Origin of the sequence: Streptomyces telluris (assembly GCF_024519335.1) — a bacterium.
GTDB classification, from domain to species: Bacteria; Actinomycetota; Actinomycetes; order Streptomycetales; family Streptomycetaceae; genus Streptomyces; species Streptomyces telluris.
The window spans coordinates 1-56,873 of record NZ_JANIID010000041.1; the positions used below are offsets into that span (position 1 = coordinate 1).

The window sequence follows — 56,873 nt, forward strand, 5'->3', positions numbered from 1 at the left end:
CCACCCTCGCCGTGCGGGCCGGCCTGGCCGGCGGCGCGCCGGTGACGCTGGCGGGGGCGCGGGGACCCTGAGCGCGGGCGGGGACCTGCGGGGGGTGTCCCCGGGTGGGTCGGGGGGGGGGGGCGGGCGGGGGGGGGGGGGGGGGGGGCGGGGGGGGGGGGGGGGCGGGGGAGAGGACATCGGGAAGAGAGGACCGGATGCCGGTGCGGACGCGGGAGGAAGGGACGGTGCGACGGTGACTGCAGTGGGGGCGTGGGTGTGGGCGTGGGCGGCGGTCGGCGGAGGTCCTGGTGGCGGTCCGGGCAGTGGTCCTGGCGGCGGTCCGGACGGTGGTCCTGGCGGGGGCCCCAGGGCGTCGCCGCGCAGGATGCGCAGCTCCAGGCGCTGCAGCGCGGGGCCGGGGTCCACTCCGAGTTCCTCCCGCAGATACCGTTTGACCTCGCGGTACTCGGCCAGGGCGTCGGCCTTCCGCCCGCTTCGGTAGAGCGCCTCGATGAGCTGTTCCCGGAACCGCTCGTGACCGGGGTGGGCCCGGGAAGCGGCCCACAGCTCCACGAGGGCCTGGCCGCAGCGGCCCAGCAGCAACTCGATGCCACAGGCCCGTTCGACGACCGACAACCGCTCCTCGACGAGCCCCGGCAGCTCGCCCCGGCGCAGGAAGTCCGAGGGAACGTTGGACAACGGCGCGCCCTGCCACAGCGCGAGCGCCTCCTTGAGCAGGCACAACTCGGCCTCGGGATCCTGCGCGGCACGTGCCGCGGCCCGCAGTTCCCGGAAGCGCACCAGGTCCAGGGCGCCGTCCTCGACCACGACCCGGTAGCCGCCGGGCACGGACTCGATCACCGCCTCGACGATCCCGTACTTGACGAAGGTTTTGCGCAGCCGCAGCACGCACGTGTGCAGGGCCGCCCTGGCGGACGACGGTTCGTCGTCACCCCAGATGGCCTGCCGCAGGAAGTCCGTGGGGACCACCGCGTCCGGGCGCAGGAGCAGAGAGGCGAGCAGAATCGTGGGCTTGGACGGCGGGAGGACTACCACCTCGGGCCCGTCGGCGATCCGTAACGGGCCGAGAACCTGAAAGCGCATATTCTGACACCCCCAATGATGGCTTATAGGTATCCAGAATCCGGACACACGGATCCGTGGACACACGGGCATACGGACATACGGCGCCGGACGCCACGGGACGCACTCACCGCGACGCCTGCTTCGCTCCCAGAGTCTGCATCACGTAATCCGCCACTCGCAGTGTCGTGAGTTCCAGTGGCGGTACGGGCGAGGGCAGGACGCGGCCGCGGCGAGAACCGGGCGGGGGGCTAAAACGCGGAATGAACTCGCCTCGGAGAAAAGCCGGATGACAAGGGCTGGTCAACGTCACCCAGATCAGGTAGAAACGGGCAGAGCAATGATCGTTTTCAAGACAGGCCCGTGAATCCATGGAAAATCAGGACCAGCGTCCCGAGCGCCCGGCGACGGTGACGTGCGCCCCGCACGCCCAGTCCGTCAGCCGGCTGCTGCGCGCCTGGAGGGAACGCGTCGACCGGCGGCGCATACCCGAACTGCGCCGCTGGGGACACCGGTCCGGAACGCGGATGTCACAGGCCGACGTGGCCAGACTCACCGGCGTGAGCGAAGGCTGGTACCGGGCCCTGGAGACCGGCGCCCCCCGCGAGTTCTCGGACGCCTTCCTCCTCCGGGTCGCCGAGGCGCTGCAACTGAGCGAGACCGAGACCCTCACCCTCTTCCTCGGCGTCTCGGGCCGCCGCCCGCCCGTCTCCGGCACGCACGACGGACTGCCGACCGCCGACCCGGCCACCGTCGCCCTCCTGGAGCACCAGGCCCCGCACCCGGCCTACCTCTCCGACGCCGCCTGGAACATCCTCGCCGCCAACTCGCCCATGACCGAGTGGTTCCCCTTCGCCCTCGGCCCCCGGCCCAACCTCATGCGCTGGGCCCTGACCTCGGCCGAGGCCCGCGAGCAGATCCTGGACTGGGAGGACACCTGCGCCCGCATCTACCTCCCCATGCTCCGCGTCGCCAGCCACGGCGCCCCGAAGAACGCGGAGATCCGGGCCCTGATCGACGAGATCCTCGACACCAACGGCACCTGCCGCCGCATCTGGGCCGAGCAGCACGCCGTCGTCGAACACCCCGGAGGTCACCGCCTCCGCCTGCGTCTGCCCTGCCACGGAGGCGTGGAGACCCGGGTCACCAGCCACGTCCTCGTCCCGGCCGAGCAGCCGGACGTGCGGTTCGTCATCGTGACGACGGTCGACTGACGGTCGACTGAGGGTCGGCGTAGGCCGGTGAACCGGCCTCCCCTGAGATCCGTCGGGGTAATCCCCCATTTCCTCGATCGGGTGTTGCCGGTCTCCTCGGCCCGTCAGCAGACTGGAGCCATGGCAGGCGATCTCTCCAGAACAGTTGACTCTTCACTCCGTCGGCATGTGTCCGAGCAGCGGGTATCCCACCGGGACCGGGATCAGGCCGTGGAGATCCTCCGGGTCGCGGCCGGCGACGGCCGGTTGACGATCGCCGAGCTGGGCGAGCGCGTCGAAGCGGCGATGGCGGCGCGCACCGCCTCCGACCTCGCGGTGCTGACCGCTGACCTCCCCCTTGAAGGGATGCCGCCGCAGGCCCGCGAGGTGATCCGGATCGACCAGCGCTTCGGCGAGGGCAAGCGCACCGGTCGCTGGCTGATTCCCCGCCGGATGGAGGTCCGGCTGAAGTTCAGTGACCTGAAGCTCGACTTCACCGAGGCCGTCATCACCCACGACGTCCTGCACATCGAGGTCGATCTGTGCATCGGCGGAAATCTGACCCTGGTGACCGCGCCGGGGATCGTGGTCGATGCCGACGACGTCACCTACAGCCGCGGTGAGATCAAGATTCACCCGCTTCCTGGGCCGGAGGAGGATCCGGTGCGGCTGCGCGTGCTGCTGTCCGGCAGGTCGACCGGCGGCGACATAGTCGCTCGCCGGCCGCGACGCACGCCTGGACAGTGGTTCCGGCGCCGCGCCGGCGCGGCACCAGTGCCTTCCGCATAGTCGCCGGCCCACCGGCCCACCGGCCCAGCGGCCCACCGGCCCACCGGCCCACCGGTCCACTGGCCCTTCCCGCCCTGCGACCGCGCGGTCTGTGACCTGTGACCGTGACCCGTGTCTGTGACCTATTGACGAAAGCGCTTTCTGCTCGGGCCTGTTGTCGTGGAGGATGAGCGGCGGTTCGTCGGCGGTGGCGACCAGGAGGAACTCTCCGATCGCCGCGAGACGCCGGCTTTGAAGCTTGAAGGGAGAGCAAGCTCATGAAGGTCGCTCAGGGAAGTCTCTGGCGAGTCCGATGGTCGGTCGCCGTGGCCGGGTTCCTCGCCTTGGTGGCAGTGGTTGTCCCCTCATCGGCAGCGCACGCTGCCGCCGGCGGTGCTCTGTCCGGCCCCGTAGAGCCCGGCGTCCCCTACTACCTGGTGGCCACGAAGCTCGACCGGGGCATCACGGTCGGAAGAGCCAGCGAGTACGGGGACTTGGTGCACTACACGGACCGTGCGGGAGACCAGGGCACACCCGTCGTCTTCGAGAAGGACACCAACTCCACGTGGGGCGAGGGTTATCAGATACGCATGCAGCGCCGGGGCAGTGCCACCATGCTCTGTCACACCTACAACCGCTGGATCGCCCTGATGGACAGCTGCCGGCAGAATCCCTGGATGCTGGAAGCCAGTGGGGACACGTTCCGCCTGAAGACCCGGTGGGACGGTTCCTACCTGTACCTCGCGGCGTCCCCCACCTTCCCGAGCGACAAGACGCTCTACTGGCAGGACCGGTACGCGAGCAGTGACCTCAAGGTGATGGAGTTCAAGCTGGTCAAGGCACCGCGGTAGGACGGCCGACGGCCGCCCGCAATTTCTACTTCCTGCTCCACCCCCACTCCCTGAAGTGCCCGGTGCCGCCGGCTCCGGTCGGCGGCACCGAGGGCCGGCCTGGTGGTACGCGGCTCGCCGAGTGCTCCGTTGCTTGATCGAAAGATGTTCGGCAGCATGGCGCCCATGGGACGCCGTGATCACGTCGGACCCATGGCGCTAGGCGCCATGCAGGATCTGGCCACCCGAACCTTTCCGATAGGTGGCCGGCACCGAATCGCATCTGGTCAAGGCGCTGGAACAGCGCGGATACACGCATGCTGTCGACAGCCCGTTCATGGCGTGCCTCGATCGCTCCCTCACCGATCTGCCCGGCACCGGGCCGGCTCCAGTGTCGGCCGGCCTTGAGGTGTTCGAGGACGGATCGCTGGGTGTAGACGCCATCGGTTCCCCATCGCGTCCGGCGAACCGGAACGAAGGTCGAGCGTCGGTCCGGAGGTCCGGTCGGGCCTTGCTCCGTGGTCGGCGGGTGAGCTCTTGTCAGTGCCGTATGACAAGGTCTGTCGCACGAACACGGAACGGAACGAGGAGTTCGGGATGACGGGGGCCTGGGACAAGGCACGTGTAGTGCAGCTGGCGCGGCAGCTGAGGGGAGTGGAGACCGGCGGCTGGAGCGGGCCGGCGCTGCGAGCCGTGGTGGAAGGCCTCGGCTGGCAGTGGCATGAGGGCACAGCCGGGCCGCGGCTGGTCACGGGTACGCAGCAGGACGCGTCCCCGGAGTGGGCGCCCCGGCTGCGTCCGGTGGACCGCTTCGAGAAGGACTATGTGCACGGTGGTGAGGAGTACGTCGGGCTGTACGTGCCCGTCGCAGTGCCGGGGGGTGGTGCTGCGGGGAAGGCCGCGGCCTTCCGGGCGGTCGGCGAGGCCCTGACAGAAGAGTTCGGCCCCGCCTCCATCATGGGCGTTTACGGAGACCCCGGACCGTTCTACGACTCCGCCCCGCTGTGGGGCAGCCCGTTCCGCCGCTGGCGCGGCCGGGAGAACACGCTGGAGCTGCACGCCGGCGAGCACGGCCCCGAACTGCTGCTCCAGCCGACCGATCCGGCGGAGAACTGGTTCTGGCGACAGGGACACGGCGAGCACTACGCCCTCGGCGGGTTCTTCGGCTCCCGCCGTGACTCCTCCACGGCGGGCCTGGGCTTCCCGGGCCGCTGGCGCACCGACGACTGGGACGTCTTCTCCAACGCCCTCGGCGACTTCCTCGACACCCTCCCGGCCGAAACCCACGCCCTCGGCATCCAGCTGGACTTCGGCTTCCACGCCCTGGTGCCCGGCACGTACGGCCCGATCCTGTTCAACCTCCTCTGCGGCGAACGACTGGAGATCATCTACGACCCCGAGCGACTCGGAGAGGGCATCACCGACCCGACCTCCTTCGGCTGGATCGCACACACCAACCGCCCGGCCGCCCTGGACCACTGGCACGAGGCCCCCTACCACTCCGGGGACTTCGGCATCGGCGAGGTGGACGGACGCCGACTGGCCCGCATGATGGTCGACACCCTGCGTGACCTGGGCGTCTCGTCCCCGAAGGACCTCAGCCTGACGGATCACGCGCAGCGGGTGGGGGACTACCACGTCGACTACTACGGCCTGACTTTGCAGGAGAACCCGTAGCCGGGACGCGCCATGGTGGCGCATGGCCGCGGTTCACGGCGGGGTGACCGCCGTGCACCGCAGCTGGGTGCGGCCGATCGCCGATCAGCGCCGCCGCCACATCTGCACGGCGATCCAGACCTGGAGGATCGCTCCGGCGGTGAAGGCCAGTAGGCCCAGTTGCAGCTGCTTCGTCAGGAAGAGGGAGGCTGCCGCCGCGAAGGTCAGCAGTGCCACTGCGGCACACCACGCACGGACCCACCTGCGGCGGACGGGCCGGGGGTCGTCCCACGTGAGAGCACACATGAGCCCGCACGTGCCTGTGCTCACGAGCGCGACGAGTACCACTACGTAGCTGATGGCTGGCGGCAAGATGTACATGTAGGGCATCTGGAAGAGCCACACGTCTTCGGAGCGCTCGTAGATCGGCAACAACAGGGCGAGGGCCATAAGGACGACCGCACCCAGGAACGGCCGGGCATAGCGCTGAGTCGACTCCAGAGCTGCTTCCGGTGAGGTGCTGACCACCGATGAGCGGTGCAGCCGCACTGTGCCGGTGACCTGGAGTACGGTACCGGCGACGAGGGCGAGACACCCCAGCGGAAGGCGGGACATCGCTTCGGCCGCGAACAGGAAGCTGACAAGGCACAGCACTGCCAACGTCGTCAGCAAGGCCACTGCGCCGCACCACTGACGCAGCCGCCGCCGATGAACGCGAGTGGACTTGCGGACGATGAGGGTGCCTGTCACCACACAGGTAATGACGCTGACGACGATCAGTGCGAAGGTCACGAAGCCGCTCAGTGGCTGGAGCGGCTGGTAGTCACCTGCCAGGCTGATGAGCCAGTAGGAGTAGCCGTTTGCCCTGACGCCCAGCGGTACCGCAAATGCGAGGCACATCAGTACCGCCGCCGAGAAGAACAGCCAAGCTCGCACGACCGGAGCCGCAGTTCGTAGCCCAGGTTCCGGCTGCTTCACCGGCTTGGGTTCTGGTTCTGGTTCTGGTCCGGGTTCCGGCGCCGGCTTCTTCGCTGGTTTCGTTGCCGCAGCCGGTGGCACCGCCGCCATGAGGGTGGTGTCACGCCTCCGTGACCTCATGCCTTGGACCTGGACCCGCACGTCCAGCCGACCGGTCGCCGTCTCCAGGGTCAGGGTTCCCGTGTGCTCCCCTTTCGCCTGCACCTTCGTGGTCAGTTCGATTCCATTGGCCGTGCACCGTGTCGTCAGCCACGGCTCTGAGCTCGCACGCAAGGTGGCGAGTGCGAGTGGCGGGCCTTCCACTTCGAGGTGCGTCGGCTCTCCTGGCTCACCTATCGATACCTGTCCCAGGTCGATGGCCGAGGTCGCCGTCCTCGGCCGCGCTTGCTGAAGCGCCCGGACGGCGCTGTCCGCCACCCGGCGACTGTCATCACGCTCCAACCGGGAGAGCGCCTCATGCGCCGAGAGCGCGAGGCCCAGATCCGAGCCTTGCAGGAGGGTGCTCAGGTCGTTCACGGCCCACAACTTCTGTTCTCGGCTGTCGGACCCGACCGCCGCGGCCAGCCCGTCGGGCAAGGGGGAGGCCCGGGTTGCGCGCAGCTTCGAACGGGCGATGGGGAGGTCTCCGTGGCCGCCGAAGAGCCACAGCTGCGGGGTCTGGCGGCAGGCCAGTGCGTCCAGCCGTTAGCTCACGTAGTCCGCCAGCTCGGACAGGCCGATGCTGCCGTCCCCGTCGCGGTCCGCCTCCCCGCTGCGCAGCCCGTGTACCAGCGCGCCGGTGAACATCGACGGCCCTCCCGCCGCGCCGGGCTTGCCGGCCACGGGATGGTCGCCCTCGAAGGCGTACTCCACCGCACTGGAGGCGGTGAAGACGGCTCGCCCCCGCCTGTCCTTCGTGCGCTGCAGGTCGGTGAAGCTCTCCTCGACATGCACGTCCGTGCCCGCCCGGGCGAACATGCCGCGCTCGAACGCGCCGGCGTAGCAGCAGTCCAGGAAGACGACTGCGCACTGGGCGCGGCTGTCGAGCATCTGCTCGCTCACGAACTCGGCGGGTACGGCAGTCGACGCGAGCCGCGCCCGGTTGGTGTCGGTGGCGGCGAGGAAGAGCTTGCCCGCGCTGTTCTTGACTCCGTGGCAGGAGAAGTGGAGCAGGAGCGTGTCTCTGGGGGATCTCTCCGCGAAGAAGTCCTCCACTGCCGTACGCAGGCGCTGGGCGGTCGGATCGGAGAGGACTTCGACGTCGAAGTCGCCGATGCTCTCGTCGCCGAGTACGTCGGCGAGTTCCTCGGCATCCTGCGCGGGTGCTCTCAGGGCGCCCAGCCCCGCGCCGCCGTAGGTGCCGGTGACGACGACGAGGGCGTGCCTGTTCCGGTCGCTGCGGTCGTTCATCGGTCCGCCTTCCCGGCGGCGCGGGACGCGATCCGCCTGGCAGCCCACGCCTCCGCCAGGCGCCGCTTCTCCTCGGAGCACCAAGCGGAACGGCCCTCTCACTCCAGTCTCGCACCCGCCATGAGGTTGCGCACCGAACTCCAGGCCCATGACGACGGTGGCGACTTCAAAGACCAAACATTCGGTTGGCCGGAGTTGCAGGCTGCCAGCGGCGTTGACCGGCCGCAATCGTTCAGCGGAAAAGGGGCCGCGCCGTCTGCAGCGGCGATGAGACCATGCGGTGTCATGGCAGATGACAACACCGGTGCGTTTCAGGTGGGGCAGACGGGCCTCATCGTAAGGATCCCGGAGGCGGAGCCGGCCGTCCGCAGGTGGCGTGATCGGTTCGACCCCTCCGCCGAGGCCGGGGTTCCGGCGCACGTCACCGTCCTCTTCCCGTTCCTCGAGGAGAGCTGGATGGATCCGCCGCTCCACTCCGCTCTCGCGGACGTCATGCGGAGTCACCAGGCGTTTGACCTGCAGTTCCAGCGGTGCGGACGGCTCCCGGACGTGCTGTATCTCGTCCCCGAGCCCGACACGCAGCTGCGGCAGCTCACCGAGGCGATCGCTGAACGGTGGCCCGAGGCCCCGCCCTACGGCGGCCGGTTCGACGAGATCGTGCCGCATCTGACCATCGCTCAAGGCCAGGAGGAAGCCGTCCTGGAGGAAATCGAAGCCGACCTCCTCGGCCGGCTTCCCTTCACCGCCCGTGCCTCATCGGTCGAACTCATGGTGTACGACGGCACGAAGTGGCAGGAACGAGCGTCCTTCGCCCTCGGAGGATGAACAGCTCGCGAGGCCCGGCTGCTCCGGGCCGAGGGCGGCGGCGCACCTCTGGTTGACATGGAGCGCGCTCTAACACCTAGCTTCCTGGGCAGATGGTTCAGAGCTCAGGAGGCAACACCATGAACAACGTCCCCACCCGCCACCTCGGCGAACTGACGGTCTCTGCGCAGGGGCTGGGGTGCATGGGCATGAGTCACGGCTACGGTGCCGCGGACGACGACCAGTCGCTCGCGACGCTGCGCCATGCGCTCGACCTCGGGGTGACCTTCTGGGACACCTCCGACTTCTACGGCGCCGGGCACAACGAGGAGCTGATCGGGCGGGCCGTGGCCGGGCGCCGCGACGAGGTGGTGCTGGCCACGAAGTTCGGCTTCGCCAACCGGCTGGGCGAGCCCACCCTGGTCCGCGGCGACGCCGCTTACGTGCGGCAGGCCTGTGAGGCGTCGCTGCGCCGGCTCGGGGTCGATCACATCGACCTCTACTACCAGCACCGGGTCGATCCGCAGGTGCCGATCGAGGAGACCGTCGGCGCTATGGCCGAGCTGGTGCAGGCCGGGAAGGTGCGTCATCTCGGGCTGTCCGAGGCCGGCGCGCAGACCATCCGGCGGGCGCACGCGGTGTACCCGATCGCCGCGCTGCAGAGCGAGTGGTCGCTGTGGACCCGAGACCTGGAGGCGGAGATCGCCCCGGTCTGCCGTGAACTCGGCATCGGCCTGGTCCCGTTCTCCCCGCTCGGGCGCGGCTTCCTGACCGGCCGGTACAGCTCGGTCGAGGGGCTGGCCGAGACGGACGTGCGGCGCAGCCAGCCGCGTTTCGCCGACGGCAACCTCGAACGGAACCTGGCGATCGTCGCGAAGCTGAACGAGCTGGCTGCGGAGAAGGGCGTCACCGCCGGTCAGCTCGCTCTGGCCTGGGTGCAGCACCGGGGCGACGACGTGGTGCCGATCCCGGGCACCCGGCGGCAGCGTTATCTGGAGGAGAACCTCGCGGCCGTGGCCGTCGAGCTGTCCCCCGAGGACCTCGCCGCCATCGAGGCAGCCGCCCCGGCCGAGCGGATTGCGGGCACCCGCTACGACGCGACCAGCCTCACTTTCGTCAACGGCTGAGCCCGCCGAGGTTCCCGGCCCCGGGCCGTCACCCCGGATCGCCTCCGGCTCGAGGTGACGGCCGGACCGGCCGCTCCTCCCCACGCCCGCCCGGCGCGTCCTCAGTCCGGCTTCGGCCGCGAGCGCAGGTGACGCATCTGGGCGTGGCTGAGGTCCTGCGCCTTGCGCATGTGCCGGGTGATGACCTCGAGCTCGTCTTCGGTGTGGCTGTCGAGGAGCGCGCGCCAGGCCGGAGCGAGGTCGTCCCACACTGCGGTGACCCGTGCGATGCGCTCGGGCACCGGGGTGACCAGGACCCTGCGGCGGTCCTGGCTGTCGGGTGTGCGGGCCACATAGCCGCCCCGTTCGAGCCGGTCCACCAGCCGGGTGGCCGAGCCCGTGGTCAGGCCGGTCAGGTCGGCGATCTGCCGGACGGTGAGCGGCTCGGGCTCGGCGGTCAGCAGGCTCAGGCACTGCACGTCCGTCGGGTGCAGGCCCAGGTGATCGGCGACAGCCTGGTTGAACAGCGCATACGCCGCCAGGTAGCGGCGGGACTCCGTCGACAACTCCTCGTAGAGCCGGGACCTGCGCGCGTCTGTCACGTGGATCACACTCCCAATCGCTGCGCGGCGCAGCGATATCTCGTAGTCTTCTGCGTGGCGCAGTTAATGCGCCACGCAGATATTCTACTTCTCGGGGAGAACCATGCTCACCGTCGCCGTCACCGGAGCCACCGGAGCCCAGGGCGGAGCCACCGCCCGCGCCCTACTGGCCGCCGACCACCGGGTGCGCGCCCTCACCCGCCGGCCCGACTCGCCTGCCGCCGACGCCCTGCGCCGGCTGGGAGCCGACGTCGTCCGCGCCGACTTCGACGACGTCGCCACCCTTGAGGCCGCCCTCGCCGGCACCGACTCCCTCTTCGCGGTCACCACCCCCTTCGGTACCGACACCGCCACCGAGATCCGGCAGGGCGAAGCCCTCATCGACGCTGCGGCAGCCGCCCGCCTCGGGCACGTCGTGTTCACCTCCGCGGCCCACGCCGACCGCAGCACCGGCGTCCCGCACTACGAGAGCAAGCGCCGGATCGAACAGCACCTGCGCACCTCCCGCGTGCCCTGGACGGTGATCGCCCCGGCGGCCTTCATGGACAACTACGCCAGTGGCTGGACCCTCGACGGACTGCGCGACGGCACCTTCGCCTGGCCCATGCCCGCCGACCGGCCCCTCACCCTCATCCCCGCCACCGACATCGGTACCTTCGCCGCACTGGTCCTCCAGCGCCGCGACGAATTCGACGCCCAGCGCATCGACATCGCCTCCGACGAACGCACCCCCGCCCAGATCGCGCACTCCCTCGCGGAAGCCATCGGCCGCCCGGTCACGCACCACGAAGTCCCCCTGGCCTACGTCCGGACCCGCTCCACCGACCTGGCGGCCATGTTCGAGTACTTCACCACCTCCGGCCTCGACGTCGATGTCGCCGGGCTGCGCCGCGCCTACCCCGAAGCCGGCTGGCACAGCTTCTCCGACTGGGCCGCCGGCCAGGACTGGACCGCGCTCCTGTCCGCCGCGCCCTCACATCACTGACAGCCCGCCTGGCTCAACCGCACCGACAAGGCCCTCACCCGCCACATGAACGACATGCCGGAGGAGTTCGGCCTCACCCGGACCGCCTGGCAGGTCCTCAACGTCATCGACGACGCCGGCCGAAGCCGCCGACACCCGAGTCCGTTCGGCGCTCTCCGCCAACGCCGACACCCCCACCCAGACCGCGGCCGTCCGCCGTCGACACCGTCGTCGCCGACGGCCGGGCAACCCGTCCCTCGCCCGGCCGCCTCGCTCTCACCTCCGGTGGGCCGCGGCGCCGACGGGGCGGGGGCGGGTGCCGCAAGTGGACCGCTGAGGCTCCACGGAGGAGGCTGTAGACATGCGGTGGCTCTTCCGCTCGCCCCCTCGACCAGGAACGGGCACCCACAGCAGGGGCCTGTTCGCGCTGGGGCAATGCCTACCGTTCGCGCTTGCCCTGCTGGTGATCGGCATCGAGTTCTCACCCGCGCACTTCCTGTACACCGGCCCTGTGCTCACTGCGACGCCCGCACTGGCGGCGGTCACGATGGGCCCCAAGGGCACCATCGCGGCAGCAGCCGTCGCCACGGCCGTCAGTGTGTGCACGGCTACGTACAATCAAGCCTGGGGCAGCCAGCAGGTCTACACCAATTTCCTCGCCCTCTTCCTGGTGTCCGCGGCGAGCATCACGACGAGCAGCGCCGTACGTGCGCGCCAGAAGCACGAGCTCGACCAGGTCCGCCGCATCGCCACAGCGGCGCAGGAAGTCGTCCTCCGGCCCGTACCCGACCGGCTGGGCCCGCTCCGGGCGGCCAGCATGTACCTCGCGGCCGAGAAGGGCGCACAGATCGGCGGCGACCTGTACGAAGCCGTGCAGACCCGGTACGGGGTCCGGCTGCTCGTGGGGGACGTCCGGGGCAAGGGGCTGCCCGCCGTGCGCGCGGCCGCGGCCGTCCTCGGCGCCTTCCGGGAGGCCGCCCACTACGAACGCGACCTGGCCGAGGTCATGGACCACTGCATGGCGTCGCTGAGGCGGGAGCGCGCCGTACCGGGCGCCTTCGCCGAGGAATCCCTGGTCGAGGGCTTCGTCACCGCGCTCGTGGCCCAGGTGCCGGACGAGCCCGTCGTCGACGTCGTCAACCGGGGCCACCCGCCCCCACTGGTACTGCACCAGGGCGAGGCCCGGATGCTCATGCCCGCCTCCCCGCAGCCACCCCTGGGGCTCGAGGACGTCGTCATCGGACTCTCCGAGGCGGAGACCTTCCCGCTCGCCCCCGGCGACCGCCTGCTGCTGTACACCGACGGCGTGATCGAAGGCCGCAACCGCGACGACGCCTTCTTCCCCCTGGCCCAAGCCGTGGAGGCGGTCCACCCGGACACCACCCCGCAGGAGTTCCTCGACCACCTGCACCAGGAGCTGCTCCGGCACACCGGGGGCAGCCTGGCGGACGACGTGGCGATGCTCCTCGTCGACAGGAGCGAGGACGCCGGCCGGCACATCGAAGCGGTCGCCGACTGACACCACAAAAAAACTTTGGCCGGCGATGTCGAGAACGCGGGATCCGCTCCGTCCCCGCAGTGAACGCGACCACAATGGGCCGCATCAGCACCGAGGAGAACACGATGGCCAAGTACTTGCTGCTCAAGCACTACCGCGGCGCCCCGGCAGCGGTGAACGACGTGCCCATGGACCAGTGGACGCCGGAAGAGATCTCGGCCCACGTGCAGTACATGAAAGACTTCGCGGCCCGGCTCGAAGGGACCGGCGAGTTCGTCGACGGCCAGGCGCTGGCCCCCGAGGGGATGTGGGTCCGCTACGACGGCGAGGGGCGCCCGCCGGTCACCGACGGTCCGTTCGCCGAGACCAAGGACCTCATCGCCGGCTGGATGGTCATCGACGTCGACAGCCGCGAACGCGCCGTCGAGCTGGCGGGGGAACTGTCCGCCGCCCCCGGTGCCGGCGGAAAGCCCATCCACGAGTGGCTCGAAGTGCGCCCGTTCCTGGCCGCGCCGCCCACCATCACGGAGTGACGACGAGTGACGCCCCAGGTGAACGAGGCCCTGCTCCGGAGCCTCGCACCGAGCGTGCTCGCGATCCTCGTCCGCCGCGGAGCCGACTTCGCGGCGGCCGAGGACGCCGTGCAGGACGCGCTCGTCGAGGCGGTCCGCGTCTGGCCTGCCGCCCCCTCCCCGGGCTCTTCGAACAGCGGATATCCCGTGCGGGACCCGAAGGGCTGGCTGGTCACCGTGGCCTGGCGCCGGTTCCTCGACGCGACCCGGGCGGACGCCGCCCGCCGCCGGCGTGAGGACCTCGTCAGCGAGGAGCCGGCCCCCGGGCCCGTGGCCGCGGTGGACGACACGCTCCAGCTCTACTTCCTGTGCGCCCACCCGTCGCTGACGCCGTCGTCCGCAGTCGCGCTCACACTGCGTGCGGTCGGCGGGCTGACCACCCGCCAGATCGCCCAGGCCTACCTGGTGCCCGAAGCGACCATGGCACAGCGCATCAGCCGGGCCAAGCGCACCGTCTCCGGCGTGCGGTTCGACCGGCCCGGCGACGTCGCCACCGTGCTGCGCGTCCTCTACCTGGTCTTCAACGAGGGTTACTCCGGCGACGTCGACCTCGCCGCCGAGGCCATCCGGCTCACCCGGCAGCTCGCTGCCGCGATCGACCATCCGGAGGTGGCCGGGCTGCTCGCCCTCATGCTGCTCCACCACGCCCGGCGCGCCGCCCGGACCGCGCCCGACGGCAGCCTGGTGCCGCTCGCCGAGCAGGACCGCGGCCGGTGGGACACCGAGTCGATCGCCGAGGGCGTCGAGATCCTGCAGGCGGCCCTCGCCCGCGACCGGCTGGGCGAGTACCAGGCCCAGGCCGCCATCGCGGCACTCCACGCCGACGCGCCCACCGCCGAGGAGACCGACTGGGTGCAGATCGTCGAGTGGTACGACGAGCTCGCGCGCCTGACCGACAGCCCGGTCGTCCGGCTCAACCGCGCGGTGGCCGTCGGCGAGGCCGACGGACCGCGCGCCGGCCTGGCGGCGCTCGCGGCGCTGGACGACTCCTCCCCGAGCTCTTCGACCAGGGGATCCCTCATGCCCCGCCATACCGCGGTGGCGGCGTACCTCCACGAACGCAACGGCGACCTGGCGACGGCGGCACGGCTGTACGCCGAGGCGGCCTCCCAAGCGCCCAACCTCGCCGAACGCGACCACCTGACGCGCTGCGCCGCCCGGCTCAACGCCCACCGGGGACGCTGAGGGGGGCGCGCTCGGCGGGCGCCCGGTCAGGCGGTGGCGTCCGCCAGCCACAGGTCGGGGCCGAAGACCTCGTAGCGGATGTTGCGGGCAGCGATGCCGGCACGGAGCAGCTGCGACCTGATCTCCCTCATGAAGGGCAGCGGGCCGCACAGGTACACGCTCGCGTCGGTCGGCAGGCCGAGCCCGTCGAGATTCATCAGACCCGTCCGGGAGCCGGGCACCCCCGGCGTGGGCCGCTCGTACCAGAACGTGGCCCGGGCGGCGGGCAGTACGTCGACCAGCCGGGTCATGTCACCGCGCAGGGCGTGGTCGGCGGGGGAGCGGTCGGCGTGGAGGACCCTGACGGAGCGGGTGGACGCGGTGGCCGCGAGGTGTGCCAGCATGCCGGTCATCGGGGTGCAGCCGATGCCCGCGGAGACGAGTACCAGCGGCGCGTCGCTCTCGTCGAGCACCACGTCACCGAAGGGCGCCGAGACGGTGAGTTCGTCGCCCGCCCGCAGGGTGCGGTGCAGGAGGTTCGACACCTCGCCCTCGGGCGCACCGCCACCGTGGACGCGCTTGACGGTGATCCGGCGGACCTGGTCGCCGGGCGCCGAGGAGAGGCTGTACTGGCGCAGCTGGTGGACGCCGTCGGGCATCCTCACCCGCACGCTGACGTACTGTCCCGCGTGGGCTTGCGGCGCCGGGCCGCCGTCGGCCGGGCGCAGCAGGAAGGAGACGGTGTCGGAGGTCTCCTCCCGCCGCTCCAGGACGGTCCACTGCCGCCAGGGATGCCCGGGCTGTACATGTGCTTCGAGGCACAGGCGGGCTTCCTGGGCGATGAGGGCTCCCGCCATCAGCCAGTAGACCTCGTCCCAGGCGGCCGCGACGTCAGGGGTGACCGCCTCGCCGAGTACGTCCGCGATGGCGGCGAACAAGTACTTGTGCACGATCGTGTACTGATCGCCGGTGACACCGACGGCCACGTGCTTGTGCGCGATGCGCGCGAGCAGCGTGTCGGGGCGGGTCCCGGGGTCGGCCGCCAGCGCTCCGGCGAAGGCGGCGAAGGCCCCTGCCAGCGCCCGCCGCTGCGTACCGCCGGCCTGGTTGCCGCGGTTGAACATGCCGTCCAGCAGCTCGGGGTGCTCGGTGAACATCGTCGCGTAGAAGCGGGTGGTGATCCGGTCCAGCTCCCTGGCGACGGCGGGCAGGGTGGCCCGGACGACCGAGGCGGATTCGGCAGACAGCATGACGCTCCCGGGAAAGAGAAATCGAGCGAAGCAAGAAGAAGCAAGGAGAAGCAAGAAGAAGCAGGAAGAGGCCCACCGGCCCTGCGCAACCGCGGCCACCGTCAGGTCTAGCAGCCGCACAGCGGGCCGGTCCCGGTGCACGGAAGATCGGGGACCAATGCCCCACCAGAAGGGGCCGCCCGGTCCCCGAGGCGCCCCGGAGACCGGGACCATCAGCCCATACCCGCCGACGCCGCGGTGACCCGAGCGGCCCGGGGCGGTGGGCGGCTTCGGGTGCGGACCCGGGTGGCGGACGGTGGCTCGCGCGGTGAGCCCAGAGGCCCCTCACCGTTCGGTGGGTCTCCGTTCAGGGGGCAGGGGCCCCGGTTGTCTCCGGGAGACGGTCCGGGGCTTCGGAAGGGAGCCAGAACCAGGCGGCCAGTGTGGTGACCAGAGTGATGGCCAGGGCCGTGAACGCCGTGGTCGTCACGGCGCTGACGAACGCCTCCCGCGCAGTGGCGACCAGTGGCCCGGGGGCCGTGTGCGGCGCGGTGGCGCCGGGCAGGGGCAGGGGGCCCGGCGGAAGGCGGCCGCCGAGACGGGTGCGGAGGTCGTGGGTGTAGGTGCTGGTGAGGACCGAGCCCTGGACGGCCACGCCGAGTGCCGCGCCGACCTGGCGGGTCGCGTCGTTGATGGCAGAACCCAGGGCGGCCCGCCGGGGTGGGACGGCTCCCATGACGGATTCCGTGGCCGCGCAGGCGACCATGCCGGCGCCGATGCCGGCCACGCCGGTGAAGACGACGACCCGTCCGTAGCCGGACTCCGGTGTGGTGCCGGCCTGGACGGCGAAGGCCGCGGCGACGAGCACCAGGCCCAGGACGACGGGGGGACGCCGTCCGAGGCGCGACATGAGTGCGGGCGCGGCGAGGGCGCCCGCGGCGAGCCCGCCCGGCAGCGGCAGGATGCGTGCGCCCGCCTCGCTCGGGGTGCAGCCCAGCACGCCCTGCAGATAGAGCGTGAGGATGAACAACGCGCCGAAGAGGGTGAGGGACATCAGGGCGAGGCAGGCCGCGCCCGCGCCGATGCGGGCGTCGCGCAGCAGCGGCAGGGGCAGCATCGGGTGGGGGGAACGGCGCTCCCACCGGACGAAGGCGGACAGCAATGCGGCCGCGAGTCCGTAGGCGGTCAGGACGGCCGGGTGGGTCCAGCCCAGGGACGGGCTTTCGATGACCGCCCAGATGAGGGCGAGGAATCCGCCGGCGGACAGGGCGAGTCCGCCGGTGTCCATGCTCCGGTGGCCGGCTTCGGGGGTGTGCTGCTCGGTGCGGGGCACGAGGACGAGCGCGAGCGCGGCGGTGAGGGCGGTGAGCGGGACGTTGATCCAGAAGGCGGCCCGCCAGGAGAAGGCTTCGACGAGGTGGCCTCCGACGAGCGGGCCGGTGAGGCCGCCGACGGCGCCGGTGGCGGTCCACGCGGCGATGGCCCGCCGCCGGCTCGCGGCCTCGTGGTGCAGGGTGCTGATGAGGGCGAGCGTGGCGGGCATCAGCAGGGCGGCACCGAGCCCCATGCCGCAGCGCGCGGCGACCAGTTGGGCGGGCGTGCGGGAGAGCGCCCCGAGCGCGGAGACGGCTCCGCACAGGAGCAGTCCGGCCAGGAAGGAGCGCCGCCGTCCGACCCGGTCGGTCACGTTTCCGGCTGCCAGGACGGTGGCGCCGAGCGCCAGGGCGTAGCCGTCCACGATCCACTGGACCTCGGCCAGGGTCGCGTGCAGGTCGCTGCGCAGGGCGGGGACGGCCACGTTGAGGATGGTGAGGTCCATGCCGAGGATGAACAGCCCGACGCACAACACGGCCGTGGCGAGCCGCGGGGACGTGCGGCGGCCGGTGCCGCGGGGGCGTGCGTGCGGGGGTGTCATGGGCGGTCGGCTGCCGGGCCGAGGAGGGTGCGGATGCGTCGGGCGAGGTCGTTGATGCTGCCGGCGTCGACGACTTCCATGGCGGGAATCTCGACGGCCAGCTCGCTCTGGAGGGCGACGACGAGTTCGGTGGCCATGAGGGAGTCCAGACCGAGTGTGTCGAGCCCCTGTGTCCGCTCGATGCGGTCGGGGGCGCGGTGGGTGATGCGGGCGATGAGCGCTGTCAGCAGGTCGGCGAGTTCGGCTGTGCTGCGGGCCGGTGCGTCGTCGGGGCCGGTGGCGGACGGGGTGGTGTTCCCGTGGCCGGCGGTGCCCTGGCCGGCAGGCAGGACCGCGGCGAATCGCGGTCCGCGCGCGGTCGGCAGGACCGTGGCGAGGCGGGCGAAGTCGAAGTGGCCGACCATCACGACGGAGCCGTCATGGTCGGCACCGGTGCGTGCGGCTTCGGCGTCGACGGGTCCGCCGTGCTGCGGGCGGGTCATGAGGTCTTCGAGGGAGGCGAGGATGTCGCCGGTGCGCATGGGGGCGAGGCCCATGCGTTCCAGCACGCTGCTGACCTCGTCCAGGGCCGCGGTCCCGATTTCGCCGATGAGGCCCCAGCCGACGGCCAGGCCGGGCAGGCCCGCGGCGCGCCGGGCGCGGACGATGCCCTCCATGGCGAGATTGCCGGCGCCGTAGGCGGCCTGGGCGCGGTGGCCGACGGTGGCGGAGATCGAGGAGTGGACGACGAAGAAGTCCAGGGGGATCCCGCGGGTGAGGCGGTCCAGGAGCATGGTGCCGCGCAGCTTCGGGGCGAGCACCGATTCGGCTGTCCCGTCGTCGAGTTCGGTCAGCAGGGCGTCGCCCAGGGCCATGGCGGAGTGGACGACGCCCCGCAAGGGGAACCCGGTGGAGGCGATCCGATCGAGGACGTCGCCGAGCGCGGCGGGGTCGGCGACGTCGGTGGCGTACGCCGTGGCGGTGACCCCCTTGCGGGCCAGCGCGTCCAGCAGGTCGCCGGCGCCCGGCGTGGCGGGGCCGCGGCGGGATACCAGGGCCAGGTGCCGGGCTCCGCGGTCCGCCAGGAGACCGGCGACGGCGGCACCGAGGCCGGTGAGACCGCCGGTGATCAGGTAAGTGGCGGCCGGGTCGCAGGCCAGACGCCGGGGGAGCGCGGTGAGGCGCGGGGCGGGGGCGAGGTCGATGACGACCTTGCCGACGTGGTGGGAGCGGTGCAGCAGCGTGAACGCGTCCATGACCTCGTCGGCGGGGTGGAGGTGGTACGGCAGCGGACGGTAGGCCCCCTGGTGGACGCGCCGGGTGAGGCCGCGGAAGTGGTGTGCCGACTGCTCGGGCTGCCGGACGAACATCTGGAGGGCGTCGACGGCGTGGAACGACAGGTTGTTGCGGAAGGCGCGCAGGGGCAGCCGCCCGCCGCCGTGGATGTCGCGTTTGCCGAGTTCGACGCAGCGACCGCCGGTACGCAACACGTCGAGATTGCGGGCGAGGGCCTCGCCCGCGAGGGAGTTGAGGACGACGTCCACGCCTTCGCCGCCGGTCAGCTCCCGCACCTGGTCGGCGAAGCCGAGCGTGCGGGAGTCCAGGACGTGCTCGGCGCCCAGCAGTTCGAGCAGGGTGCGCTTGGCGGGGCTGCCCGCGGTGGCGATGACCCGGGCCCCGACGTGTCGCGCGTACTGCAGGGCGGCCAGCCCCACGCCGCCGGCGGCGCCGTGCACGAGTACTGTCTCGCCCGCCGTGAGGCGGGCCAGGTGCTCCAGGGAGTGCTGCACGGTGAAGAAGGCGACGGGCAGGGTCGCGGCCTCGGCGAACGACATGCCCTCGGGGATGCGTCCGGCGCACGCCTCGGGCACGAGGAGGTGCGAGGACAGGGCACCGGGCGCGCAGGCGAAGACACGGTCCCCCACCTGCAGCGACGTCCCCTCCCCGGCGGCCGTGACGATGCCCGCGGCCTCCAGGCCGAGGGCGTGCTCGTCCGGGATCGAGGGCTCGGCGCCCGGGGGCAGCGAACCGGACGCCAGCAGCACGTCGCGGTAATTGAGCCCGGCCGCACGCACGCCGATCACCACTTCGCCCGGGCCGGGCGACGGCGGGTCGGGCGCGGGGACCCAGTCCAGGGCGTACCCGAGCCCCGGCCGGCGCAGGCGCAGGCGGTACGGCCGCCGCCCCGCCGGGACCGTGGGGACGGGCAGCTCGCGCAGCCGCGGCACGAACCGCCCGGCGGGCGTGAGGACGACCTCGTCGTCCTCCGTAGGCGTCATCAGCTCGGGGGCCAGCCGCTGCGCGTCGATCCGGGGCGACGGTCCCGGCGCGAAGGCCAGCCGCCTGACGGCCGGCCTGGGCTTCTCGTTGGCGAGGCTGCGGGACACCGCCCACGGCACGCAGTCGGGCGGGAACGGACGGGCTCCCGCTGTGGGCAGGGCCCCCGACGGGCGGGTGACCAGGCACAGCGAGGGGGCGGCAGCGTGCGGGAGCTGCGCGCACGCCTGGGCCACGGCGCGCAGGACGGCGGTGCGGGTGACGGCGTTCGTCAGCACCCTCCGGTCGTCGCCGGCCACCGCGGGGCCGGTGTCGCCGGAGTCGCTTCCGGTTTCCCGGCCGCCGGTGCCGGCGAGAAGGAGGACAAGAGCCGGCCGTACGGGATCGGTGCGCAGGCAGGCGGCCCACTGGGCGGTGTCGGTGGTGGTCTGGACGACGGTCACCGGGCCGCCGTCCGGTGCGCTCAGGGCGTCGGCCAGTGCTTCGGCCAGCGGGTCACCGGGGTGCTCGGTCGCAATGATCCAGGACGTCGTGGGGGCGCGGGGCGGTGACTGTTCCGTGGTGCCGGTGTTCGTGTCGGCGCTGGTGCGCGTGGTCGGTCGTACGCTGTTCGAGGGCCGGGCAAGGTTGGTGTGAGGCGCGGACGATCGGCCGCCCGATACGGAATCGCGCCGGGCGACGAGCACCGAGTAGTCGGTGTCCGCCGTGCCCGCCCCGTCCACGCCGAGGTGGGCTGCTTCGTCGAACCCTTGCGCGGTGAGCAGCTCCTTCCACTGGAGGGCTGTCAGCAGCGGGGAGTGGGGGCGCAGGTCCGGGTCGTCGGCGTTCCAGAAGCTCTTCAGGGGGCCGAAGCAGGGCAGGAGCCGGTCGAGGGCGTGGGTTTCGACCGTCACCAGGTGCCCGCCCTCGTCGAGGAGACGGGCGATCCGGCCGGTGCTCTCCCGCAGCCGGGCGGTGGCGTGCAGGACGTTGCCGGCCACCACGAGGTCGTACGAACCCGGTGCGTACCCCTGGTCTTCCGGGTCGCGGTCGAGGTCGAGCGGCCGGTAGACGAGGTGGTCGTGCCCGGCGAAACGGGCGCGGGCGCGCGGGAAGAACGTGTCGGACAGGTCGGTGAAGGTGTAGTGGACGCGCTCCGGCGGCAGGACGCGCAGGAGCTCGGCGGTCAGGCCCCCGGTGCCGGCGCCCGCTTCCAGGACGCGCAGCGGGCGGTCGGCGGGCCGGCGCCGGACGAGTTCGCGGATGACGGCGGCGGCCAGGGCGTTGCAGCGCCGCACGACGGTGGTGGAGGAGTAGTACTTCTCCACCCAGTGGCGGGTGTTCTCGCCGAAGAGCAGGGCCACGGCGTCGCGGCGGCCGAGGAGCACGTCGGGCAGCGTGGTGCCGCAGTAGGTGTGCAGCACCGCTTCCGTGACGCTTTCCGGGACCGCTCGTACGAAGTCCGCGAGAACACCGCGGGGATCGGGGTGGACGGCTGCCGTCCAGGCCCCGTCCTCGCCGCGCCGCATGATGCCGGCCCGTTCGGCCTGGTCGAGTGAGGCGCGCAGCAGGCGGCGGTAGACCGGGAGCACTCCGGCGGCGATCAGGCTGCCGGGGGTGAACGAGGCGGCTGCGGGGGCAATGGCGCGGACGGCGCGCAGGGTGAAGTGCGCGGCGAGCCGGTCGTCGAGCCGGGTGGCCTCGGCGTACCGGGCGGCGTCCCAGACAGGTCCGCTGACGGAACGGTAGGCCGCGCGGGCCAGTTCACGAGGCGCGGGGACGGCGGGCGCGGGCGTCGTGGGCCCCCGGCGCAGGGGTGCTGCGCGCAGGACGGTGGTGAGGTGGGTGGGAGCGGCGCGGCCGGTGTCGAAGCGGCGGAGCCGGCAGCCGTCGGCTTCGGCGGTGACACGTCCCTGGTCGTCCAGGAGGCGGATGTCCCAGCACACCTCGCGAGGGGTGGCGTCGCGGCTGCGCACGTGCACCCAGCCCTCGGCGGGGGCTTCGTCCCATACCCGCAGGGCGGCGATGGCCGAAGGGAGGAAGGGGGCGCCGGGGGCTGCGCAGGCCCCGGTTCCGGTTCCGGATGCGGCCCTGGTCGTACCTTTGGTCCCGGCCCCGGAGCCTTCCCGGGCGAGCAGCGGCGCCCCTGCCTGAAGCGCCGCGTCGAGCAGCACGGGAGGCAGGACGTACGCCGCCCGGCCGCCCGGATCCGAGGCGGTTTCCGGGACGTCCGGCAGTGCGTAGCGGGCCAGGACCTCGCCGTCCCCGACGTGCAGGGCGGTGAGGACGCCGAAGGCGGGACCGTAGACCAGGCCCGCTGCGGCGGCTGCGGCGCGGACATCACTTGCGGAGACGGTGCCGGACAGGCGGGACCGCAGCGCGGAGACGTCCTCGGCAGGCGGCCGTTCCCGCAGGAGCCGACGCACCGTGGCGCGGGTGTGCATACGCCAGGGGCCGGTGCCGTCGCGGCTGGTGATGCGGACCTGGCCGTCGGCCGCGTCCAGGGATGTCTGGAGGCGGACGTCCATGGCGGGGTTGTCGAAGGGCAGGGTCAGGGCGCGTTCGACGGCGAGGTCTTCCAGTTGCACCGGGCCCTCGTGGTGGAGGCGGCCCGCACCCAGGGCTGCTTCGGCGAAGGCGGCGGCAGGAACGACGACGGCACCGGTGACGACGTGATCGGCGAGCCACCGGTGGCGGGCGGGGTCGATCCTCAGCTGCCACAGGGGCTCGGCATGGCCGGTGCGCTCGCCGAGGAGGGGGTGGTGCCGCAGGCCGTCACCGCAGCCGTTCCGGAACCAGTCGGGGGTGCCGTGCCAGTGGCGGTCCTGCTGCCAGGGGTAGGCGGGCAGACTCCGCACCCGGCCCGGGACGGGGAAGAAGACACCGGCGTCCGTGCGGGCACCGGAGGCGAGCAGCGTGGCGACGGCCCGTTCGAGGTCCTCGGCGCCGTCCCGGTCCCGTACGAGGGCGGGCAGGACCGCGACGGGTCCCTCGCTGTGCGCGGCGAGGATACGGCGCAGGTAGTGGCCCAGGACGGGATGCGGGCCGATCTCCACGAAGGCGTCGCAGCCGCGGTCCGCCAGGGCCTCGACCGCGCCCTGCAGGTGCACGGGACGGCGGACGTTGTCCCACCAGTACTCGGCCGTCAGATCCCGGCCCCGGTGGAAGCCGCCGGTCACGGTGGAGGCGAACGCCGTGCTCTCGTGACGGGGCCGCAGGCCGGCCAGGTCGGCTCGCAGTCCGGCCTCGATCGGGTCCATGCGGGCGGTGTGGAACGCGTAGTCGAGGTCGAGCATCCGGAAGTGGACGCCGTGCCGGGCCAGCCGCCCGGCCAGCTTGTCGAGGGCGGCCTCGTCGCCCGCGACCGTCACGTCCTGCGGACTGTTGACGGCGGCCAGCTCCAGTGCGTCGCCGAACGCCGACAACTCCTCCCGCGTCCGGTCGGGGCCCAGGCCCACGGCCGCCATGCGCCCGGAACCGGCGGTGCGGGCCTGCGCCAGGCTGCGCCGGACGATGACCTCCGCGGCGGAGGCCAGGTCGAGAGCACCGCACGCGTACGCGGCGGCGACCTCGCCGACACTGTGCCCGGCCACTCCCGCCGGGCGCACCCCGAAGGCTCCCAGCGCGGCCGTGAGACCCACCTGCACCGCGAACAGCAGCGGTTGAGCCACCTCTGTCCGTACCAGGCGGGCGGCGTCGACACCCCCGGCCAGCTCATCGAGCACGGACCAGCCGAGCAGAGGCGACAAGGCCGCGTCGGTCTCGTCGACAGCGCGCCGGAAAGCAGCCACCCCGGACGTACTGTCGCCCGCAGCCTCCGAGGCCGCGGTGGCCAGGAGCCGGCGCCCCATTCCCGCCCACTGGGCTCCGTTGCCGCTGTAGACGAAGGCGACCTCACCGCTCGCGAGCCCCTGTGCGGGCGTGTCGGCCGCTGCCCGCAGGCGGGCAGCGGCGGTGCGTGCGTCGGAGGCGACGACGGCCGCGCGCCAGGCATGCCGGCCGCGCCGCCGGAGCGTGGTGTGCGCGACGTCGTAGAACGCGCGCGCATCCGGATCCGTGGCGTCGAGGTGGTCGGCGAGCCCGGTGGCGGCCCGGGCGAGGGCGGCGGGGCTGCGGGCGCTGACCAGGACGGGCCGGGGACCTGCGGGCGGATCCTGCCGCGCGGCGGGCCCGGGGGAGGGGGTGAGGACGGCGTGGGCGTTGGAGCCGCCGAATCCGAAGGAGTTCACGCCCACCAGACCGCCTGCGGTACGGGGCAGAGGCAGCGCTGCGGGCACGGGCGCGAGCCCCAGGCGGGCGAAGTCGATGGCCGGGTTGACCGGGAGCCCGTGCAGGGACGGCGGGACGATGCGGTGCCGCAGGACGAGAATGGCCTTGAGCAGCCCGGCCAGCCCCGAAGCGGACTCCAGATGCCCCAGGTTGGTCTTGACCGACCCGATCGGCAGCGGCCGCTGCGGTGAGCACCTGCCGGCCAGCGCCGCCGCGACGGCCTCGCACTCCAGGGGATCGCCCACCGGGGTGCCGGTGCCGTGCGCCTCCATGTACACCAGCTCGCCCGCATCGAGGCCGGGCGCGCCGTACACCTGGCGCAGCAGGGCGGCCTGCGCCTCGGCGCTGGGCTGGGCCAGGCCCGGAGTGCGGCCGTCGCTGTTGGTGCCGGTCGCCGCGATCACGGCGTGGACGCGGTCGCCGTCGGCGAGTGCCCGGTCGAGCGGCTTGAGGACGAGGACCGCACCGCCCTCGGCGCGCACGAACCCGTCGGCGGCAGCGGAGAAGGCACGGCACCGGCCGGTGGGCGAAAGCATCGACGCCTTGGCGAAGCCGACGAACTCGTGCGGGCCGACGAGGACGTTGACCCCCGCCGCCAGTGCCAGCTCCCCGCCCGCGGTGAGGAACCCGCACGCCTGGTGCAGGGCCACCAGGCTGGACGAACAGGCGGTGTCCACCGCCAGGCTCGGGCCGCGCAGGTCGAAGGCGTGCGAGACCCGGCCCGCCGTGTTGCCGTTCGCCAATCCGGTCATCGTGTGCCGGTCGATGGTCTCCGGGCGGCTGAGCTGGAGGTTCCCGTAGGAGTGGTTGGACACCCCGACGAAGACCCCGGTGCCCGACCCGGCCAGATCCGCCGGATCGAGACCGGCGTCGTCCAGGCTCTCGGCGGCCAGCTCCAGCAGCAGCCGCTGCTGCGGATCCATGCGGGCCGCCTCGCGCGGGGAGAGCGAGAAATAGTCCGCGTCGAAGGCCGCGACGTCGTCGAGAACCCCCGCGGCGGCCGTGTAACTGCGCCCGGGCCGCCGCGGGTCGGCGTCCGTGAACTCGTCCGCGTCGAAGCGCCCGGCCGGTACGCGCGTGACCAGGTCCCGGCCCTCGATCAGAGCCGACCACAGCGAGCCGAGGTCGTTCACACCGCCCGGGAAGCGACAGGAGATCCCGACCACAGCCACATCATGGGTGTGGACGCTGCCACCACCACGGACGTTCACCGCACGCTCCACAGTGACCCCCATCAGTACCCGCTGGGCTCCCCGTACCCGAGATCCTTCCCCTGGAGGAACTCGAAGCAGAGTGGTGACCGGGTCATCCCACGAAAGAGTGGAATGGGCACTCGACGGGCCGGGTCCGGGGAAGCCTCCCTTGTTGGAGCGGCGCGCACGGCGTGGCGAGGGTGCTACGGCATCGAAGGGGGGAGGGGACGCCGTTGAGAGGCAGAGCACTCGGCGACGGCCCGCTGTGGGAACTACCCGCCGGAGGCGGATGGCCCGGGCCGGAGGCGGCCGTGCTGCTGCTCCCCGGATTGGGCGGTGACGTCGGCGACTTCTCGCTCTGGCCGCATCATCTCGCACCGAAGCTACGGCCCTTGACGGCCCGGTACCCGGGCCGCGGGACCGCCACAGGAGAGGAGCCGGCAGCCGGACCGGGACCCGGCCTCGTCGGCTTCGCCGCCGAACTCGCCGACAACGTGCTCCTTCACACGACGGAGCCTTTGCTGATCCTCGGGCACAGCCTGGGGGCGCTGCTCGGGTACGAGGTCGCCTGGCACCTCCAGCAACGCCGTCGCCCGGCCCTCGCCCTGCATGTGTGCGCCGCCTTCTCACCCTCCGAATACGCGAGTTTCGATCTCAACAGCAGTTCCATGACGGACGGTTCTCTGGTCGCTCTCACCGAAAGGCTGGCCATCCCGCTGCCCGGCCGGACGGACACGCCTGAGCGAGGCGCCATGCTGCGAGCCGTCCGCGCCGACCTCGCCCTGATCGACACCTACACGTACGGCCCGCACCCCAGGCCTTTGGCCTACCCCATCACCGTATGGTCGGCCCGCGACGACGCCATCATCCCCGCGGCCTCGGCCCGGCGATGGCAACCGATGACCCACCACACCCTCACCCACCACACGCTCCCCGTGCCCCACCACTGCGTCAGCTCCCCTCAGGCCATCGGCCCCATCACCGGCGCACTGCGCGAGAGTCTGTAGCGGCCTCCTGGGACGCACCGCGGGGAACCGGCCACTGCCACCACATTCCAGTCACTGCCCTGACATGGTGTTTTACAGTGGCTTCCGTCAGATCTGGCGACAGGACCTGTGAGGTATTCGCGAACATGTCGACTGAAACCTTTGAGTTTCAGGTAGAGGCCCGTCAGCTGCTGCAGCTGATGATCCACTCGGTTTACTCGAACAAAGATGTCTTCTTGCGGGAGCTCGTCTCCAACGCCTCCGACGCGCTCGACAAGCTGCGCCTCGAGAAGCTGTGGGACGACTCGCTCGACGCCGACGTGTCCGATCTGCACATCGACATCGACGTCGACGCGGACGCCCGCACCCTCACGGTGCAGGACAACGGCATCGGCATGTCGTACGACGAGGTCGGGCGGCTCATCGGCACGATCGCCAACTCGGGCACCGCCAAGTTCCTCCAGGAGCTTCAGGAGGCCAAGGACGCGGCCGGAGCGGAGGGGCTCATCGGCCAGTTCGGCGTCGGGTTCTACGCAGGCTTCATGGTGGCGGACGAGGTCACCCTGGTGACCCGGCGCGCCGGCGAGAGCCGGGGCACCCGCTGGACGTCGCGCGGCGAGGGCACGTACACGCTGGATACGGTCGACGACGCGCCGCAGGGCACCTCGGTCACGCTTCACCTCAAGCCGGCCGACCCGGAGAACCAGCTCCACGACTACACCTCCCCGTGGAAGATCAGGGAGATCATCAAGCGGTACTCGGACTTCATCACCTGGCCCATCCGGATGGTGGTGCCCGCAGGCCCCGACGGCTCCGCCACAGCCGGCGAGAGCGACGAGACGCCCGGAGCCGACGCGCCCGAAGCCGAAACGCTCAACTCCATGAAGGCGCTGTGGGCCCGCCCGCGCGGCGAGGTGACCGACGACGAGTACCACGAGCTCTACAAGCACATCGGCCACGACTGGCGCGACCCGCTGGAGACGATCCGGCTCCAGGCGGAGGGCACCTTCGAGTACCAGGCCCTGCTGTTCCTCCCCGCCCACGCACCCCATGACCTCTTCGCGCGGGACTCCAAGCGCGGCGTGCAGCTGTACGTCAAGCGCGTGTTCATCATGGACGACTGCGAGGCGCTGCTGCCGCCGTACCTCCGCTTCGTCAAGGGCGTCGTCGATGCGGCGGACCTCTCGCTCAACGTGTCCCGCGAGATCCTCCAGCAGGACCGTCACATCGAGATGATGCGGCGACGGCTGACGAAGAAGGTCCTGTCCACGGTCAAGGAAATGATGACCAAGGACCAGGACCGCTACGCCACGTTCTGGCGGGAGTTCGGCACGGTCCTGAAGGAGGGACTGGTCACCGACCCGGAGAACCGCGACGTCCTCCTCTCCGTCGCGTCGTTCGCGAGCACGCACCACGACACCGAGCCGACCACGCTCAAGCAGTACGTGGAGCGGATGAAGGACGGGCAGGAGGACATCTACTACCTGGCCGGCGAGTCCCGGCAGAGCATCGAGAACTCCCCGCACATGGAGGCGTTCCGGGACCGGGGCATCGAGGTGCTGCTGCTCACCGATGCCGTCGACGAGGTGTGGGCCGACGCCGTCGGCGAGTACGAGGGCAAGAAGCTGCGCTCCGTCGCCAAGGGCCGGATCGACCTCGACGCCCAGGACGAGGACGGCTCCGACGACGAGCGGGAGAAGCAGACCGAGGAGTACGCCGGGCTGCTCGGCTGGATGAAGGAGCAGCTGGACGGGGACGTCAAGGAGGTGCGCCTGTCCTCCCGCCTCACCGTCTCCCCCGCCTGCGTCGTCTCCGACGCGCACGACCTGACCCCGGCGCTGGAGAACATGTACCGCGCGATGGGCCAGGAGGTGCCCAGCGCCAAGCGGATCCTGGAGCTCAACCCGGACCACCGGCTGGTGAAGGGCCTCAACCAGGCGTACAACGAGCGCGAGGACCGCGCGGCGCTCGCCGAGACCGCCGAGCTCCTGCACGGCCTGGCGGTGCTCGCCGAGGGCGGTCAGCCGAAGGAGCCGGCCCGGTTCGTCAAGCTGATGGCGGACCGTCTGGAGCGGGCGCTGTAAACCGGCTGCGCCAAGTGTCGGCGGCCTGCCCCGGGATGTGACGGGCAGGCCGCAGGCAGCCGGGCTGCCGGTGGTGAGGCCGCCGGCGGCCAGGTTCTGACCCGCGGTCCGGCCGGATCAGTCCGGGGGATAGTCGTGATAGTGCCCCCAGCCGAGAACGTCCTGCTCGGGCGGCGTCTTATAGGCGTCGTCCTTCTTCTCCTCCCGTGCCTTTGCGGCCTCGGCCGCGCTGTCCCGCTGCTCGCGTTTGTCTTCGGCGGCATGCGTCTCTTTTTTGTGCTTCCTCAGCCAGGACATGACCCCCAACCCCCATCTCTCTCGTCCTTTCAGCCCTCGTTCTCAGGCTCACACGCATGTGCGGGCAGCGCATCCCGCCCTCCTGCACCCACCGCCCGGTGCCCACTGTGACCCTTGCTCTACAGGGCGTACCGGATGCCGGTGAGGTTCTCTGAGGTCTCCCACAGGCGCCGGGCGACGTCGAGGTCCTGGGCTGCCCGGTCGGGCTGGACGGTGGTGGGGTGGCCGCGGAGTTCGCCGCGGCTGTCGGGGCCGATGAACCGGCCGCCTTGGACGCCGGGCGCGGTGGCGGCGTAGAGCTGGTTCCAGGCGCCCTTCTCGACGGGCTGGGCGAGGAGCGGGTTGGCGATTTTGGCGAAGGCGAAGCGGAGCGCTCCGGTCGGGCCGCTGGACTGGAGGTTGGTGCTGGAGTATCCGGGGTGGGTGAGGATGCTGCGGACGGTGGAGCCGGTGGCGCGCAGCCGGCGGTCGAGTTCCAGGCCGAAGAGGGTGTTGGCGAGCTTGGACTGGGAGTAGTAGGTGCGCGGGGAGTAGCCGTGTTCGCCGGTGAGGTCGTCGAAGAAGATCTTGCCGCCCCGGTGCTCGACCGAGCTGATGGTGACGATGCGGGTGTCGCGGCCCTGGGCGGCGGACTTCTCCAGGCTGCCCAGCAGCAGGCCGGTGAGGGCGAAGTGGCCCAGGTGGTTCGTGGCGAACTGCAGCTCGTGGCCCTGGCGGGTGAGGGTGCGCGGGGGCCACATGATGCCGGCGTTGTTGACCAGCAGGTCCATGGGCAGGCCGTCGTCGGAGATCTTCCGGGCGAAGGCGTGGACGGAGTCGAGGTCGGCCAGGTCGAGGAGGCGCAGCTCGACGCTCGCGGTCGGCTGCTCGGCGAGGATCCGGGTGACGGCTTCGGCGCCGCGGGTGCGGCTGCGGGCGGTCATGACGACGTGGGCGCCGTGGCGGGCGAGCTCGCGGGCGGTCTGGAAACCGAGGCCGCTGTTGGCGCCGGTGACGAGGGAGGTGCGGCCGGTCTGGTCGGGGATCCGGGCGCTGGTCCACTTGGACATGGGGTTGATTCCTTGGCTTCGGGAGCGGGAGGCGGCTGCAGGCCGCCCGGGGTGTGGGTCGCCGGTCGGCCACCTGCGGGGGCTCCGGCACTGATCCCACCGTCACCCGGATGCCCGCTGCTATCCACGGCGCGGTTATCGTCGGACCAGCAGACCGTGGATAACGGCGTGTAACCGGTCAAGACTGGAGAAGCCAGCACGCAAGGCGCCCTCGCCTCGTGCCGCTACGAAGGGTTACCTCCATGTCTGCTTCCTCGCCCACCTCGACCACCTCGACCTCCTCAACCCTTTCGACCTCATCGGCCTTCGCTCCCGCCACGTCGCTGCGCGCGGTTCAGATCTCCGAGCCCGGGGCCGCACCCCGGCTGGTAGAGGTCGCTGCCGCCGAGCCCGGCCCCGGCGCCGTGCGGATCACGGTCGAGGCGTGCGGAGTGTGCCACTCCGACCTTCTTGTCGGGGCTGGCGTCCTGCCGGGTACGTCCTTCCCCGTCACACCTGGTCACGAGATCGCCGGCCACATCGACGCCCTCGGGGAGGGCGTGGAGGGCCGGCAGGTCGGCGACCGGGTCGCCGTCGGCTGGTACGGCGGAAGCTGCGGCCGCTGCGACGCCTGCCGCGACGGCGACGCGATCCTGTGCCGGCAGCTCGCCGTCCCCGGCGCCGCCTACCCGGGCGGCTACGCCGACTCGATCGTCGTCCCCGCCATGGCCCTGGCCGCGATCCCGGACGAGCTGACCGCGGTCGAGGCCGCCCCGCTGGCCTGCGCGGGCGTCACCGTCTTCAACGCGCTGCGCCGCTCGGCCGCCCGCCCCGGGGACACCGTCGCCGTCCTGGGCCTGGGCGGGCTCGGTCACCTGGGCGTTCAGTTCGCCCGTGCCATGGGCTTCCGTACCATCGCCATCGCCCGCGGCCAGGAGAAGAAGGAGCTCGCGCACCGGCTCGGCGCCGCCCACTACATCGACAGCACCGAAGGCGACGTCGCCGGGCGGCTCCGGGCGCTCGGCGCGGCCAAGGTGGTCCTGGCCACCGTCACCGACGCCGGCGCCATGTCCGCCACCGTCGACGGCCTGGGACGGCGCGGCGAGCTGATCATCGTCGGTGTCTCTCCCGACCGGCTCCAGCTCAGCGGCCTGCAGCTGTTGAACGGCGACCGCAGGGTCTACGCGCACTCCTCCGGCGCCGCCCTCGACACCCAGGACACCCTCCGCTTCGCCGCGCAGACCGGCGTACGCGCCTGGACCGAGGAGATGCGGCTGGAGGACACCGCCGCCGCCGTCGAGCGGATGAGCAGCGGCAAGGCCCGCTTCCGCATGGTCCTCACCACCGGCCACTGACACCCTCCCCGTACGACGGAGCACGTCTCATGACCGACCGCACCGAACTCGGCCGTTTCCTGCGAGCCCGTCGCGAAGCCCTGCGACCGGCCGACGTCGGTCTCGTGCCCGGCGGCCGCCGCCGCACCCCCGGGCTGCGGCGGGAGGAGGTGGCGATGCTGGCGAACATCTCCACCGACTACTACGAGCGCCTCGAACAGGCTCGTGGCGTCAGCCCCTCCGAATCGCTGCTCGCCTCCCTCGCCCGGTCCCTGCGCCTGTCCACCGACGAACGCGACCACCTCTACGCGGTCGCCGGCTACCAGCCCCCGCAGGGCCCGGCCACCGACGGCTACGCCGACCCCGGCCTGATGCACATCCTGGACGCGCTCAAGGACACCCCGGCTCAGATCGTCGACGAGCTCGGCACCGTCGTCCTGCAGAATCCGATGGCCGCCGCCCTGCTCGGCCCGCTGGTGGGGCTGCCCGGGCGCGAGGGCAACGGCGCCTGGGCCTGGTTCACCCGGCCCGAGGTGCGCGGCATCTACCCCGAGGAGGAGCGCGAGGCGGTCGGCCGCCTCCTCGTTGCCGACCTGCGCTCGGCGGTCTTCCGGCACGGCCACCACCCCGCAGGGCAGGCCCTCGTCGGCGAACTCCTCAAGGCCAGCACGGAATTCGCGGCCCTGTGGGAGCTGGGCGAGGTCGCCACCGTGCGTTCCTGCCGCAAGGCGCTCCTCCACCCGCGGGCAGGACGCCTGGACCTCCAGTGCGACGTCGTCCTCAGCCCGAACACCGGCAACCGCCTCTTCCTCTACCGGCCCCAGCCCGGCACGGACGCCGCCGAACGCCTGGCCTTCCTCCACGTCTTGGGCAACCAGTCCTTCACCGCCTGAACAGAGCGGCGCGCGGGCACCGGGTCTCCGGCGTCTCCGGGGCGTCTCCGGTGTTTCCGGCGCAGATCACGGGGTGGACACCTTGTGGACGGTGGTGTCTTCGGGATCCAGTCGCCGCCCGTCCTCAGACAGCACTTCCAGTGCACGGAGGCGATGTCCCTGCCGGCGGTCGACCAACTCCGAGTGCGGTTCGCCGGGGGCGAAGAAATTCTGCTCGCCCCACTGCCGCAGTGCCACGATGACGGGGAAGAGCGCCTTGCCCTTCGGAGTCAGTACGTACTCGCGGTAGGCGCTGCCGTCCGAGGCGGGTACGGATTCGAGGACGCCACCGGCGACCAGCGTGCGCAGACGCGCGGTGAGGATGTTCTTCGCCACGCCGAGGCTGCGCTGGAACTCCCCGAAGCGCCGGCTTCCGTCAAAGGCGTCCCGCACGATCAGCAGGGACCACCAGTCGCCGATCGCGTCCACCGACCGGGCGACAGGGCATTCGCTGTCGTCGAAGCGCGTCCTGGTCACCATGGCGTCCCTCTCGCTCTCATAGTGGTTGCAACATGCTACCAAGGCGGGCTACCGTCACCGCCATTGGTAGCAAGATGAAACCAGATGTGCGGAGGAGTGCTGATGCCCGGCAACTGTGAGGCTCTGACACGACCGGCCGAGGCCCGAAGCGGGGAAGGTTCCGCGTTCGTCCTGTCTCGTCGCGTCGTCATACTGTTCGCCGTCGCCTGCGGGGCGGCGGTGGCCAACGTCTACTTCTCCCAGCCACTCCTGGTGACCATGGGCCACGACCTCGCCATGAGCCCGGCGCTCGTCGGCAGCGTGGTCACCCTCACGCATGTCGGATACGGGCTGGGGCTGTTCCTCCTCGTGCCGCTGGGCGACATCGCCGATCGCAGGCGGCTCATCGTGGCCCAGTTACTGCTCCTGGTGACGGCACTGACCGTGGTGGCCGCTGCCCACACGGCGGCGATCCTCCTCGCGGGCATGGCCGCGACGGGGCTGTTCGCGGTCGTCACGCAGACGCTGGTGGCCTTCGCGGCATCACTGGCCCCTCCCGCCGGGCGCGGTCGGGTCGTCGGCCTGGTCACCAGCGGCGTGGTCACCGGCATCCTGCTCGCCCGCACCGCATCCGGCATCATGGCCGATCTCGCCGGCTGGCGCTCCGTCTACCTCTCCTCGGCGGCGCTCACCGCGCTGCTCGCCCTGGTCCTGTACCGAGTACTGCCGCGCCCCAGCGACGCTCCGCCGACGACCCTGCGCTACGGACAGCTCCTGCGCTCCACGATCACCCTGTTCGCACAGGAACGGCTGCTACGGCTCCGGGCCCTGTTCGGTCTGCTGATCTTCGCCGCCTTCAGCACCCTGTGGAGCAGCATCGCACTGCCGCTCAGCGAGGCCCCGTACTTCCTGCCTCACAGTGCGATCGGGGCGCTGGGGCTCATCGGTGTCGTCGGCGCCCTGGCCGCAACCGTGGCGGGCCGCCTGAACGACCGCGGACTCTCCCGGCGGACCACCGGCATCGCCCTGGCGCTGCTGGCCGCCTCGTGGCTGCCGTTGGCCTTCACCCGCAGCTCGCTCTGGGCCCTGGTCGTAGGGGTGGTCCTCCTCGACCTCGCCGTGCAGGCGGTCCACGTCACCAACCAGACCCTGATCTACGCGTTGCACCCGGATGCGGGCAGCCGACTGATCGGCGGATACATGGTCTTCTACTCAATCGGCAGCGCCACCGGCGCCCTCGCCGCGACGTCTCTGTACACGGCGGCCGGCTGGGGCGCCGTATGCGCACTGGGCGCCGGGTTCAGCTGCCTGGGGCTCGGGCTGTGGGCGTTCACTGGACACATTGCCCCTGACTCTGCCGCCACGGCCTCTCGAAGCGAAGTCTGAGCGACTGTTCCGTCAGCCGCCTGTGTCCGCCTGGGCGGTGCTACTGAGCCGTGGGGGTCGGGGGCTCGGCGCGGGGGGGAGTTCGGTGAGCGGTTGCCAGGCCGGGGTCGGCAGACCGAGCTTCTCCCGGGCGGTGTGCACGGCGGCGAGCTGGGACGCTGCCTCGGCTCCCCAGTCGAAGAGCTGGGCGGCTTGCTCGGGTGCGGCCAGGAGCCGCGCGTACATCTGGCCGGTGGCCTCATCAAGTGTGGGAGGTTCCCAACCGGCGATCGCGGCCGCGTACCGGGCCCGGGCGCAGCGCCGGTTGCCGGTGTCGTCGTCGAGGTAACCGAGGTAGAACGGCTCGCTGAGGCGCACCCGGGCCTCTTCCCACGCCTCGCGGCGGGCGAGGCCGAGTTCCTCATGGACCTCGCGTGTGATGGCCGCCGACGGCGCTTCGTCGGCGTCGACGGCGCCGCCCGGCAGCAGGCACACCGGTCGGTAGGTGACGTCCTCGAGGAGCACGCGGCCACGGCCGTCCGTGAAAAGGGCCGATACGCCGCTCCACAGCAGGCCGCGGCTCGCCAAGTACTGGGCATCGGTCATTCTGCGCGGCATCGGGCCACTGTCCTCCTCTCTCTCCTCGGAGTCGTGCTCGTGCAGCGCCATGGACGACATCCTTCCGGTTCGGTGACGGTGATTCCGATTCACCTCTATTCCTCTCCCGGCACAGCCCCTGCCTGGTAGGCGGTGGCCTGGAGGGTGAACATCTGCCGGTACTCGCCGGGTTCGCCGTCGGCGGTGGTGTGGTTCATCAGGTCCTGGTGGGTGCCGGATTCGATGATGTGCCCGTCGCGGAAGACGTAGATGGCGTCGCAGCCGGTGACGCTGCTGAGACGGTGGGAGATCAGGATGGTGATGCGGTCCGGTCGGCGTCGGCCGTGCAGGACGGCCTCGTAGACGGCGTGTTCGGCGCGGGCGTCCATGTTGGCCGTCGGCTCGTCCAGCACCAGGACGGCGGCGTCCTGGTACAGGCCCCGGGCCACGGCCACCTTGGCCCAGTTCCCGCCGGACAGTTCCTGGCCGTTCTTGAAGCGCTTGGACAGCGGGGTGGCCCACTGCTGCGGCAGGTCGGCGATGACGCGGTCCGCGCCGGACTCGGTCACCGCCGCAAGAGCCCGCTGCGGGTCGGCTTCGGTGATGGTCCCCGCGCCGATCGTGACATTGGCCAGCGCCGACAGCGGCCACGCGACCGGATCCTGGAGCACCATGGCGACCCGGGCCTGGATGCTCTCGGCATCCACCTCCCGCACCTCCACGCCGTCCCAGGAGATGCTGCCCCCGCTCGGCGTGTACAGCCCTGCCAGGAGCTTGGCCATCGTCGACTTGCCCGACCCGTTCGCCCCGACGAACGCCACCGTGGAGCCCGCCGCCAGCGTCATCGACACCCCGCGCAGCGCGTCCCGTCCGGTCTCGGGATAGGCGTAGCGAACGCCCGTGACGGTAATGGTCTTCACCCGGTCGGCAAGGCGCCGGCCCGTACGGTGCGGCTGCAGGGCACGGCAGCGCTCCAGATGCCGCTCAAGATCGTCGATCCACAAGGCGTGCTCGTACATCTGGTGCATCGCCAGCACGACGCTCACCAGCGTCCCCCGGCTGGAGCGGATCGCCAGAAACGCCCCGCCACCCGCCGCCAACGGCAGCCAGCCCGTCGCCGTCATCCACCCCAGCACCCCGTACGTCGCCCCTACGGCCAGGCCACCCACCGCACGCCCCCACAGCGAGACGTTCGCCTCCTGCCGCCCCAGACGCGCATCCTCCTCCTCGATCCGGCGGGCGAAACGCTCGTGTTCCTCCAGCAACGCCTGCTGCGCCGTGGAGGCCCGTACCTCCGGGGCCGACTCGCGGTCGAGAAGGATCCAGGTGAACAGACGGATACGGCGTTGAAGCGTGCTGTAACGGCTGTGAGAGAGGAACTGCGCCCGCGCCGAGCGCACCGCCGCGTACCCCTGAGGAACCACGGAGAGCACCAGAAGGGGGAGCAACGCAGGGTGCAGGACGGCCAGAACGCCGGCCGCCCCGGTCAGGCCGAGTACGGCGTGCGCGAGCTGGATCAGCTGCGGCACGGCCTCGCGCATGTAGTACAGCCCGCGATCGTTGGCCTTGTGCGCCTCGTCAGCAAAGGCAGCATCGTCCACCGCTTCCAGGCGCACATGGCAGTTCAGCCGCAAGAACTCCTGCTCCACCGCGCGCCGGACCTTCGGGGTGAGCGCGGCCTGTCCGCGGGCTACACCGAAGTCGAGCAGCCCCTGCGCCGCCATCAAGCCGGCGACGAGCGCGAGTGAGGGAAGGGCGTGGTGGATGCGCTCGGAGGTCGCCCCCTGGGCGAAAAGCGCCGACAGCACGCGCACCGAGGCCAGGAGCCCGAAAGCGCTCATCAACGCCGAGGCCAGCTGCAGCACCACGACCATGACGGTGGCCCCCGCATCGGCCCGGTAAGCCAAGCCGAGCACCCTGCGGCTGATCGCCGGAAGCCGGGCGAGAATCCGCCACACACTGGTGCGGGCGGCTTCCCCGTCCCACTGCATCCAGTACGCGCTCTTCAGCTCATCACCGACCTCCCCGCCCTCCGGCGCCGCCGCGGCGCTTTCCGGAGGAAGCGGCAGCAGTGCACCCTGACCCTGGCGGGGACCGGGGATATCCGCCTCATGGTGGTTCTGCGCCCCTTGGCTATCCGCCTCACTCACTGCGTTCCCCTTCCCCCTCACCCTCACCCTCGACAACGAACCCGACTGACGTGGGAAGTTCCCATGGCCGGCGCCGGGGCGTCACCCGTCCGAGCGCGGTCCGCCGCCTGCGGCATCGCTTGATGTCACCGGATCCAGCCAACGTCCGTGTACGGCCAACCGTGCGCTATGCCCTCCAACGCCGCGACCGTGTACTCCACCGTCGGCTCGGGCAGAGCGTGCAAAGGCCACCATCGCCACTCCACGCACCGGTCCGGTTCCATCAGCTGCGGTTCACCGTGCCATCGGTGCACGCGGAAGAACAGCTGCAACCGCGGTACGGCTTCGGCGTCGCCGGCGTCCAGCAGATGCACGGCATGCACGAGCTCGAGGTCGGGCTCGGCGACGGTGATGCCGAGCTCCTCCTCGGCCTCCCGTACGGCACAGGCCCGCGCGCTCTCCCACTCCACATGCCCTGCCGGAACATGCCAGACATTCGCAGCGAACAGCGCGTCGGGCGTCCGTAACCCCAACAGGACGTGTCCCTTGTTCTCGAACACCAGATGCGCGCCGACAATGTTCGGCTGGAACGACATAGGGTCTCCTCTCCTATGACACGGTCGTGCCGCGGCGGCTGCGTGGACGCCTCGACCGGCCGTAAGACGTAAGGCGTAAGCCATAGGGCATAGGCCGTAGGCCATAGGCCGTTCACGGGCCGCTCTCGACGGCGCGGCCGCGAGCGAAGGCGGCCCGGCGGCCGTACCCGTCACTCCGATGGCCGCCACGGCACGTCGAATTCAGCGAAGAGATTGTCAACCGCGCCCGTGCCCCCTGGTCAACCACTGAAAGGACGGAGTTCGAATGTGACGCGTAAGGCGGCATGACGCGCGCAGGGGTCCTCACGAAGCCTCCTTGAGGAGCAGTCGAGGTGGGCGCCCGGAACAACGCTGCTGATCAGAGGCCCGTCACGGGTATGTTCGGGCGAACGTGGGAACAGAAATTCGACGATCGTCCGCGCCTCAGGATGCACCTGGGCTTCGGTGGCGCGGCGACATTTTCGAACCACCCGTGCGGGGCCACTCACCCTTGCGGGGTATTGCGAGGCTCGTGCGCACGAGCGGTTCCGGAGCCTTTACCGCACCGCACCGCACCGTAGCGGGCGAGGCACCCTCGGTGACGTCTCTCGTCAGCTCCCTGCGGTAGGTGTCGTAGGCGATGCGCAGGCCGAACGCGCTCAGCTGGTTCTGCGGGCCGGTGTGGTCCCCGTGGGGGATGCGGTCGAGGGGGCAGTCGTTGCCCCAGCGGAACAGGGTGTCGGCACCGGCTCCGCAGGCGTGCTCCCCACTCATCGGAGGCCGGCAGCCGCAGGCCACGAGCAGCGAGGGCAGTAGGCATGTCCGCAAGCGGCTCGGTCAGGTTCTCGTCTTCCGCGGCCCCTCCCCGCAGTCGAGGGAAGGGCGCGGGCGGAGGGCGGGCCGATCCGGCCGAGTGCGTCGGGCGCCTTGAGACCCTCCTGGAGCCATGGCGCGCCCGCGAGAAGGTGGAGCCGGAGGAGCGGTGGCGCGGCTGCTGGACCGGATCACCGCCCTGGCCGTAGTCGACCAGGCGCGCCAAGTCCCCCGACAGGCGGGACGGGAGCCCGCCCCGACGGATCGTCGGCCCGGGCCCGTCCCGCGATCCGGGCCCGGGCCGGTCAGGGCAGCCCGCGCAGGGTCGTTCTGCGAGCGGCGAGCGGCCCGATTCGAGCAGCATTTCGACTCGTCGATAGCCTGCGTCTTCATGATGCGCGCTTGGATCCTGCCGTTGCTGCTTGTGCTTTGTGGGTCAGTCCTTGCGGCTGGGTTGATCTTCACGGGGAGCCCCGGGGCAGCCACAGCACCCCTGCTGCTGTTCGTGCTGCTCGCAGGCGTGCACTCCCCTCTGGTCTTCCCGAAGTCGATCGGTGCGCTGGAGGCGCAACGCCGCAGCGCGGTCGATGGCCGGCCGGTTGTTTTCTGGCGGTCGGGCTGCAAGTACTGCCTGCGCCTGCGCATTCGGTTGGGCCGTAGCGCCCGCCAGTTGTATTGGGTCGACATCTGGCGTGACCCGGCCGGCGCGGCAGCGGTGAGGGCGGCCAACGACGGCAATGAGACCGTGCCGACCGTCGTCGCGGCCGGCCGGCCGCACGCCAACCCCGATCCTGAATGGGTGCGCGAACAGCTCTCTCCCTCCGAGTGATGGGGAGCGGTTCCAGATCAGGAGAGTCCTCCTTGTGGTTCTACGGGCATGGAGCTCGTCTTCACCGTGGGAGGACTCGGCCCCTTGACGAATCTCCCTTCACCGGAAGATCCTCCGTTCGTCCCCAGCTTCTTGTTCAAATAGCTATAAAACAGGAGAATTACCCATGACTTCACCTGGCATACGCCTGCCCGCAACGATGTCCCGGCGAGGCGTCGGCCGCCTGTTAGGAGCCGCTGCGGCCGCCTCGCTGCTCGGTGGTACGGGGCGGGCCGCCGCCTCCGAATCGGGCGTGGCGGACCTGGTGTTCCACAACGGCGATGTGATCACGATGGACCCGAGGCGGCCGCGAGCGACGGCCGTGGCCGTCCGGGCGGGCAGGATCGTCTACGTGGGCTCGGACTCCGGCGCGCGGGCGCTCGCCGGCAGAGGTGCCGAGACGGTGGACTTGCGCGGCCGGACGCTGACCCCCGGCATCAACGACACCCATCTGCACGCAGCGGTGTACCGGCTGAACCTTCCGCCGTACGCGCTCGACCTCGGCCCGGCCGCAGCGAAGTCCGTCGCCGACATCGTCGCCGCAGTGGCAGCCGAGGTCGGACGCACTCCTGCGGGGGAGTGGATCCGGGGCGCGGGGTGGAACCCCGCCCGGCTGGCCGAGAGCCGGGAGCCGAACCGCGACGACCTCGACCGCGTGTCGCCGGACCACCCGGTCTTCCTCCAGGACAGCGGCTATCACGTCAGCGCGGTCAACTCCCGGGCCCTCGAACTCGCCGGGATCACCGACGTCGGGCCGAACGGAACCAGGAAGCCCGGCGTCGACTACGACGCCAACGGGCGGCCCACCGGCGTCCTGCGCTACGGAGCGCAGGCGCTGGTCCAGTTGCTGCTCCCGCCCCGCACCCGGGAGCAGCGCAAGGAGGCGATCCAGGACGCGCTCACCCGCCTGCGGGCGGAGGGAATCACCAGCTTCACCGACCCGGGCCTCGGGCCCGGCGGTGACGGGCTCGGCGGCGGCACCCAGGGCATCGAGACCCTCAACGCCTACGTGGACCTGGCCCGGGCCGGCACCCTCGACGCGCGGGTGAGCGCGCTGTTCCTGCCCTGCTCCCAGTCCGGCGGATCCGCCGCCGCGGTCGACAAGGCGTTGCGCGAGTTCACGCCGCCGACAGGCGTCGACCCCCGCCGGTTCGCGGTGCGCGGCGTCAAGCTGTTCTCCGACAGCGGCGGCGACCTGCTGGTCGCCGGGAACACGAACGAGGAGCGGGCGGCCGAACTCGCCGAGATGGTCCGTATCGCCCACGCCGCCGGCTACCAGGTGGGGGTGCACTGCTACCGGTGGGTGCCCACCGTCGTGGACGCGTTCACCGCCGCCCTGCGCCGCCACCCGCGGGCCGACGCCCGTCACATCGCGATGCACGGCGCGTTCGTCCCCGAGAGCCTCCTGCCCACGATGGCCAGGTACCGCATCGGCCTCGGGCCGCAGGCGCAAAGCTGGGCCAACGCGATCCACCGGGCGGCGCAGGGACCAGCCGGCGACGCCTTCCTGCCGTGGCGCTCGGCGGTGGACGCCGGTGTGCCGCTCCTCGGCAGTTCGGACGCCCCGGTGAACGCGCCGAACTGGCGCGCAGGTATACAGGCCCTGATGACCCGGCGCGGTACCTGCGGCGACGTGCACGGGCCGGAGCAGCGCCTGACCCTGGAGCAGGCACTGGCCGCCTACACCACGGCCGGTGCCTGGCAGGACTTCGCCGAGAGCTGGAAGGGCTCGGTGAGCGTGGGCAAGGTGGCCGACCTGTGCGTGCTCGGAGACAACCTGCGCACCACGCCCCCGGACGAGATCACCGGTTTGCCCGTGGCCATGACGGTCTTCGACGGCCGGATCGTCCACGAAGCCTGATAGCGGTCGCCGGCCAAGGCTGTCGGCCCAGGCCCGCCGCGGGTGTTGCGGCCCCGGACACCAGCGGCGGGCCCTCAACCCCCGAACGACACGCACTACCGCCTCGCCTTGGACTCACGACCAGTCACATAAGAGGATGTATCCCGTGAATGTGATTTTCTCCCGATGTATCTTCTCTTTTCCGCTGCCCTGAGTAGCCTTTTGGAGGGAGGGCGTCGTCACGTCCCGTTTCCGGCGGCGTGGGGCGGGAGAGGGGGATGGCATGGGGGAGTGCATCGGGTCGAGTGCTGCGGGGGAGCCTGTCGAGGTTCCGCCAGGGGACTTCGCGTCGAGGGCATTCGTCTGGGGAGTCCTGCGGTCCGGCGACTGTGAACAGAGCAACGGGCGCATCGAGTTCCGGACGGACGACTCGGGGACGTGGAGCTGCACGACCCGGACGTTCTCGACGAGCACCGGTGACATCTGGCACGCCCGGTTCACGGTCCGCAATGCCGGAGGGCTGACCCTGTTCGAGACGCCCACGTTCGACAGCCCGGAGATGGACGACGGCAACCCGCCGCCGCTGTACCACTGGTCGCGGGAGTTCATCTACGACTCGTCAGTCTTCAACGAGATCGCCGGAGTCGTGCAGCACTACAGCTGCTGAGCCCAGAGGGTCAGCCCGGGCGTCGGACGGCTCTATCGCCGGTGTCCGCGCCAGGCGGCGAACAGCCCTGTGCCGACGGAGGTGACGGCGGCGAAGGCTTGAGGTCCGGCCGGCAGGAACACCGCGGTGACTGCTGCAAGCAGGGTCACCAGGGCGATGAAGTCGAGTGTGCGCTCGGCGAGAGCGGTACGAGCCGTGGCACGCGCTCCCCGGCCGGGGGCCGGAGTCGGACCGTTCGTGATCTGTGCTTCCGTAGCGTTCCGCAGCGTTCCAGACATGACCGGACGCCATCCGACGGCCGGGTGGTCTCCCTATCCTGGGAAGCCGGGACAGGCGTCAGGGGTGGCCGAGTGGATGTCCAGCAGGGGCTCGCGGAGCTGGCGGCGGACTTGAGAGCGCTTCAGATCCAGCACGGAAGGCCCGCTCTGCGTGAGATCGAACGGCATGCCCCCACCGGGCGCCCGCTGCCTCCGTCGACCCGTGAGCGACGTGCTGCAGGGCAAGCGTCTGCCGCGACTCGATCTGCTGCTCGCGCTCGTGCAGACCCTGCTGGGCTTCACCGACGGTGGCCACCGCCCTGTCCCGCTGAGGGATCCCCGAGTCGAGGTCTGGCGCGGTCGCTGGAGCGCCCTCCAGTTCCTTCAGAGCTCAGCCAAGCAGGTCACCGCCGGCCCGGCGGCTGAGATGCAAGCCGAGACGCAAGCCGACGTGCAAGCCGGGGCCCGGAGATCCGCCGGCAGCTGCTGGAGCCGGTGGCGGTCCTCGTCGGAGAGGCGCTGGGCTGCGAGACGCACCTGGTCATCGAGAAGGAGAAGACGTCCATGGGGTCGGTTCACCGCTCGATGTTCCGCGAAGCCATGGACGCCGACGTCTACATCGACGACCTGAGCGGTGCCAATCCCAACGTCTACCTGGAGCTCGGCGTCCGCTGGGCGCTGCGCGACGCCGTGACCGTGCTGGTCTCCCCGGACATCCAAGACGTGCGGTACAACGCCTCGGCGAGCCGGGTGATCCGCTACGGGCCCGTGCCGGAGGAACTCAAGGAGGCACAGAGGCAGATCACGCAGGCCGTGGTGGAAGGACTGCGCCGGCCGGATCGCGTGGACAGCCCGGTGCGCGAGGGCTCCGATTACATCACTGTGCTGCGCTCGCACTACGAGGCGCTGGCCGCGGAGAACGCCGGCCTGCGGGCGCAGCCGGGCGAGGACCTCCTGGCGTGAGCTGGGCACGCTGAACAGCAGGCGCGGTGCGCTCCAGGACGCCACGGACGCCTTCGCCCGGGCAGTCGACTGCGACGATTCCGACGCGGAGACCTGGTCCACTCTCGGCGGCCTGCACCGGCGCCTGGCCCGCCGTGAAAATCCTGAACGATTCGACACCGCGGAGCTGGAGAGGGCTCTCGGCTGTTACCGCCGGGCGATCGCGCTGAGGGGCAACGACATCTACCCACGGCTCAACGAGGCCCGGGTGGAACTGCTGCTCTCGGCGGCCCGCGGCACGGACCCCGCCCTTGTCTTCGACCGCTTCCGCCGCTTGGAGCACCTGGCGCGCTTCGCGGCGGAGGACGCGGAGGGGACCGACCCGTGGCCCGTCTTCGATCTCGCGGACACCCTGTTGCTGACGGGCCGTGAGGCGGACGGCCTTGCGGAGCTGCGCAAGGCGGTCGCCGAGTGCTTGCGGCACCTGCCGCAGCCGAAGGAGGCGTGACACTTCACGCTCGCCGTCAATCTCGAACGTTCCGGGTGCCCGGCCCTGCGCTGCCATGACTACCTTGCGGATCGTTCCGTCGGCTTGATCGTCTCAAGGAGGAGTCATGGTACGGAAGTTTGGCCGGGCAGGACTGGCGGCCGCCGGGCTCGGCGCGGCGTGCGCGATGCTTGTCGTGCTCCCCTCGGCGGCGCAGGCCGCGCCCGCGGCCGCCGATCCCCATGCCGGCACGCTGGCGGCCCTGAAGACGTTCCAGTCGGCCGCGGGCCCGGGCGCCGGCGTCTACGCGGGTGACGCCACGAACTCCTGGAGCCTCTCCGTCGGCACCGGCACGATCAACACCAACGCCCCGATCCAGCCGAACGAGCACTACCGGATCGGCAGCCAGACCAAGACCTTCACCGCGGCGACGGTCCTGCAGCTCGTCGACGAGGGCAAGGTCTCGCTGGACGCGCCGATCGAGAAGTACCTGCCCGGCGTCGTAGACGGCAACGGCTACGACGGAAACGCCATCACGGTGCGGCACCTGCTCCACCAGACCAGCGGGGTCGCGGCCTACGAGCCGTTCTCCACGCCGCCCGCCCCCGATGCGGACGGCTCGTACTCCCTTCAGGCACTGGTCCGCGAAGGGCTGAAGCGCGCCCCCGCCTCAGCGCCCGGCACCGCGTTCCTGTACTCCAACACCAACTACCTGATCCTCGGCATGCTCGTCGAGAAGACCACGGGGACGGCGGTGCACGAGGCCGTCACGAACCGGATCATCAGGCCGCTCGGCCTGTCCCGGACCGTTTTCCCGGCCCCCGGCGATCACTCCCTGCCCGCCCCGCCCGTACGCGGGTACCACGGCGTGCGGATCGGCGGGTTCTCCTTCTGGTCCCGGGTCCTCGACTACGACCCGTCCGTCTTCAGCAGCGCCGGAGCAATGATCTCGACGGAGGAGGACCTCACGAAGTTCTACCAGGCGCTGATCGGTGGCAAGGTCGTCTCTCCGGCCGCCCTGGCCGAGATGGAGAAGACCGCGGGCGCGGAGTTCGACGGAGGCGGGTACGGGCTCGGGCTGATCAGGCGCGACCTGCCCTGCGGCGGCTCGGCCTGGGGCCACAACGGCATGGTGCCCGGCTACTACACCCAGTCGATGGTCACCGCGGACGGCCGCCACGTGTCCGTGGTGACCAACGCCCATCTCGCGTCCAACATCCCCGCCGCGCAGATGGACAAGGTCGTGACGACGGCCCTGTGCGAGAACCGCTAGGCACTCGGCGAACCGGCCGCCCGTGCGCTCGGCCGGTCCCGCAACCAGCTGACCACGAGGAGCCACCGCACCGTCCCGGGTAGCCGTCGGCCCTGCCGTGGACATCCGTTCACCGGTTCGGCCCACGGGCGGTGGCTGCCGACCGGTGAAGAACACGCAGAAGCGGCCCTCCTGGCCGCCCTCGAGCAGCCTGTGACCGGGCGCGGGTCTTCATCCGGTCCGCTGGGCTTGCGGTACGCGACGCGGATTGCCGCGTACCCCGAACCCCGTCGCCAGTCACTCGTACCTCGTGCCCCGTGCCGTGGAGTCGCTCTGTCGGCGATCGGCCGGGTGTGGTGTCATGGCGTCGGCGACCGCTGCCGCATCTTCCCCTGCCGGAGGACGACCCGCTTGCTGTGGAGGCGCGCGTGCTGATCGACGGAACCGGTGCTGTTCCTCCGGAGTCCGGCCTTCTGGCCGAGGCGCGGGAGCTGCTGCCCGATGTCGTGGCGTTGCGGCGCCGGATCCACCGCGTCCCGGAAGTGGGCTCGTATCTGCCCCGTACCCAGCAGGCGGTCCTGGAGGCCCTCGACGGGCTGGGCCTGACGGTGACGCTCGGCAGGAATCTGAGCTCGGTGGTGGCCGTGCTCGACGGCGGACGGCCCGGGCGGACACTGCTGTTGCGCGCGGACATGGACGCCCTGCCGCAGCAGGAGAACACCGGTCTCGCCTTCGCCTCCCAGGTGCCCGGCGTCATGCACGCGTGCGGGCACGACGCGCACACCGCCATGCTTGTCGGCGCCGCGCGGCTGCTCAGCGCCCGCAGGGACCGGTTGGCGGGGCGGGTGGTCTTCATGTTCCAGCCCGCCGAGGAGACCGGCGGCGGAGCCCTGCCCATGATCGAGGAGGGGCTGCTCACCCTGCCCGACGGCACGGCGGTCGACGCGGCGTTCGCCCTGCACATCAACGCCCGCAACGAGACGTGCACCGTCCACGTCCGGCCGGGCACGCAGTACGCCGCCGCCGACCTGGTGCGGATCACCGTCAGGGGCCGGAGCGGGCACGCGGCCGGCCCGCACCGGGTGCTCGATCCGGTCCCGGTCGCCTGTGAGATCGTCCAGGCCCTCCAGACCATGATCACCCGGACGGTCGGCATCTTCGAGCCCGCGGTCCTTACGATCACCACGATCCGGGCGGGAAGCGCGTTCAACATCATCCCGGAGACCGCGGAGCTGTCCGGCACGTACCGCACGCTCTCCGAGGCGAGCCGCCGCACGGTGCGCGAGGGCATCACGCGCGTGGCCGAAGGGGTGGCCGCCGCCCACGGCATGACCGTCGACGTAGAACTTCCCGAGGGTTACCCCACGGTGCAGAACGACCCGGCCTTCACCGCTCTGGTGCGCCGTGCTGCTGCCGCCGCCCTCGGCCCCTCCCGCGTGCACGAGCTCCCCCACTCCACGATGGGCGGCGAGGACTTCTCGTACGTCCTGCAGCGTGTCCCCGGCGCGATGGTGTTTCTGGGCGCCTGCCCGCCCGGCGGCGTGCCGGGGACGGTTCCGGACAACCACTCCGACCGCGTGCTCTACGACGAGGAGGCGCTGGCCGCCGGAGTCGCCCTGCACTGCGCGGTCGCCGAGGACTTCCTGCACGGCGGCGGAATCGACGGCAGCAAGGGGCATGAGGGGCGCGAGGGATACCAAGGGCGCGACGGGCGCGACGGGAAGGGCGAGCGCGGCGCGGCCGTTGGTGTGGCAAGCGCAGATGGCGGCGACTGAGGACCGGCGGCAGCGTCCGCATCCGGTCGGGCGAGCGACCGACTGCCCATGGGCGCTGCCCGCGTCAAAGCCTCTCCGTCCGGGCGAAACCCTGCACCAGGGAACGCGTTGTGACAGGCATGACCACATCGAGCAACAGGCACGGCGCGCGACGCGTCGGTGCCACCGCATCCGCTCTGGCCGCTGCCCTGTCCGCCGCCATCCTGTTCGGCGCCGTGCCGCTTGTCCATGCGGCCCCCGCCGCGCCGCTGCCGCCCGGACCGGCGGCCGCGCACAGGGGCGTGTCCGGGGCCGCGCGACACGTGTACTACCCGAGCGTGGACCGGATCGTGTGCGAGGTGAACAAGGAACGGGCGAAGCGGCGTCAGGCGGCCCTGCTGATCTCGAACCCCGTCTCCGAAGCGGCGCGCCGTCACGCCCGCGACATGGCCCGGATGGGCCGGCTCACCCAGGTCGGGAGTGACGGACGGGACCTGCGCGCCCGGCTGAGCGACGCGAACGTGTACTCGTCCCACGTCCTCGAGTACCTGTTCCAGGGCTACGACCACGACGGCTACTTCGCGGACATGGCCACGGACCCGGAACCGGGCAACGAGTTCTACAAGTCGCTGATGAGCCCGGACACGGTGGCGATCGGCCTGGGGTACGAGGACCGGTACTGGGACGTGGTCCTCGTCGGCAAGCACCGGAGGCTGGTCACCCGCCCGCCGTCGTGCGGGAGCGCCTGACCACGTGTCCGGACGGCGGTCGCCGCCGGTCCGGGCTGGCGGCGGCCCCCGTCTCGCCGAGAGCACACGTCTGCACCGCTTTCCCGGGGGCGACCCTTCCGGGGTGCGGCGCGGCCCACTGGCAGAGTCATGAATTCCGCCGGTGGGCCTCGCCGGAGAGACGAGAACGCGCCGCCCCACATCACCTGATACCTCGTCACCTCCAGTGTGCTGTGGAGAAAAACTCCGATGCACCGGCACGTTGCCCGGGAGTATCCTCCGCGACCATGACGCTTCCTCGCATTCGCCCTCCCTTCGTCGCGGACGAGCGGACCCAACTGCTCGGCTGGCTCGACACGCAGCGTGCGATCGTCCCGTGGAAGTGCGAGGGGCTGTCCGAGGCCGACGCCCACCGGTCCGTACTGCCTGCCTCGCCCCTGATGACGATGGCGGGGATCGTCTCGCACCTGCGCTGGGTCGAGCACCTGTGGTTCGAGGTGCTCTTCCTCGGCCGTCCCGCCGAGGGCCCGCAGTTCGAGGGGCCCGACGACGCCGACATGATGGTGGACGACATACCGCTCGCCCAGCTCTTGAGCGAGTACGAGCAGCAGTGCGCGGTGTCGAACGAGATCGTGGCGGCCCATTCGCTCGACGAGACCGGTCGGCACCCGGACTACCGCTCGGCCGGCGCGAACCTACGGTGGATGCTGATCCACATGGTGGAGGAGACCGCCCGGCACGCCGGCCACATGGATGCCGTCCGCGAGCTGCTCGACGGCCGCAAGGGCTACTACTGACAGTGCAGAGCGCTGCACCGCTGCGGCTGCATCCGGCCTGATCAGGGGGCCCGTCGGGTGCCCAGGGGACAGCTCGCCACGGTCTCGTAGCGAGGACGTTCGCCGACGTCCCCGGCCCCGGGCAGGTGGCTGCACATCAGCTCCAGGCGCTCGACGCGCCACCGGCGGCCCCGGAACTCGGCCAGCTCCTCCGCGTACGGCCTGAGGTTCACGTGCCCGGTGACGCGGGCGAGGGTGAGGTGGGGACGGAAGGGCCGGGCGTCGTCCACGTGCACCCCGGCCTGCCGGGCCGCGGTGGCCGTGGAGCGTGCCAGACAGGCCAGGGTCTCCAGCGCCCCGGTCGCCCCGACCCATAGGATCCGGCCGCCGAACCGGCCGCCGCCCGCGAACCGCAGCTCGTGCGCCGGATGCCGGTGGGCGGCCCGGGCGAGGCTCTCGCTCAGCTCGGGGACCAGGGCCTCGTCGACCTCACCGAGGAAGGCGAGGGTGAAGTGCCACATGGACGGATGGGTCCAGCGCAGCCGACCGTGCCGTTCGGGGAGGGCGGCGCGCAGCTGTGCCACTTCGGCCGCCAGCTCGTCGACGGCGGCCTGAGGAGGGATCACGGCGGCGAACAAACGCATGAGGCCAGTGTGACGCGGCCCGGGGGTATTTCCCGGTACGGTCACCCCCTGTCGGGCGGCCGCTGCCGGCGCTGCCAGAACGTGCTGTCCTCCCAGCGGCGTTCCTGGCCGTAGGAGTCCGCGTGATGACGGTGGTAGGCGTTCGCGATGCCGTCCAGGAACGCCGTATAGGCGGCCAGGGCCCCGCTTCGGCCGCGCAGGAGCCGGTCGAGGGCGCACGCGCCCCGGTATCCGGTGTGCAGTGCGGTGAGGATGCCCTGGGAGGAGAGGGGGTCGAAGGCGAGCGCCGCGTCGCCGACGGCCAGCCATCCCGGTCCGGCGGCCGGAGTCAGCCGCAGGCCGTGGGCGGGGGTCCAGCTCGGCGCGGGGAGTCCGGCGAGGTCGTAGCCGCTCAGCCGGGACGCGACGTGCCGCGTACGGGCCACGTGCTCCAGGAAGCCCGCGGGGGTGCGCAGCTCGGCGGCGGCCAGGTCCGGGTCGGTGAGGTGCGCGACCAGTCGCCCGGCCGGGACCTGCGCGGTGTACCACCAGCCGTCGGGCACCGCCTCGACGAGGGTACGCAGCTCCCTGTCTCGTACGTTCCGGGTGCTCTGGATGCCCTGGGTGCTCTGGGCGTCCTGGGTGCCCTGGGTGTTCTGGGCATCGGCCCGGCGGTGGGCGAACAGCACCGACACGGCCACGAGACGGTCCTGCTTGCGCCGGACGGCCCGGTGTCTGCCGATGACGGCGCGGCGGCCGCTGGCGTCCACGACCCATGAGCACCTGAGCTCCGTCATGGTGCCCTCTCGGCGGATCAGCAGCTTCCGGGGGTCGGCGCCGGCGCCGTCGAGGTACCGCACCGCGCTGCCCCGGCACAGGCGGGCTCCGGCGGCGACGGCCGCGTCCAGGAGCCAGGCGTCGAACCCGGCGCGATCGAGGTGCCAGCCGTGACCATGCGGGTCGAAGAGGTGACTGTGGTCATGGAGTTCCTCGGCGCCCCAGGCCGCGTAGGTGCCGGTACACCGCAGATGCGCGCCGTCCCGGAAGCCGGGCCAGAGGCCGAGGTCGTGCAGCAGGGGACGGGCGGCCGGCGGCAAGGTCTCGCCGATCTTGTAGGCCGTCGGCTGTGAAGGGACCTTCTGTGAATGGACCTCCTGTGCAGGGGCCGGCCGTGAAGGGACCGGCTGTGAAGACGTCGGCCGTGAGGAGGCCGAGCCGATCGAGGGAACTCCCGCGGCCGGGGCACGGTCGTCGACGACGAGGACACGCCGGCCGGCGCGGGCCAGAGTCAGTGCCGCGACGGCGCCGGCCGGACCGCCACCGACGACGGCCACTTCGCACTCCGGACCGCCCCCGTGTCCGGCCGGTTCGCCCTCCTGTCCGGCCGGGCCGCCGCCATTGCGTCCCGACGGTGGCCGCCGCCACGACGGGTCGGCCGGCGGCTGGGGCGGCCGAGGCCCCGTCACCGCGTGCCGGGGAATCGCTTGACCTTCGCCACGAACCCGGCAGCCACCTCTTCGTCGGGCGGTTCGGCGCGGGCGACGGCCCCGGCCACGGCCTCGTCCCGCGCCGCGGCCTCCTCGGCCGAGGGGACGTGCAGGGTCAGCAGGTTGCGGTTGGCGGGCGGTGCAGGTTCGGCGGGGAAGGTGACCTCGGACTCCACGAGCATCGTCGCGGGCAGGCTCGGGTCGTCGTCGGCTCCCGGCCGGCGTTCGACGATGCCGAGTTTGCCGAAGTCGGTGACCATGGCGTTCATCTGGTCGTGGTAGCTGCCGGGCAGCCACCTCAGCCACGCGGCGCGGCGTTCGAAGGCGGCTGTGCGCTCCGAGGCGGGGCGCGCGGCATCGACGGCGATCGCGTAGTCCTCCGCGGAGAGGACGTGGTTGGGCACCCGGGCCGGCCAGAAGGTGGGCAGGTACGGGTCGTAGCGCGGCCCGTAGCCCAGGTAGTAGCCGGAACGGCAGCTGGCCGTGTCCGTCTGCCAGGGGAGGGCCATCCACCGGGTGAGGCCGCCCGGGCCCTGTGCGTAGAGCGGTCCGTCCACGGCGAGGGCGGCCTGCGGGGTGAGCACTTCTCCGTACGAGTCGTCGGACGGGCTCCCGGCCGAGGGGGGCGGGCGGTGGCGCACCCTGAACGGGGAGGAGTACAGGGTGAGGTGGCGCATCGGCCAGGTGAATTCGCAGCCGGGGTGGAAGGCGTCGGCGAGGCAGAAGGTCAGCGCCGCCCGGTCGAGGGCCTGGGGGCGTTCGGCGAGCGGCAGCGCGTCCAGGGACGTGGGCGCCTGGGCGTACGGGTCGTAGTCGGCCTCGAAGTACCCGTCGGCCCAGCGGGTCAGCAGCCGGTACTGCAGGGGGCTGAGGGCCAGGTGCTGGCGTGCGGAGACGGGTGGCAGGTTCATGGCGTCGCCGTAGACGGCGGGCCAGGGCACGGGCGACGGGCCGTCGCGGTCGAGGTCCCTCAGGCACGACCAGACCTGACGGCGGGCCTCTCGGTGCACCCCGGCGGCATTCGCGAGCCGGGCGAGCCGGTCGGGGTCCAGCAGGTGCTCGTGCGCCCCGTGACCGAACTGGAAGGCGAACCCCCTGTTGACCCACTGCAGACCGCACAGGCGACGCAGCACCGGCAGTACGTCGCGGGTGAACGAGACCTTCTCCGGCGGTGTGAGCACACCGGCCGTCACGTACATGTCCTGCAGCAGGTCGTACATGGTGCGGACCGAGATCAGCTCGGGCGCGTAGTTGGGCGGTGCCACCACCACCCAGGCGGGTTCCACGGGGACGGCCCGTCCCTCGATGGTGACCTCGGCGGTCACCGGCCCGTCGGAGATGTCGTCGTACCAGCCGTCGTTGTTGGCGAAGTCCTCGGCGGGCTTGTGATCGAGGGAGGCGGCCGCGCCACGGCCGCCCAGGAAGACCAGCCGGCCGGCTTGGTCGGTGCGCAGCTCGCCCAGGTAGACGGGGGTGCCCATGAACGTGCCGGTATCGAAGCGGAACTCCGGCTTTCCGGAGCGGTCACGTCCGCGGATGGAGCGGGCGCCGGGGTCGATGATGAGCTTCTTGCGTTCGCGGACGCTTGCGTTGCGCAGTGTGCTCGGCTTCGCGTCGGCCGCCTCGGGGATGTCCAAGGCGAGCTGGAACTGGTACCAGGCGGCCTTCTTGTTGGCCACGTGCACGGTCCAGCGCAGGTCGGCGTTGTCCGCCGTCAGCTCGGCGACCGGCTCGCCCGCGGCGTTGTAACCGTAGACGCGGAAGCGCACCGCCTGCCGCTTCAGTGCACCCGTGGCGTCCTTGTAGCCTTCCGTCGGCGTGGGCGGCGGGGCGTCGATCTCGGGAGCGAGGAAGAACTCCTCGGCGCTGTCGCCGACCCGTGCCACCCCGATCGCGGGGTGGATCGCGGCCCGTACGATGCGCGTGTCGCGGGCGGGCAGGGGTTCGGTGGACGGCGGCCGGGCCGGTCCGGGTTCCGCCACGGGGATGCCGTTGGCGTCCCTGCGGCGTGCGGCGGAGGCCTGGTAGACGGTCCTGCGGGCTTCGCCGATGCTGCCGACCGGCCGGTGCTCCGGAAGGCTGTGCCAGGGGTTGAAGGAGAGGTTCTCGCCGTAGGCGGCCTGACCGCGTCCCGTGGTGTCCTGCCGGCTCAGGGTCAGCCGGGCCACGCGCACCGGTGCGCTGACCGCCTCCTCCCAGCGCACGGTGGCCCGGTCCAGCGGGGTGTGCTCGTCGTCCGTGGCGAATTGGAGCATCAGGTCGAAGGACGCTTCAGCGGCGGCCAGGCGGTGCCGCAGATCGCCGCGGAGGAAGGAGGGGTCCTCGTCGTGCGGGGTCGCCTGCGGGTTGCCGGAGGCGCAACCGGTGGGCACCAGTTTGTACTTGACGTGCCGACCAGCGCCGAAGGCGTACGGCAGCACGCTCCAGTAGGCGGCCGTCAGCACGCTGTCCTCGGGCTTGGCCATGGCGTCGAGAACGGCGCGGGTCACGGGGTGGTCCCGCAGGTAGGACTCGTAGTCGTGCTCGATGACGCCGGCCCGGGTGAACTCGCACATGTCGCGGGCCGTGTCGACGAAGAAGACGTCGTGGTTCTGGAGCAGCAGGTCCTGTGTGTCCGCCTCGCTCTCCGCCTCCAGCACCTTGGGACCGGGGACGCCGAAGAGCTTGATGCCGATCCCCAGGGTGGTGCGCAGGTCGGGCCGGTTGGGCAGCGTGTCACTGGAGAAGCGCACCCAGGCGGGCAGGCCCGTGCCCTCCGCGGCGGCCTTCAGGAACCCGATCCGCAGGTCGTCCGGGAGGGCGGGGTCTACGGTCAGCAGGCCGTGGGCGGTTCCGTGCGCCTTGAGGAACACCGGGCGCAGCACCGTGTCCTGGCGCGCGATCCGGTCGCCCTGGACGACGTCGACGAACATGGACCGCAGTGCCGAGACGGGGTCGGCGGCGCAGCCGGGCAGCATCGCGGGGAGGTCTTCGGGACCTTCCAGGCTGTCGCTCATGGCGTGCCGCCGGTGGGCCGGTAGACGACGAGCGGGCAGACGCCGCAGGCGCGCGGCCCGTCCTGGGCGAACCAGCGGCATGCGGCGCGGATTCCGCAGCGCGGTGGGGTCTTGTCGGCGTTCACGCTGTCGCTGATGAGCACGGCTCCCTCGTGACAGGTGGAGCTGGGGCACAGCGTGCCGCGTTCTACGGTTGCCTGGCGCGGTGGCGAGTCGGTGCCGGGGCTCGCGGGCGCCATCTAGGCCTCGACCGGCCGCACGCGGATGCCCTGGGTGCGGCCTCCTTCGATGCGGCCGATCATCGGGTTGTCGGCCGGGTGGCCGATGGTCCGGGCTTGGACGTCGACAGTGGCTGACCCGGTGAGGACGGCTTTGCGGATGGCTGTGTCGATCTGCTGTTGCTGCCCCTTGTCAGACATGAGGGCGCACCCTTCTCCCCTCGTCTTCGGCCTTGAGGCCGGGGACGAGGAAGGACAGACGACTCGAACACGCGGAGGCCGCCCGGGCAGCCGCGGTCCTCTCAGCCAAACACCGGGGTACGTCCCGCGCGACCGTACGCCTTCAGCCGGGTGACGGACCGGCGACCAAGACCGATTCGTTCGTATGTTCGATATCTGGCAGGATGGAGGGATGGCGATGGAACGTGAGGTCCCTTCGGGTGGGTTCGGCGGCCGTGAAGATGAGCTGTGGGGGCCCGGGCTCCCCGACGATCTACTGCGGGCGAAGGCGCTGGTGTACGGCCCGGGTGGGTTCACGTGCTCACGGCCGGTGCTCGAAGCGGAGAGTGCCGAATACGGGGCATGCGGGTTCGCGCTGGACGGCTTCTCGGTGAGGTTCCGGGTGGCCAAGACGACCCCGACGAAGGTCGGCCAGTTCGTCACGGTCTGGAAGAGGTCTGCGAGCGGACCCATTCAGCCCTTCGATGCCGAAGATCCCGTCGATCTTTTCGTCATCAGTACCCGTGAGGGCGAGCGGTTCGGGCAGTTCGTGTTCTCGCGGGACGTACTCCGGGAACGAGGCATCTTGTCGACGAACGGTTCCGGCGGGAAACGGGCTTTCCGCGTCTACCCGCCGTGGGTGACCACTACGAACCGCCAGGCTCGCAGCACACAGACCTGGCAGGTGGAACACTTCCTCCAACTGCCTGAAGGCGAGCCCGTCGACCTTCCCCGCGCTCACGCGCTCTATCACCCCCGGCCGGCGGAGTCCGTGAGAAGACGTACCGCCCAGGGCTCCCTCCTTGATCACAAGATGGGCAGGTGCGAATAGGTGAACGCTCGACCCCCGATTGCAAGCGCTGTCAACAGCGTTAAGGCTGGTGACGTGTAAGACCCGAGATAAGGAGAGGACATGTCCAAGCCCGCGGAGAACGAGAAGTTCGACTGCGAAGCAGGCCCCCAGGGCTTCACCGCCACAGCGCACCGAGACAGCAATGGGAGACGCCGAGTCACCGTAAAAGGTACGTGTTCGTGTCGAACCCCGGGCTACGTGCTGATTTTGGAAATCGCCTCTCCCGGAGTCGTCGACACTCCCTACGAGCTGCACCTGAATCTGGGCGAGAAAGAGCCCGGCGGGACCGTGGCTCAAGTCATCACGCCAACAGATGTCGAAGGCACCTTCGACATCACCGATGAGGTGGAGCGAGTGGTGATCCGTAACAGGGGGTTCGAGGTGCCGGTCAAAGACGAATAGGTCTCGGCCGGGGAAGTTTCGATCCGCCGTTGCGAGTGGTTGGGGGTGGAGTGGGGTGACGGTGGGTCGCGGGGCCGGCCGCCCGATGGGTAGTGAGTGTCTCCCTGTCGTGCGGGAGTTGCCGCGCATCGCAGTCTTTTGGGCCGGTTTGGTGCGGCATTGCCCGCTCTCTTCTCGGGCTCGGGGTGGGGCTGGTGATCGGGTGTGGCAAGGTATGCCGACGACTCGCGTCGGCCGGGCTTCGGAGGAAGGCCGGCCGCATGCGTGTTTTCAGGCGCCGGAATCTTGCGGCGGTGCCTGAGGGGGGCGGTCTACTGCGTGCCGGACGGACTGTGCCGTCCGGCACTTACCCAACCCACCTTCAGGAGCACCACCCGTGAACAGAAAGCGTCGCCGACTGCTGCTGGCTGCCGTCGACCCCATGCTGGAGCCCGGCGAGCAGGTCGAGGTGACGACCATCGTGAACCTGAGCTCCGTCTCCGTGCGCCGGACCGCTGCTTTTGCGGCTGCATCAGCGATCATGAGCGGTGGCGCCATGTCGGTGATCCCGGCGCGGATCCCCATGTACCTGGCCATGACGGACCGGCGCATCTTCATCTTCCGGGCGGACCCGATATTTCCTCATCCGGAGGAGCACCTGATGACGATTCCCCGTGCCGGTCTCGTCCGGTCGGAGATCAAGGAGCGCGTGCTCAACTCCTCCTTCGTCGTGTCCTCGTCGGCCGAAGACCATGGCTTGAAAATCACGTTCCCGCTCCTCGGTCGCAAGGAGCGCGATGCCATAGCAGCGGTCCTGCCTCTGGCAGCCGGCTGAGTGCGCAGATCCCGATCTCGATCTCGCCACCCTCACCTCGCGTAAGCAGTCGTCACGCGTTGAGGTCATCATCGAGCTCGACCACGGGCTCATCAGGCACGATGTGCATTGCCGCCTCCTCCGCGGAGGCCGCCCCGCCGTCGACTCCCACGTCCCGGGCGTAGACGTCGTTGCGCCGAGGGGGCATGGCGTCGATGGTGGCGGCGAGGCGCCCGGCGCGCTCGCCGCCGACCTCCTCGTCGATGGGCTCGCCCTCCCCACCGGCCAGATCGCCGATGTCGTCCCCGCCCGTCACCGTGAGGTCGGGGACCTCCTCGGCGAGCCTCTGGTCGAGGCTTTCACGCTCGCGCTGCTCGCGCGCCGTCGTGCCGTGGTGCCCCACGCCGAGAGGCTTCTCCGGGGGCGAGTAGCCCTCGTCGAGCACCCGGTCGTAGAGGTCGCCGTCGAGTGCGTTCTCCAGGTCCAGGTCACCAGGGTTGTCCCGGCGGTCGGACCGGGCAGGCTGGTAGACCTCGTCACCCATCAGGTCATCGGACATAGTGAGCCAGCCTCCTCCCGCACGGTTCCGCGGCGATGGCCTACTTCCACTCTCCCCTGTCCGGCTGCCTCGCGCTCTCCGGAGGGCGGCAAATGCCGGATCACCGGCTGCCCGGTGCCCTCGGGCCGATCTCGAACCGGGGCGGCTCGAGGCCGGCGAGGCATCCGGTGTCCGGGGCGGTCGGACGGTCGAAGAAGGAGACGGCGATCTCCTGGGCGCACCGTGACGTGGCGAACACGACGTGGGGCTCGTAGGGCACCGTGACGACGGTGGCGCGGCTCAGCGTACGGGCGACGTAGGGGCCGTTGTCCGCCCCGGTCTGGGCGTCGAAGCCGCCCGACAGGGCGAGGGTGGGGATGTCGCTCCGCGTGACGTCCCGGATCGAGGGCGGCGCCGCGGGGACGTTCCAGACGGCGCAGTCGGGACGGAGGAAGGTGAGCTGCGGAGCCTGGGCCAGTACCGAACGGGGGAACGACGGGAACGCCTTTCGCCCGCCCCGGATCCCCTCGGCCCGGCTCTCGTACGGCACCCACTCGCTGCAGAAGATGCCGTAGGCGAGGCCGTGGGAGCTCGTGCCGAAGGCCTGGGGGCTGAGCTTGCCGCCCGCCCACTGCTCGGCGACCCGCTGCGGTTTGCCGTGGGCCAGCTCGTCGAGGGAGCGGGGTACGCCTTCCGCCACATGGGTGGCGGAGGTCAGCCAGTTCACCAGGGCTCCGCCGTCCAGCACGACTTTCACCGGCTTCGGCCGGCCGGGGACCTTGACGGTGGTGGTGACCGGGTGGGCTTCGAGCTTACGGACGAGGCGCTCGAAGGTGGCGGACGGGTTCGGATAGCGCCGGTGGCACGCGGGATCCTCCGCGCAGGCCTTGAACAGGCCGTCGAATCCCTGCCGGGCGCTGCTCCACGTCAGTGCCGACCCCGCCTTGGACGGCGGCAGGATGCCGTCGATGCCGACCGACCGGATTCCCTGGGGGTGCTGGCGCATGTAGATGAGCGCCAGGTGGGTGCCGTAGGAGATGCCGAACACGTTCCACTGGTCGATGCCCAGCGCGACGCGCAGGTCCGCGTAGTCGGCGGCACTCTCGGTGTCGTTGTAGGCGCTGAGGTCGGCGCCGCGGCCGAC

48 protein-coding genes and 1 pseudogene (1 of these 49 running past the window's edge) are annotated in these 56,873 nt (G+C 71.2%); 27 read left to right on the forward strand and 22 right to left on the reverse strand.

Annotated elements, in window-relative coordinates; all coding sequences use genetic code 11:
* On the reverse strand, positions 1-1,086 hold a 1,086-nt coding region (locus tag NQU55_RS31590), incomplete at its 3' end, for an AfsR/SARP family transcriptional regulator (RefSeq protein ID WP_256791587.1).
* A 350-nt stretch (positions 1,087-1,436) separates the two neighbouring features.
* Here NQU55_RS31590 and NQU55_RS31595 point away from each other — a divergent pair.
* The 4 genes from NQU55_RS31595 (at position 1,437) to NQU55_RS31610 (ending at position 5,533) form a co-directional block, all read left to right on the forward strand.
* Positions 1,437-2,279 carry a helix-turn-helix transcriptional regulator gene (locus NQU55_RS31595; protein WP_256791588.1) on the forward strand — a complete coding sequence of 281 codons (843 nt, stop codon included), beginning with the start codon at positions 1,437-1,439 and terminating at the stop codon, positions 2,277-2,279.
* A gap of 120 nt (positions 2,280-2,399) precedes the next feature.
* A complete protein-coding gene (locus NQU55_RS31600; protein WP_256791589.1) occupies positions 2,400-3,047 on the forward strand; it encodes a DUF1707 SHOCT-like domain-containing protein in 648 nt (215 codons plus the stop codon).
* 257 nt (positions 3,048-3,304) lie between these two features.
* The gene (locus NQU55_RS31605; protein ID WP_168096821.1) at positions 3,305-3,877 is read left to right on the forward strand and encodes a hypothetical protein; all 573 of its coding nucleotides are present in this window, start codon (positions 3,305-3,307) and stop codon (positions 3,875-3,877) included.
* Positions 3,878-4,453: 576 nt separating this feature from the next.
* Complete coding sequence (locus NQU55_RS31610) at positions 4,454-5,533, forward strand: hypothetical protein (protein ID WP_256791590.1); 1,080 nt, start codon at positions 4,454-4,456, stop codon at positions 5,531-5,533.
* Positions 5,534-5,617: 84 nt separating this feature from the next.
* Here the strand turns inward: NQU55_RS31610 and NQU55_RS31615 are convergent, their stop codons facing one another.
* Positions 5,618-7,006 (reverse strand): hypothetical protein, encoded by a 1,389-nt coding sequence (locus NQU55_RS31615; RefSeq protein WP_256791591.1) that lies wholly within the window; start codon positions 7,004-7,006, stop codon positions 5,618-5,620.
* Positions 7,007-7,174: 168 nt separating this feature from the next.
* Positions 7,175-7,879 (reverse strand): caspase family protein, encoded by a 705-nt coding sequence (locus NQU55_RS31620; RefSeq protein ID WP_168097054.1) that lies wholly within the window; start codon positions 7,877-7,879, stop codon positions 7,175-7,177.
* 285 nt (positions 7,880-8,164) lie between these two features.
* On the opposite strand from NQU55_RS31620, the gene NQU55_RS31625 reads away from it, so the two are divergent.
* Complete coding sequence (locus NQU55_RS31625) at positions 8,165-8,704, forward strand: 2'-5' RNA ligase family protein (protein WP_372504853.1); 540 nt, start codon at positions 8,165-8,167, stop codon at positions 8,702-8,704.
* Positions 8,705-8,823: 119 nt separating this feature from the next.
* On the forward strand, positions 8,824-9,810 hold the full coding sequence (locus NQU55_RS31630; RefSeq protein WP_168096534.1) for an aldo/keto reductase: 987 nt from the start codon (positions 8,824-8,826) through the stop codon (positions 9,808-9,810).
* A gap of 101 nt (positions 9,811-9,911) precedes the next feature.
* Here NQU55_RS31630 and NQU55_RS31635 read toward each other — a convergent pair whose 3' ends face one another.
* Complete coding sequence (locus NQU55_RS31635) at positions 9,912-10,400, reverse strand: MarR family winged helix-turn-helix transcriptional regulator (protein WP_168096533.1); 489 nt, start codon at positions 10,398-10,400, stop codon at positions 9,912-9,914.
* A gap of 94 nt (positions 10,401-10,494) precedes the next feature.
* Between NQU55_RS31635 and NQU55_RS31640 the strand changes: the two genes are divergently transcribed.
* The 4 genes from NQU55_RS31640 to NQU55_RS31655 all read left to right on the forward strand — a co-directional run bounded on the left by NQU55_RS31640 (position 10,495) and on the right by NQU55_RS31655 (position 14,610).
* Positions 10,495-11,376 (forward strand): NmrA/HSCARG family protein, encoded by an 882-nt coding sequence (locus NQU55_RS31640; RefSeq protein WP_168096532.1) that lies wholly within the window; start codon positions 10,495-10,497, stop codon positions 11,374-11,376.
* 340 nt (positions 11,377-11,716) lie between these two features.
* Positions 11,717-12,874, forward strand: coding sequence for a PP2C family protein-serine/threonine phosphatase (locus NQU55_RS31645; protein ID WP_256791594.1), 1,158 nt, complete (start codon positions 11,717-11,719; stop codon positions 12,872-12,874).
* A gap of 104 nt (positions 12,875-12,978) precedes the next feature.
* On the forward strand, positions 12,979-13,386 hold the full coding sequence (locus NQU55_RS31650) for a YciI family protein (RefSeq protein WP_256791621.1): 408 nt from the start codon (positions 12,979-12,981) through the stop codon (positions 13,384-13,386).
* An 18-nt stretch (positions 13,387-13,404) separates the two neighbouring features.
* Entirely contained in the window at positions 13,405-14,610 is a 1,206-nt protein-coding gene (locus NQU55_RS31655) for an RNA polymerase sigma factor (RefSeq protein WP_168091045.1), read from the forward strand.
* 26 nt (positions 14,611-14,636) lie between these two features.
* Here NQU55_RS31655 and NQU55_RS31660 read toward each other — a convergent pair whose 3' ends face one another.
* The 3 genes from NQU55_RS31660 to NQU55_RS31670 all read right to left on the reverse strand — a co-directional run bounded on the left by NQU55_RS31660 (position 14,637) and on the right by NQU55_RS31670 (position 25,403).
* Positions 14,637-15,839, reverse strand: coding sequence for a globin domain-containing protein (locus NQU55_RS31660; protein ID WP_256791595.1), 1,203 nt, complete (start codon positions 15,837-15,839; stop codon positions 14,637-14,639).
* A 346-nt stretch (positions 15,840-16,185) separates the two neighbouring features.
* The gene (locus NQU55_RS31665) at positions 16,186-17,733 is read right to left on the reverse strand and encodes an MFS transporter (RefSeq protein WP_168094321.1); all 1,548 of its coding nucleotides are present in this window, start codon (positions 17,731-17,733) and stop codon (positions 16,186-16,188) included.
* Positions 17,730-25,403, reverse strand: a complete 7,674-nt coding sequence (locus tag NQU55_RS31670; RefSeq protein ID WP_256791597.1) for a type I polyketide synthase — start codon at positions 25,401-25,403, stop codon at positions 17,730-17,732. Before NQU55_RS31670 ends, NQU55_RS31665 begins: the two co-directional genes overlap by 4 nt.
* A gap of 338 nt (positions 25,404-25,741) precedes the next feature.
* Here NQU55_RS31670 and NQU55_RS31675 point away from each other — a divergent pair, with 338 nt between their 5' ends.
* Both NQU55_RS31675 and htpG read left to right on the forward strand, forming a co-directional pair.
* A complete protein-coding gene (locus tag NQU55_RS31675) occupies positions 25,742-26,437 on the forward strand; it encodes a thioesterase II family protein (RefSeq protein ID WP_256791622.1) in 696 nt (231 codons plus the stop codon).
* 125 nt (positions 26,438-26,562) lie between these two features.
* The gene (gene htpG / locus NQU55_RS31680; RefSeq protein ID WP_256791599.1) at positions 26,563-28,500 is read left to right on the forward strand and encodes a molecular chaperone HtpG; all 1,938 of its coding nucleotides are present in this window, start codon (positions 26,563-26,565) and stop codon (positions 28,498-28,500) included.
* Positions 28,501-28,617: 117 nt separating this feature from the next.
* Here htpG and NQU55_RS31685 read toward each other — a convergent pair whose 3' ends face one another.
* Both NQU55_RS31685 and NQU55_RS31690 read right to left on the reverse strand, forming a co-directional pair.
* Entirely contained in the window at positions 28,618-28,797 is a 180-nt protein-coding gene (locus NQU55_RS31685) for a hypothetical protein (RefSeq protein ID WP_256791601.1), read from the reverse strand.
* Between the two features lie 119 nt (positions 28,798-28,916).
* Positions 28,917-29,846: an oxidoreductase gene (locus NQU55_RS31690; RefSeq protein ID WP_168096748.1), complete on the reverse strand. Its 930-nt coding sequence runs from the start codon at positions 29,844-29,846 to the stop codon at positions 28,917-28,919.
* A gap of 242 nt (positions 29,847-30,088) precedes the next feature.
* Here NQU55_RS31690 and NQU55_RS31695 point away from each other — a divergent pair, with 242 nt between their 5' ends.
* Together NQU55_RS31695 and NQU55_RS31700 are read left to right on the forward strand one after the other, a co-directional pair.
* Positions 30,089-31,180, forward strand: coding sequence for an alcohol dehydrogenase catalytic domain-containing protein (locus NQU55_RS31695; protein WP_168096749.1), 1,092 nt, complete (start codon positions 30,089-30,091; stop codon positions 31,178-31,180).
* Positions 31,181-31,209: 29 nt separating this feature from the next.
* The gene (locus NQU55_RS31700) at positions 31,210-32,052 is read left to right on the forward strand and encodes a helix-turn-helix transcriptional regulator (RefSeq protein ID WP_256791602.1); all 843 of its coding nucleotides are present in this window, start codon (positions 31,210-31,212) and stop codon (positions 32,050-32,052) included.
* A gap of 66 nt (positions 32,053-32,118) precedes the next feature.
* Here NQU55_RS31700 and NQU55_RS31705 read toward each other — a convergent pair whose 3' ends face one another.
* The gene (locus NQU55_RS31705) at positions 32,119-32,571 is read right to left on the reverse strand and encodes a winged helix-turn-helix transcriptional regulator (protein ID WP_256791603.1); all 453 of its coding nucleotides are present in this window, start codon (positions 32,569-32,571) and stop codon (positions 32,119-32,121) included.
* 102 nt (positions 32,572-32,673) lie between these two features.
* Between NQU55_RS31705 and NQU55_RS31710 the strand changes: the two genes are divergently transcribed.
* Entirely contained in the window at positions 32,674-33,936 is a 1,263-nt protein-coding gene (locus NQU55_RS31710) for an MFS transporter (RefSeq protein WP_256791604.1), read from the forward strand.
* A 12-nt stretch (positions 33,937-33,948) separates the two neighbouring features.
* Here NQU55_RS31710 and NQU55_RS31715 read toward each other — a convergent pair whose 3' ends face one another.
* The 4 genes and pseudogenes from NQU55_RS31715 to NQU55_RS31730 form a co-directional block, all read right to left on the reverse strand.
* Positions 33,949-34,584: an NUDIX domain-containing protein gene (locus NQU55_RS31715; protein ID WP_240977076.1), complete on the reverse strand. Its 636-nt coding sequence runs from the start codon at positions 34,582-34,584 to the stop codon at positions 33,949-33,951.
* A 44-nt stretch (positions 34,585-34,628) separates the two neighbouring features.
* The gene (locus NQU55_RS31720) at positions 34,629-36,683 is read right to left on the reverse strand and encodes an ATP-binding cassette domain-containing protein (RefSeq protein ID WP_256791606.1); all 2,055 of its coding nucleotides are present in this window, start codon (positions 36,681-36,683) and stop codon (positions 34,629-34,631) included.
* Positions 36,684-36,787: 104 nt separating this feature from the next.
* Positions 36,788-37,237 carry an NUDIX hydrolase gene (locus NQU55_RS31725; RefSeq protein ID WP_256791607.1) on the reverse strand — a complete coding sequence of 150 codons (450 nt, stop codon included), beginning with the start codon at positions 37,235-37,237 and terminating at the stop codon, positions 36,788-36,790.
* 576 nt (positions 37,238-37,813) lie between these two features.
* Positions 37,814-38,075 (reverse strand): annotated as a pseudogene (locus NQU55_RS31730) (hypothetical protein); the annotation flags it as partial.
* A gap of 345 nt (positions 38,076-38,420) precedes the next feature.
* On the opposite strand from NQU55_RS31730, the gene NQU55_RS31735 reads away from it, so the two are divergent.
* From NQU55_RS31735 to NQU55_RS31745, 3 genes are all read left to right on the forward strand, one after another.
* Positions 38,421-38,858, forward strand: a complete 438-nt coding sequence (locus NQU55_RS31735; protein ID WP_168095273.1) for a glutaredoxin domain-containing protein — start codon at positions 38,421-38,423, stop codon at positions 38,856-38,858.
* Positions 38,859-39,024: 166 nt separating this feature from the next.
* A complete protein-coding gene (locus NQU55_RS31740; RefSeq protein WP_240976817.1) occupies positions 39,025-40,758 on the forward strand; it encodes an amidohydrolase in 1,734 nt (577 codons plus the stop codon).
* A 262-nt stretch (positions 40,759-41,020) separates the two neighbouring features.
* Positions 41,021-41,404 (forward strand): DUF6294 family protein, encoded by a 384-nt coding sequence (locus NQU55_RS31745; protein WP_168095272.1) that lies wholly within the window; start codon positions 41,021-41,023, stop codon positions 41,402-41,404.
* A gap of 32 nt (positions 41,405-41,436) precedes the next feature.
* Here the strand turns inward: NQU55_RS31745 and NQU55_RS31750 are convergent, their stop codons facing one another.
* The gene (locus NQU55_RS31750; protein WP_168095271.1) at positions 41,437-41,682 is read right to left on the reverse strand and encodes a hypothetical protein; all 246 of its coding nucleotides are present in this window, start codon (positions 41,680-41,682) and stop codon (positions 41,437-41,439) included.
* A 474-nt stretch (positions 41,683-42,156) separates the two neighbouring features.
* Between NQU55_RS31750 and NQU55_RS31755 the strand changes: the two genes are divergently transcribed.
* The 6 genes from NQU55_RS31755 (at position 42,157) to NQU55_RS31780 (ending at position 47,621) form a co-directional block, all read left to right on the forward strand.
* Entirely contained in the window at positions 42,157-42,624 is a 468-nt protein-coding gene (locus NQU55_RS31755; RefSeq protein ID WP_168095270.1) for a hypothetical protein, read from the forward strand.
* A gap of 10 nt (positions 42,625-42,634) precedes the next feature.
* Positions 42,635-43,111, forward strand: coding sequence for a tetratricopeptide repeat-containing protein (locus NQU55_RS37340; protein ID WP_505017629.1), 477 nt, complete (start codon positions 42,635-42,637; stop codon positions 43,109-43,111).
* Between the two features lie 106 nt (positions 43,112-43,217).
* Positions 43,218-44,363 carry a serine hydrolase domain-containing protein gene (locus NQU55_RS31765; RefSeq protein ID WP_256791609.1) on the forward strand — a complete coding sequence of 382 codons (1,146 nt, stop codon included), beginning with the start codon at positions 43,218-43,220 and terminating at the stop codon, positions 44,361-44,363.
* 407 nt (positions 44,364-44,770) lie between these two features.
* Positions 44,771-46,117, forward strand: coding sequence for a M20 metallopeptidase family protein (locus tag NQU55_RS31770; RefSeq protein WP_256791610.1), 1,347 nt, complete (start codon positions 44,771-44,773; stop codon positions 46,115-46,117).
* A 119-nt stretch (positions 46,118-46,236) separates the two neighbouring features.
* On the forward strand, positions 46,237-46,845 hold the full coding sequence (locus NQU55_RS31775) for a CAP domain-containing protein (RefSeq protein ID WP_168096839.1): 609 nt from the start codon (positions 46,237-46,239) through the stop codon (positions 46,843-46,845).
* A gap of 266 nt (positions 46,846-47,111) precedes the next feature.
* A complete protein-coding gene (locus NQU55_RS31780; protein WP_256791611.1) occupies positions 47,112-47,621 on the forward strand; it encodes a DinB family protein in 510 nt (169 codons plus the stop codon).
* Positions 47,622-47,662: 41 nt separating this feature from the next.
* Here NQU55_RS31780 and thpR read toward each other — a convergent pair whose 3' ends face one another.
* From thpR to NQU55_RS31805, 5 genes are all read right to left on the reverse strand, one after another.
* Positions 47,663-48,244 carry an RNA 2',3'-cyclic phosphodiesterase gene (gene thpR, locus NQU55_RS31785; RefSeq protein ID WP_256791612.1) on the reverse strand — a complete coding sequence of 194 codons (582 nt, stop codon included), beginning with the start codon at positions 48,242-48,244 and terminating at the stop codon, positions 47,663-47,665.
* Between the two features lie 41 nt (positions 48,245-48,285).
* Positions 48,286-49,557 (reverse strand): NAD(P)/FAD-dependent oxidoreductase, encoded by a 1,272-nt coding sequence (locus tag NQU55_RS31790; RefSeq protein ID WP_206330009.1) that lies wholly within the window; start codon positions 49,555-49,557, stop codon positions 48,286-48,288.
* 128 nt (positions 49,558-49,685) lie between these two features.
* The gene (locus tag NQU55_RS31795) at positions 49,686-52,706 is read right to left on the reverse strand and encodes a LodA/GoxA family CTQ-dependent oxidase (RefSeq protein WP_168095859.1); all 3,021 of its coding nucleotides are present in this window, start codon (positions 52,704-52,706) and stop codon (positions 49,686-49,688) included.
* Positions 52,703-52,849: a hypothetical protein gene (locus NQU55_RS31800; protein ID WP_256791613.1), complete on the reverse strand. Its 147-nt coding sequence runs from the start codon at positions 52,847-52,849 to the stop codon at positions 52,703-52,705. Before NQU55_RS31800 ends, NQU55_RS31795 begins: the two co-directional genes overlap by 4 nt.
* A gap of 96 nt (positions 52,850-52,945) precedes the next feature.
* Positions 52,946-53,125, reverse strand: a complete 180-nt coding sequence (locus NQU55_RS31805; protein WP_256791614.1) for a hypothetical protein — start codon at positions 53,123-53,125, stop codon at positions 52,946-52,948.
* A 217-nt stretch (positions 53,126-53,342) separates the two neighbouring features.
* Here NQU55_RS31805 and NQU55_RS31810 point away from each other — a divergent pair, with 217 nt between their 5' ends.
* The 3 genes from NQU55_RS31810 (at position 53,343) to NQU55_RS31820 (ending at position 55,212) form a co-directional block, all read left to right on the forward strand.
* Positions 53,343-53,975: a MepB family protein gene (locus tag NQU55_RS31810; RefSeq protein WP_256791615.1), complete on the forward strand. Its 633-nt coding sequence runs from the start codon at positions 53,343-53,345 to the stop codon at positions 53,973-53,975.
* A gap of 81 nt (positions 53,976-54,056) precedes the next feature.
* On the forward strand, positions 54,057-54,398 hold the full coding sequence (locus NQU55_RS31815) for a hypothetical protein (RefSeq protein WP_168095867.1): 342 nt from the start codon (positions 54,057-54,059) through the stop codon (positions 54,396-54,398).
* A 376-nt stretch (positions 54,399-54,774) separates the two neighbouring features.
* A complete protein-coding gene (locus NQU55_RS31820) occupies positions 54,775-55,212 on the forward strand; it encodes a hypothetical protein (protein ID WP_168095866.1) in 438 nt (145 codons plus the stop codon).
* 52 nt (positions 55,213-55,264) lie between these two features.
* Here NQU55_RS31820 and NQU55_RS31825 read toward each other — a convergent pair whose 3' ends face one another.
* The gene (locus NQU55_RS31825; protein WP_168095865.1) at positions 55,265-55,750 is read right to left on the reverse strand and encodes a DUF5709 domain-containing protein; all 486 of its coding nucleotides are present in this window, start codon (positions 55,748-55,750) and stop codon (positions 55,265-55,267) included.
* Between the two features lie 100 nt (positions 55,751-55,850).
* Positions 55,851-56,873: the 3' portion of an alpha/beta fold hydrolase gene (locus NQU55_RS31830; protein WP_372504852.1), read on the reverse strand. Its footprint extends 624 nt past the window's final position; only the last 1,023 of its 1,647 coding nucleotides appear in the window; its start codon lies beyond the right edge, outside the window — the gene reads right to left on this strand; it ends in the stop codon at positions 55,851-55,853.

What these genes read in the sequence shown, in the direction of transcription:
- NQU55_RS31595 (WP_256791588.1), top strand. Translation starts at nt 1,437, where the DNA reads ATGGAAAATCAGGACCAGCGTCCCGAGCGCCCGGCGACGGTGACGTGC.
- NQU55_RS31600 (WP_256791589.1), top strand. Translation starts at nt 2,400, where the DNA reads ATGGCAGGCGATCTCTCCAGAACAGTTGACTCTTCACTCCGTCGGCAT.
- NQU55_RS31605 (WP_168096821.1), top strand. Translation starts at nt 3,305, where the DNA reads ATGAAGGTCGCTCAGGGAAGTCTCTGGCGAGTCCGATGGTCGGTCGCC.
- NQU55_RS31610 (WP_256791590.1), top strand. Translation starts at nt 4,454, where the DNA reads ATGACGGGGGCCTGGGACAAGGCACGTGTAGTGCAGCTGGCGCGGCAG.
- NQU55_RS31620 (WP_168097054.1), bottom strand. Translation starts at nt 7,879, where the DNA reads ATGAACGACCGCAGCGACCGGAACAGGCACGCCCTCGTCGTCGTCACC.
- NQU55_RS31625 (WP_372504853.1), top strand. Translation starts at nt 8,165, where the DNA reads ATGGCAGATGACAACACCGGTGCGTTTCAGGTGGGGCAGACGGGCCTC.
- NQU55_RS31630 (WP_168096534.1), top strand. Translation starts at nt 8,824, where the DNA reads ATGAACAACGTCCCCACCCGCCACCTCGGCGAACTGACGGTCTCTGCG.
- NQU55_RS31640 (WP_168096532.1), top strand. Translation starts at nt 10,495, where the DNA reads ATGCTCACCGTCGCCGTCACCGGAGCCACCGGAGCCCAGGGCGGAGCC.
- NQU55_RS31645 (WP_256791594.1), top strand. Translation starts at nt 11,717, where the DNA reads ATGCGGTGGCTCTTCCGCTCGCCCCCTCGACCAGGAACGGGCACCCAC.
- NQU55_RS31650 (WP_256791621.1), top strand. Translation starts at nt 12,979, where the DNA reads ATGGCCAAGTACTTGCTGCTCAAGCACTACCGCGGCGCCCCGGCAGCG.
- NQU55_RS31660 (WP_256791595.1), bottom strand. Translation starts at nt 15,839, where the DNA reads ATGCTGTCTGCCGAATCCGCCTCGGTCGTCCGGGCCACCCTGCCCGCC.
- NQU55_RS31665 (WP_168094321.1), bottom strand. Translation starts at nt 17,733, where the DNA reads ATGACACCCCCGCACGCACGCCCCCGCGGCACCGGCCGCCGCACGTCC.
- htpG (WP_256791599.1), top strand. Translation starts at nt 26,563, where the DNA reads ATGTCGACTGAAACCTTTGAGTTTCAGGTAGAGGCCCGTCAGCTGCTG.
- NQU55_RS31685 (WP_256791601.1), bottom strand. Translation starts at nt 28,797, where the DNA reads ATGTCCTGGCTGAGGAAGCACAAAAAAGAGACGCATGCCGCCGAAGAC.
- NQU55_RS31690 (WP_168096748.1), bottom strand. Translation starts at nt 29,846, where the DNA reads ATGTCCAAGTGGACCAGCGCCCGGATCCCCGACCAGACCGGCCGCACC.
- NQU55_RS31695 (WP_168096749.1), top strand. Translation starts at nt 30,089, where the DNA reads ATGTCTGCTTCCTCGCCCACCTCGACCACCTCGACCTCCTCAACCCTT.
- NQU55_RS31700 (WP_256791602.1), top strand. Translation starts at nt 31,210, where the DNA reads ATGACCGACCGCACCGAACTCGGCCGTTTCCTGCGAGCCCGTCGCGAA.
- NQU55_RS31705 (WP_256791603.1), bottom strand. Translation starts at nt 32,571, where the DNA reads ATGGTGACCAGGACGCGCTTCGACGACAGCGAATGCCCTGTCGCCCGG.
- NQU55_RS31710 (WP_256791604.1), top strand. Translation starts at nt 32,674, where the DNA reads ATGCCCGGCAACTGTGAGGCTCTGACACGACCGGCCGAGGCCCGAAGC.
- NQU55_RS31715 (WP_240977076.1), bottom strand. Translation starts at nt 34,584, where the DNA reads ATGGCGCTGCACGAGCACGACTCCGAGGAGAGAGAGGAGGACAGTGGC.
- NQU55_RS31725 (WP_256791607.1), bottom strand. Translation starts at nt 37,237, where the DNA reads ATGTCGTTCCAGCCGAACATTGTCGGCGCGCATCTGGTGTTCGAGAAC.
- NQU55_RS31735 (WP_168095273.1), top strand. Translation starts at nt 38,421, where the DNA reads ATGATGCGCGCTTGGATCCTGCCGTTGCTGCTTGTGCTTTGTGGGTCA.
- NQU55_RS31740 (WP_240976817.1), top strand. Translation starts at nt 39,025, where the DNA reads ATGACTTCACCTGGCATACGCCTGCCCGCAACGATGTCCCGGCGAGGC.
- NQU55_RS31745 (WP_168095272.1), top strand. Translation starts at nt 41,021, where the DNA reads ATGGGGGAGTGCATCGGGTCGAGTGCTGCGGGGGAGCCTGTCGAGGTT.
- NQU55_RS31750 (WP_168095271.1), bottom strand. Translation starts at nt 41,682, where the DNA reads ATGTCTGGAACGCTGCGGAACGCTACGGAAGCACAGATCACGAACGGT.
- NQU55_RS31765 (WP_256791609.1), top strand. Translation starts at nt 43,218, where the DNA reads ATGGTACGGAAGTTTGGCCGGGCAGGACTGGCGGCCGCCGGGCTCGGC.
- NQU55_RS31775 (WP_168096839.1), top strand. Translation starts at nt 46,237, where the DNA reads ATGACCACATCGAGCAACAGGCACGGCGCGCGACGCGTCGGTGCCACC.
- NQU55_RS31780 (WP_256791611.1), top strand. Translation starts at nt 47,112, where the DNA reads ATGACGCTTCCTCGCATTCGCCCTCCCTTCGTCGCGGACGAGCGGACC.
- thpR (WP_256791612.1), bottom strand. Translation starts at nt 48,244, where the DNA reads ATGCGTTTGTTCGCCGCCGTGATCCCTCCTCAGGCCGCCGTCGACGAG.
- NQU55_RS31795 (WP_168095859.1), bottom strand. Translation starts at nt 52,706, where the DNA reads ATGAGCGACAGCCTGGAAGGTCCCGAAGACCTCCCCGCGATGCTGCCC.
- NQU55_RS31805 (WP_256791614.1), bottom strand. Translation starts at nt 53,125, where the DNA reads ATGTCTGACAAGGGGCAGCAACAGCAGATCGACACAGCCATCCGCAAA.
- NQU55_RS31810 (WP_256791615.1), top strand. Translation starts at nt 53,343, where the DNA reads ATGGAACGTGAGGTCCCTTCGGGTGGGTTCGGCGGCCGTGAAGATGAG.
- NQU55_RS31815 (WP_168095867.1), top strand. Translation starts at nt 54,057, where the DNA reads ATGTCCAAGCCCGCGGAGAACGAGAAGTTCGACTGCGAAGCAGGCCCC.
- NQU55_RS31825 (WP_168095865.1), bottom strand. Translation starts at nt 55,750, where the DNA reads ATGTCCGATGACCTGATGGGTGACGAGGTCTACCAGCCTGCCCGGTCC.